Source organism: Microbacterium sp. VKM Ac-2923, from assembly GCF_022815605.1.
Taxonomy (GTDB): Bacteria; Actinomycetota; Actinomycetes; order Actinomycetales; family Microbacteriaceae; genus Microbacterium.
The window spans coordinates 168,788-225,349 of the sequence record NZ_JALGRP010000005.1; the positions used below are offsets into that span (position 1 = coordinate 168,788).

Consider the following 56,562-nt stretch of genomic DNA (forward strand, 5'->3'; position numbering starts at 1 on the left):
TGACGGCCAGGGTCTCGAGCGCCGCCTGCGACAGTCGCGAGGGCGCCTGGGTGTTCACGAACTCCCCCACGACGTCGTCGTACTCCTCGCGGACGTAGAGGCGCCACCCGCCTCCCACCTCACGCAGCTCGAATCCCCGGCGCGGACCGCCGGTCTCCCCGTCGTAGTCGGCGACGAGCGCCTCGACGGCCTGACGCACGGCGGGCACGGGAGCGGCGACGGCGGCGGCGAGACTCACCAGGCTCTGCGGTTCGTCGACGACGAGCAGGATCGCCTCGAGGCGACGGGCGACGGATGCCGTGTCGTCCGGGCGGGATACCGGCATCGGGGCCTGCGTCTGTGTTGCGTCCGGCGTGGCCGCTTCGGGCGCGCTCGACGAAGGACGAGGATCAGCGGTCATAGTCGGCTCCGAGGGCGGCGAGGTTGTCGTCGGACCACCGTTCGGCGGTCCACCGCAGGATGAGCTCGCCGAGCGGCTCCGGCTGCTCGAACGACAACGCCCCGTGGCGGTAGAGCTCCAGGATCGACAGGAACCGCGCGACGACGACACCCGTCTCGGTGACCCCCGCGACGAGATCTCGGAAGTTCAGGATGCCGACGGAACGCAGCAGCGTCACGACGATCGCCGCCTGCTCGCGGATGCTGACGAGCGGGGCGTGCAGGTGGTCGAGCCCGACGGTGGGGATCTGCTTCGGGGTGAACGCCAGCACGGCCAGGGCGCCGAAGTCGGCGGCGCTCAGCGTCCAGGTCAGCTCCGGCACGGCGCTGCGGTACTTCTCGTCGAGACGCGCACTGCGGGTGTGGCGCGCGTCCTCGCGCTGCAGGCAGCGGGCAAACCACGACGACACCTCCTTGAAGGCGCGGTACTGCAGCAGGCGGGCGAACAGCAGGTCGCGCGCCTCCAGCAGCGCCACCGACTCGGCATCCACCAGCTCACCCTGCGGGAGGAGACCGGCGATCTTCATGTCGAGCAGCGTCGCCGCGACGACGAGGAATTCGGAGGTCTCGTCGAGGTCGCTCTCGGGTCCGAGGAGCCGGAGGTAGGCGATGAACTCGTCCGTCACGCGACTGAGCGCGACCTCGGTGATGTCGAGTTCGGCGCGCGAGATGAGGGTGAGCAGCAGGTCGAACGGACCGTCGAAGACGGGGAGGGTGACGCGGAACCCGGGCGCGACGTCGGTCCCGGTCCCTTCGACAGGCTCACGGACCTCGGTCGCGGGCTCTCGCACCGCCTCGGCGAGGTGGCTGAGCCCGTCGAAGCCGCCGGCCCCGGCTGTGGCGGCGAGGGTCTCGTCAGGCGACGGCGCCACGGGCGACCAGCTCCCGCGCCAACCGCAGGTAGGCCTGGGCGGCGGCGTGCTCGGGCGCGAACTCCGTGATCGGCATGCCCGACACGGAGGCATCCGGGAACTTCACCGTGCGACCGATGACCGTCTCGAGCACGTCGTTGCCGAACGCCTCGACGACCCGCTCGAGCACCTCGCGCGAGTGGAGCGTGCGGGGGTCGTACATCGTCGCGAGCACGCCGTCGAGCTCGATGGCGGGGTTGAGGCGATCGCGCACCTTGTCGATGGTCTCGACGAGCAGGGCCACTCCGCGCAGGGCGAAGAACTCGCACTCCAGCGGAATGAGCACCCCGTGCGCCGCGGTGAGCGCGTTCACGGTGAGCAGGCCGAGCGAGGGCTGGCAGTCGATGAGGATGACGTCGTAGTCGGCCGCGACCTTGCGCAGCACCCGCGCCAGGATCGTCTCGCGGGCGACCTCGTTGACCAGGTGCACCTCGGCCGCCGACAGGTCGATGTTGGCCGGCAGGAGGTCGAGTCCCTCGACGCGGGTCGGCACGATCACTTCGCGCGGGTCGCGCTTGGTGTCGAGCAGGAGGTCGTAGATGGTCGGCACGTCGTGCGTCTGGATGCCGAGACCCGCCGACAGCGCGCCCTGCGGGTCGAAGTCGATCGCGAGCACACGGCGGCCGTAGCCGGCGAGGGAGGCGGCCAGGTTGATGGTCGTCGTCGTCTTGCCGACGCCGCCCTTCTGGTTGCACAGCGCGATGATGCGGGCGGGACCGTGCCCGTCGAGCGGCTTCGGGGTGGGGAACCCCTGGTAGGGGCGTCCGGTGGGGCCGAGGATGACCTCGTCCGCGCCCGTTTTCGTGCCCTTCGTGCTCGCCGACACCAAGTCTCCCGCCTTCGTCATAACGCCCCCGAGTCTACCCGCCGCCCGCTCCCCCGCCCGCGTGACCCGCGGGCGGGGCGAGCCCGCGGTCGGATCCACCACCTCGCTGAGGCTTGCGCGGTACGGCGACCCGCCCGCCGCGCCCGCAACGTCAGCCATGCGCACAACCTCAGCGATTCGCACAACTTCAGCGACTCGCACAACCTCAGCGCAGAACAGCCTCAACCGGCTGACCTCACGCGAATCACTGACCTTATGACCGCCCGCGAAGCACCTCAGCCACCACTGCCCGGTCCCCGAGCCCGTCGAAGGGACCCGAACCCCGCCGCGCGCGCAACCTCAGCGATTCGCATAACCTCAGCGATTCACACAACCTCAGTGCAGAACAGCCTCAACCGGCTGACCTCACGCGAATCACTGACCTCATGACCGCCCGCGAAGCACCTCAGCCACCACTGCCCGGTCCCCGAGCCCGTCGAAGGGACCCGAACCCCGCTACGCTCCGCGCCGCCGGAGCGCCTGCACGAACAGCGCGAGCACCAGCGTCGCCGCGCCCCACGCGGCGGCGACCTTCACCAGCACCCCGTAGATGAGGTGGGTCGGGGTGTAGTCGGCGCCGAAGCCGCCCTCGACCGCGAGCGCGACGAGCGCCGCGACGACCAGCGCCGCGGGTAGAGACACCCACCATGCCACCCGCACGGCATCCGGAAGCACCCGGTCGACGGGCTTCGCGGTCCGCCGCGACAACCACCGCAGCGCGAAGATCGCCAGCACCGCGAGCCCGAACACCCCCGACCCGTACTGCAGCCACTTCACCCCCGGCAGCGGTCCCCACTGCTGCTCGAGGACCGGGAGCAGGGACTCCCCCGCCCGGCCCTCGTGCGTGAAGAAGTCCCACGCGACGTGCGTGACCACCCCGAGCGCGAGCGACAGCACGAGCCACAGGATGCCGACGACTCCCCCACTCAGGCTCTCGCGCGCCGCTGCGGCGACTCCGGCATCCCAACCCGCGGGGAGGCGCTCGGCGACGCGCCGGGGCACCAACTCCCGGGTCGCGGGGCGCAGCACGCAACGCCACACCAGGAGCAGCACGAACGCCATGACCACCGTCAGCGGCAGCCACCTCAGATCGTGGGTCACCGCGTACGGCGGCACGATCCCCCGGAGGAACAGCGACAGATCGGGAGTCATCGCGCCGACGGCGATCGCAGCGGGCACCAGCGGTGTGCGCACGAACGGCAAGGCCACGACCGCGTGGCTGACGGTGAACGGCATGTCAGCTGAGGAACAGCCCGGCGAGCGTCTTCTTGCCGCGTCGCAGCACGGACACCCCACCCGGCAGCGCACCGGTGACGATCGCGTCGTCGGCGGTCACTTTCTCGCCGTCGAGCGAGACGCCGCCCTGGGCGATCGCGCGACGCGCGTCGCTGAGGCTCGACGACAGGCCCGTGGCCGTGAGCGCCTCGACCACGGTCGACCCGGCGGCAACGGTGGCATGCGGCAGTTCCTCGAGCGCGCTGCGGAGCACCACGGCATCCAGCGTGGTCGCATCACCCTGACCGAACAGCGCCTCGGTTGCTGCGATGACCGCCTCGGTCGCCTCCGCGCCGTGCACGGTGGTCAGCACCTCGCGGGCGAGACGCTTCTGCGCGGCGCGGCGGAACGGCTCGGCCTCCACCAGCGCCTCGTAGGAGGTGATCTCGTCGCGCGTGAGGAACGTGAACACCTTCATGCGCTCCACGACGTCGCGGTCGTCGGTGTTGAGCCAGAACTGGTACATCACCCACGGGCTGCACATCTCGGCATCCAGCCAGATGGCGTTGCCCTCGCTCTTGCCGAACTTCGTGCCGTCACTGTTGGTGATCAGCGGCGTGCCGATCGCGTGGACCGTGGCACCCTCGGCCCGACGCACGAGGTCGGTGCCGCTGGTGAGGTTGCCCCACTGGTCGCTGCCGCCGGTCTGCAGCACGCAGCCGTACTGCCGGTGAAGCTCGAGGTAGTCCAGGCCCTGCAGGATCTGGTAGCTGAATTCGGTGTAGCTGATGCCCGCCTCGGAGTTCAGGCGCGCACTGACCGCGTCTTTCTTGAGCATCGTTCCGACGCGGAAGTACTTGCCGATCTCGCGCAGGAAGTCGATGGCGCTCAGCGGCGCCGTCCAGTCGAGGTTGTTGACGATGCGCGCGGCAGTGTCGCCCTCGAAGCTGAGGAAGCGCTCGACCTGAGCGCGGAGCTTTCCGACCCACTCCTCCACGGTCTCGCGCGTGTTGAGGGTGCGCTCGGCCGTCGGACGCGGGTCGCCGACGAGACCGGTCGAGCCGCCGACGAGACCGAGGGGAAAGTGCCCGGCGAGCTGCAGACGACGCATGGTGAGAAGCTGCACCAGGTTGCCCAGGTGCAGGCTCGGCGCGGTCGGGTCGAAGCCGCAGTAGAACACGATCGGGCCTCCGCCGAGCAGCTCGCGCAGCTCGCCCTCATCGGTCGACACGTGGATCAGACCCCGATAGACCAACTCGTCCCAGACGTTGTCGAAGGTCGGATCGTTGGCGGGTGCGAGGGCGCTCACGCGCGCCGCGTCAATCGAGGCAGACACCGGTTCAGGGTATCAGCGGGGCCGGAAGGCTCCGGATGCCGCTGACACTCCCGCACCGCAAGCTCGCCGCATCGCGGACTCACTCGTGCCTGCCTCACGAGTGCCGCACCCAGGGCTCACGTGCCTGCCTCACGCCTACCGGGCGTGCTCCCGCACCACAGGCTCGCCGCATCGCGGGCTCACGCCTACCGGGCGTGCTCCCGCACCACGGGCCCGCCGCACCGCGGCCTCACGCCTGCCGCACGCACTCCCGCACCGCGGGCTCGCCGCACCCCGGGCTCACGTGCCTGCCTCACGCCTACCGGGCGTGCTCCCGCACCACAGGCCCGCCGCACCGCGGCCTCGCGCCTGAAGCACGCACTCCCGCGCCGCAGGCCCGCCGCATCGTCGACTCACGAGTGCCGTGTCGCGATGCCCGGGTACTCCGTCACGAGTCCGGCCGCGTCGTAGAGCAGGTCGCACGCGAAGCCGAAGGTCGAGGACTCGTAGTGGAACACGACGCGTTCCGGGGCGGCCTCGATCAAGGTGTACCGCTGCTCGAGGCGTTCGACCCGGAGGTCGGGCGCGCGAACGAACGCAGCCGGTACGTCGATGGGTACCCCCGCGACCATCTCGCGGCGCCGGAGGGGAAGAGTGTTCGTCATCGCCGACGACTCGAAATCGATGTCGACGCACCCGTGCAGCTCCGGTCGCGACCGACCGTCGACCCGCCATCCGCCGCCGTCATCGCGCGACACGGTCACCTGTTTCTCGCCGGACACGGTCAACGCCGCTGCCCGCGCCTCCCGCGTGCGCCAGGCGCTGTCGACGATCACCGCGTAGTCGATCGACCACATCGACGCGCCGTCGTCGGCGGTCGTGCGGCCGGCGAGGCGATGTCCGTCGAGCGTCGGGACGAAGAAGACCACCTCGAACCCGGTTCGGGTTCCGTGGTGTCGCCACCCCGCCGACGCGGGAAGCGGTGCCAGTCGGTTCATCTGCGTCCTCCTCGGTCCGCGCTCACCCCGGCGCGATGCCCCACGACACCAGGAAAGCCGCCGCCAGGGCCGTCACCCAGCTGACGAGGCTGCCGATGAGGAAGTACTCCGCTCGGTCGCCGCCGTCGCCGTCGCGGGAGATCTCGGGGAAGCGCACGATGCCCTTCGCCGCGAGCACCGCGGCGATGAGCGTGTAGGCGCCGGCCAGGGTCAGCGCGAACACGAGGATGCGCTCGAGAGGCCCGATGAGCCGGCCACCCTTCAGCGTCGGCGCTGCGGCCTCGTCGCCCTCGTCACGCGGGCCCATCTCCGACCGCAGGGCGATGCGCACGACGGCGTTGCCCGACTCGAGTAGGAACACCAGGCACCCCACGACCAGCACGACCACGTCGACCGAGACGGCATCCGCGGGACGGTACGACACCCACATGTCGCCCAGGATGCCGGGGCGCGCGCGCCCGGGGGCGATCACCACGCAGGCCGCCGCGGCGAGCGCGAGCAACGCGACCGGCCAGAGTCCCGCGCGGGCGGGGCCGTGTTCGGGCACGACCCACGTCCAGATCGCGGCGACGGCGACGGCGAGGAGGCCGGCGACGACGGCGTCGAGTCCCGCGGCGACCACGATGAGCAGGGCGGCGGACGCCGCGAACGCGATCCACCGGCGGGTGCGGATCATCTGCCTCACCAGGTCGACCGCACCGACGGCGAGCAGCAGCAGACCGGCGGCGATCACGCGCGCGCTCCCCGTGTCAGCACGGCGAAGCCCTCGACGAGCGCGGCGGACCCGGCGGCGGCGAGTGCTTGCGACACCGCCGACTGGCTGATGCCCTCGCGTTCGGCGAGCTCGCGCTGCGACCATCCGAGGCAACGGCCGGCAGTGAGGCGGCGCGTGCGCTCGCTCATCGCGGAGACCAGCTGATCGCGCGCCAGGGTGTAGGCGTTGGCGACGGCGACGGTATCGACCATGGCGGAATCCTCTCCCTCGGCGGCGGCGATCCAGGTGCGCGCGAACGGCGCGGCGCGCTGCTGCATGCGCTCGACGGCCTCCACCGCGGTACGCGCCGCCCACCACGCGGGCCCCTCGGGCACGGTGCGGTCGTCGAGGGCGATGGGGCGGACCTCGCCCACCCCCACGCCGAAGCGGCAGTCGATGTCGTCGGGGAGGGCGAGGCGCACCAGCAGTAGCGACGCGAGAGCGTCGTGGAGACGGGGGTACTCCCCCTGCAGCTCGTCCCCGACCGTGGCCGTCAACGACTGCGTGGCGACCGGTAGATCGGCATCGACCTGCGCGATCACCTCGGCGAGGCGGCGCTGTGCGGCGGCGCGATCGGCGAGCCGCCGGGAGGCGACGATGTCGACGATCACTACGACGGTCACCACATAAGCCTATCGCTTATAGTTCTATTTTGATAAGCGAATGGCTGATATTCACGACACAAACGCCCGAGCGGCGGACTGAGCGCGGGCCACGAGATCTTCGCGCTGCTCTCGCACCCGATCAGGCGCGGTTCCACCCACCCCCGTGCGGCTGGCGACCGAACCTTCGATCGTGAGAACCTCGCGGACCGCGGGGGTGAGCTGGGGCGACACGGATGCCAAGAGCGCATCGTCGGCGTCTTCGAGGCCGATCTCGCGCTCCTCGCATGCCCGCACGAGAGCACCCGAGATCTCGTGGGCGTCACGGAACGCGACGCCCTGACGCACGAGCCACTCGGCCACGTCGGTGGCGAGCGAGAAGCCCTGAGGGGCGAGCTCGGCCATGCGGTCGGTGTGGAACCGCAGCGTGGCGACCATGCCGGAGAATGCGGGCAGGACGAGCTCCAGGGTGCGCACGGAGTCGAAGACCGGCTCTTTGTCTTCTTGCAGGTCGCGGTTGTAGGCCAACGGGAGCCCCTTGAGGGTGGCGAGCAGACCGGCGAGGTTGCCGATGAGACGCCCCGCCTTGCCGCGAGCGAGCTCGGCGATGTCGGGATTCTTCTTCTGCGGCATGATGCTCGACCCGGTCGAATACGCGTCGTCGAGCGTGACGAACCCGAACTCGCGTGTGTTCCACAGGATGATGTCTTCGGACAGTCGCGACAGGTCGACGCCGATCATCGCGGTGATGAAGGCGAACTCGGCGACGACGTCGCGCGACGCGGTGCCGTCGAGGGAGTTCTCGGCGGGGCGGGCGAGTCCCAGGTGGTCGGCCACCAGCTGCGGGTCGAGGCCGAGTGTGGCCCCGGCGAGCGCGCCGCCGCCGTAGGGCGAGACCGAGGCGCGTACCGACCAGTCGCGCAAGCGCTCGATGCCGCGCGTGAACGCCCAGCCGTATGCCTGCAGGTGATGGGCCAGCAGCACGGGCTGCGCGTGCTGCAGGTGCGTGCGGCCGGGCATGATCGCGCTCTCGTGCGCCTCGGCCTGGGCGACGAGGGCGTCGATGAGACGGAGCACCTCGCGGGTGAGCGTGCGGGCGTGATCGAGCAGGTAGAGCCGCACGAGGGTGGCGATCTGGTCGTTGCGGCTGCGGCCGGCGCGGAGCTTGCCGCCGACGGCGGGACCGACCGTCTCGATGAGCACCCGCTCGAGGGCGCCGTGCACGTCTTCGTCGCCGGGAGCCGCGACGAGCGAGCCGTCGCGCACGCGGGCGGCGAGCTCGTCGAGACCGTCGTGCATCGTCCGCGCCTCGTCGGCGGTGAGGTAGCCCGCGGCCTCGAGGGCGGCGGCGTGCGCGTGCGAACCGGCGATGTCGTAGAGCGCGAGGTCCCAGTCGAAATGGGTCGAGCGGCTCAACGCCGCCAGTTCGGGAGACGGTCCGCCCGAGAATCGGGCCCCCCACAGGGCGCCCTCGTTCGTGGTCTGACCGCTCTCGTGACTCATGCTCCCAGCCTAGCGAGGGCCGCCGACACCGTCGGAGCCGGAGCCGGAGCCCGAGCCCGAGCCGCGATCCGAGCCCATGTGCGACGCGGCCGGGCGGGCAGCGGCATCCCGTCCGACGACCAGCCGCACGACGAAGTCGATCAGCCATTCCAACGGACCGCGCCCAAGGGTCAGCGCCCATACCGTGCACCCGGCGACGAGGCCGAGGGTGAGCGGGAGGAACAGCCCCGCCTCACGGATGCCGGACAGGTCGCCCGTATCGCCGAGCAGGGCGAGGGCGACGAGGGCCCACACCACCAGCTGCAGCACGTAGGCGGTGAGGGGCATGGACCCGACCGCGCGCAGCGGCACGGCCACCCACCTCAGCGGCGTCCGGCACAGCAGCAGGCAGACGCCGATCGTGGCGAGAGCGAACCCGCCCGACCCGATGACCTCCCACAGCCCCGAGGAGTGATCCTCCGCGGTCAGCACGGTCGCCAGATAGGGACGACCGGCGACGGCCGGTGCGGTGGCGAGCGCCGCGCCGTAGCCCGCGAGCAGAAGGGCCCCGCCCGCCGTCACCAGCACGGCCTGCACGTCCAGTCGCCGCAGGTCGAGCCGTCCGACCCCCATCCCGGCGAGCAGGAAAGCGATCCACACCGTGAACGGATAGTTCCACCCGACCGCCGCCGCGATCTCCGCACCGGCGCGCCCCGCCCAGAGGGGCGCCGCGTCGAGCACCGGCTGGATCCACGGCATCACGAGCGCGAGCACCCCCGCGGCGACGAACAGTCCCCGCGCGCGCATCCCCAGGAACGGCAGGGCCAGCACGAACAGCAGGGCGTACGCCGGCAGGATGACGTACACCGGCACCCCGGTGGCCACCAGCAGCATGCCGATGACCCAGAGCATCGCTCCGCGCAGCGCCAGTCGCGCGCCGGCGCGGGGGCGGCGCTCCGGTCCGATCGGGCGGGACCCGCCGGTCACCAGCGCGATCGAGACGCCCGCGAGGGTGGCGAAGAGGATCGACGAACGCCCGTTGACCAGGGTGACCCACGTCTCGGGGTCGAGGCTGAGCCGCCGCTCCGTGTCGAGCAGGTGCGCGGCCAGCATGCCCAGCACGGCGAGGCCGCGCGCGAGATCCACGCCGACCAGTCGGCCCGGGCCGTCGAAACGGGCCCAGGCGCGACGGATCGGCGACGACGTCACTGCTGGCGCAGAAGCCACACCAGCAACGCCTTCTGGGCGTGGAGGCGGTTCTCGGCCTCGTCCCACACCACGCTCTGCGGACCGTCGATGACCTCGGCGTCGACCTCGTACCCGCGGTCGGCGGGGAGGCAGTGGATGAAGATCGCGCCGTCGGCCGCGCGCGTCATCAGCTCGCTGGTGACCTTGAAGCCGCCCAGGTCGCGGATGCGCGCGATCTTCTCTTCTTCTTTGCCCATCGAGACCCACGTGTCGGTGACGACGACGTCGGCTCCGGATGCCGCGGCGTCGGGGTCGGTCGAGAGGGTGATGGATCCCCCGGTCTCGGCGGCGATGCGCTCGGCATCGGCGATGACGTCGGCTCGGGGTGCGTAGTCGGCGGGTGCGGCGACGCGCACATGCATGCCGGCGGTCACGCCGGCGAGCACGTACGAGTGGGCCATGTTGCTCTGCCCGTCACCGAAGAACGACAGGGTCAGGCCCTTCAGGTCGCCCTTGTGCTCGCGGATTGTGAGCAGGTCGGCGAGCAGCTGGCACGGGTGGAAGTCGTCGCTCAACGCGTTGACGACCGGCACGCGGGTGCCGCGCGCCATCTCTTCCAGACCCGCCTGGGCGTAGGTGCGCCACACGATCGCGGCCACCTGGCGCTCCAGCACCCGGGCGGTGTCGGAGGGGGTCTCCTTGCCGCCGAGCTGGCTGTTGGCCGTCGAGATGATTAGCGGCGAGCCGCCCAGATCGGCGATGCCCACGGCGAACGACACGCGCGTGCGGGTCGAGGACTTGTCGAAGATCACCGCGACGGTCTGGGGGCCGGCGAGCGGTTTCTGCGCCCAGCGGTCCTTCTTCAGCTCGATGGCGAGGTCGAGGATCTCGGCCTGCTCGGCCGGTGTCAGGTCGTCGTCGCGCAGCAGGTGGCGGGTCACGCGGGGGCTCCTTCGAGGATGAGGGCATCGGAGACGGTGGCGAGGGCTGTGCCGAACAGGTCGAGGAACTCGGCCACCTCGGCATCCCCGATCGTCAGGGGGGGCGCGATGCGGATCGTGTCGTCGTTCGCGGCGTTCACGATGAGGCCATGCTGCTGCGCCGCGGCCACGACCGCCTTCGCGACGGGGCTCCTGAGGCCGATCCCCAGCAGTAGGCCCCGGCCGCGCACACCGCCGACGAGCGACGAGCCGAGCGCGGCGAGACCCTCGCGCAGCTGAGTCTCGCGACGGGCGGCGTTCTCGACGAGACCGGCCGACTCGATCTCTTCGAGCACGGCACCGCCGACGGCCGTTCCCAGGGCATTGCCGCCGAAAGTGGAGCCGTGCGTGCCGGGGAAGAACAGATCGCTGGCCGCGCCGAACGTGATGAGCGCGCCGATGGGGAAGCCGCCGCCGATGCCCTTCGCCACGGTGATGGCGTCGGGCACGATGCCGGCGTGCTGGAAGGCGAACCAGGCACCGGTGCGTCCGGCGCCGGTCTGGATCTCATCCACGATCAGCAGCGCGCCGTGGCGCTCGGTGATCTCGCGCGCAGCCGCCAGGTACCCCTCGGGCAGCTCGACGACACCCGCTTCTCCCTGGATGGGCTCGACGAGCAGCGCCGCGACCCGCTCGTCCATCGCGGCCTCGAGGGCCTCGACGGTGGCGTCGATGTGCTCGACCCCCGGGACCATGGGCAGGAAGTCGGCCTGAAGGGCCGGCTTACCCGTCAGCGCGAGCGCGCCCATCGTGCGACCGTGGAAGCCGCCCTTGAGCGTGAGGATGCGGGTGCGGTCGGTGCCTCGGCCCTGCAGGCGCGCGAGCTTGAGGGCCGCCTCGTTGGCTTCGGCCCCGGAGTTGCCGAAGTAGACACGGCCCGACTCCCCCGTGCCCGCGAGGCGCTTCAGGCGCGCGGCCATTGCCAGCTGCGGGGGCGTGGCGAAGTAGTTCGACACGTGCGAGAGCGTCGACGCCTGTGCGGTCAGGGCCTCCACGAACACCGGGTGGGCGTGACCGAGGGCGTTCACGGCGATGCCGGCCAGGAAGTCGAGGTACTTCGTGTCGTCGCTGTCCCACACGTAGGCACCCTGTCCGCGCACGAACAGGGCCATCCGATCGCCGAAGCTGCGGACGAGGTCGCGTCCGGCGTCTTCCTGCCAGGTTGCGGTGGTCATGCGACCACCTCCGTTCCGATTCCCTTGCTGGTGAACAATTCGACGAGCACCGAGTGCGGCACGCGTCCGTCGATGATGGCCGCGCTGGGCACTCCCCCCTCGACGGCGTCGAGGCATGCCTGCATCTTGGGGATCATCCCCGACTCGAGCTTCGGCAGCATCGCGCGCAGCTCCGTCGAGGTGAGGTGCGACACGAGCGAGTCCCGGTTCGGCCAGTCGGCGTATAGCCCGGGCACATCGGTCAGCACGACGAGCTTCTTGGCGTCGAGCGCCGTCGCGAGAGCGGCCGCCGCAGCATCCGCGTTCACGTTCAACGATGTGCCCGGGTTGTCGAGGTCGGGCGCGATGCTCGACACGATCGGCACGCGACCCGCGGCGAGATGGTCGAGCACGGTCTGCGGGTCGACGGTGACGACGTCACCGACACGCCCGAGGTCGTGCTCGACGCCGTCGACCGTCACGCCGCGACGACGACCGCCGAACAGGCCGGCGTCCTCGCCGCTGAGGCCCGTCGCGAGGGGTCCGTGGGCGTTCACCTTGGCCACCAGCTGCGGGTTGATCTGACCGGTGAGCACCATGCGCACCACGCCGATCGCCTCGGTGGAGGTGACGCGATACCCGCCGCGGAATTCGCTGGGGATGTCGAGGCGGTTCAGCATCGACGAGATCTGCGGCCCACCGCCGTGCACGACGACGGGCTTGACGCCCACGTAGCGGAGGTAGGCGATGTCGGCGGCGAACGCGTCCTGCAGTTCCTCGCTGACCATGGCGTTTCCGCCGTACTTCACGACGACGACCTGATCGCGGTACTTGCGCACCCACGGCAGCGACTCGACGAGCGTGACCGCCCGCTCACTGGCCTCGGCGGGATCGGTGTCTTGGAGGTCGATGTGTGTCATGAGGAGTAGGCGCTGTTCTCGTGGACGTAATCGTGCGTGAGGTCGTTGGTGCGGATGGTGGCCGACGCCTCCCCGACGCGCAGGTCGAGGACCAGCTCGGTCGCGCGGGGGGTGAGGTCGACGTCTTCGCGGGGGCGGTCCGGACCGCCGGCGGTGCAGACGCGCACGCCGTTCATCCACACGTCCACGTCGTACGGGTCGAAGGCCGCGTCGGTCGTGCCGATGGCCGCGAGCACACGCCCCCAGTTGGGGTCGTTGCCGAAGATCGCGGCCTTGAAGAGGTTGTTGCGGGCGATGGAGCGCCCCACCTCGACGGCGTCATCCTCGGATGCCGCGTTCGTCACCCGGATCGTTATGTCGTGACTGGCACCCTCGGCGTCGCCCTGGAGCTGCGAGGCGAGGTCATCGCACACGGCGATGAGGGCCGCCGTGAACTCCTCGACATCGACACGGATGCCGCTCGCCCCGCTCGCCATCAGCGTCACCTGATCGTTGGTCGACATGCACCCGTCGGAGTCCAGCCGGTCGAAGCTCACCCGCGTGGCGGCGCGGAGCGCGGCATCCGCTTCGGAGGGCTCGAGCACGACGTCGGTGGTGATGACGACGAGCATCGTCGCCAGGCCCGGGGCGAGCATGCCGGCGCCCTTGGCCATGCCGCCGATCGCCCACCCGTCGCCGATGTGGACGGCCCGCTTGGGCTTCGAGTCGGTCGTCATGATCGCGAGGGAGGCGTCGTCGCCGCCATCGGCGGAGAGTGCGGCGACCCCCTTCTCGACACCGTCGAGTACCTTGGCGCGGAACACCTCGTCGCCGGTTCCGATGAGCCCCGTCGAGCACACGACCACGTCGCCCGCGCCGACTCCGAGGAGGTCGGCGGCGCGCTCGGCGGTCTGGTGCGTAGTCTGGAATCCGAAGGAGCCGGTGAAGCAATTGGCGCCGCCGGAGTTGAGCACGACGGCCTCGACGACGCCGTCTTTCACGACCTGCTCCGACCACAGGATGGGGTTGGCCTTCGCCCTGTTCGAGGTGAAGACCGCAGCCCCCACCTTGAGGGGACCGCGGTTGACGACGACGGCGACGTCGCGGGCGCCGGTCGACTTCAGGCCGACGGCGACTCCGGCCGCCTCGAATCCGGCGGGGGCGGTCACGCTCACGGGGCGACTCCGTTCAGGGGAAGGGCGGTGGCCTCGGCGAGACCCAGGGCGATGTTCATGGACTGCACCGCGGCTCCCGCGGTGCCCTTGACGAGGTTGTCGACGGCCGCGACGACGATCACGCGGTTCGCCGCGCGGTCGATCGCGAGGCCGAGCGAGGCGACGTTGGCCCCCAGCACGTCTGCCGTGCGCGGGAAGACCCCCGCGGGCAACAGCTCGACGAACGTCTCGTCGGCGTACGCGGCCTCCCACGCGGCGCGGATCTCGGCATCCGTCACGTCGCCGCGGATCGGAGCGGTCGAGGTGGCCAGAATGCCGCGCGACATCGGCACGAGCACGGGAGTGAACGAGATCCGGATGCCATCGGCCGGCGCCCCCGCGGCAGCGAGGGCCTGACGGATCTCGGGGATGTGACGATGCGTACCGCCGACGGCATACGGGTTCGCCGTGCCGAGGATCTCGCTGGCGAGCAGGTTGGTCTTGGCGGCCTTGCCGGCACCGCTCGGGCCCACGGCGAGCACCGAGACGATGTCGCCCGCATCAATCACGCCCGCGGCAACCCCCGGGGCGAGCGAGAGGGCGACGGTGGAGGCGTTGCATCCCGGGGCCGCGATGCGCGTCGCACCGCGGAGGTGCTCCCGCTGCTTAACACCGCCGACGGTGAGCTCGGGCACCCCGTACGCCCACGGCTCGGGGTGGTCCCCGCCGTAGAACGCCGCCCAATCCTCGGGCGAGGTCAGTCGGTGGTCGGCGCCGGCGTCGATCACCAGCGGCGTGTCGGCGAGGGCGTCGGTGTACTGCGCCGACTGCCCGTGCGGCAGGGCGAGGAACACCACGTCGTGCCCGGCGAGCACCTCGGGGGTCGTGGCCTGCAGGTCGAGGTGGGCGAGCGAGCGCAGGTGAGGCTGGTGGGCGAGCAACGGCTGCCCGGCGCTGGAGTGCGCGGTGACCGTGCGGACCTCGATGTCGGGATGGGCGGCGAGGAGGCGGAGGATCTCGCCGCCCGCATAGCCGGAAGCGCCGGAGACGGCGACCGAGAGGGTCATTGTTCTACCTTACGAGTCGGGACGTGTGCTGAATCAGCGTGAACCGGGGCGGCGACGCCCGCATGCCCGACCGTCGGCGGGTTTACGAGGTCGCCGAGAGTCGGCGCGTGACCCGACGTCGACGCGCGCCACCGGTGCTCACGGAGAGCTCCTCGGTACGCACGGTGATCGACGACATGTGGTGAGGGTAGCCGCCCCGCGGGCGGGCGGGCAAATCGGCGCGGGCGGGGGGAATGCCGAAGCGCCGCACGACGAGAGTCGGCGGCGCTTCGGACGGGACACGTCAGTCGCGGATGGCCGCACCGAACCGCTCAGCCGCCACGGCGACCCCGGCCAGCTTGGCGTCCGTCGCCTCGGCGGCCGTCAACGTGCGGTCGGCGGCGCGGAAGCGCAGGGCGTAGGTGAGGCTCTTCGTGCCCTCGGCCAGCCCCGGTCCGCGGTAGTCGTCGACCAGACGAGCTCCCTCGAGGAGCGGGGCGCCACCCTCGAGGAGCGCGGCGCGCACGGCGCCGGCCGCCACCTCGAGCGGCACGGTGAGCGAGACGTCCTGCGTTGCGGCGGGGAAGCCGGAGAGGGATGCCGCGACCACACGCGCCTGCGCCAGCTCGAGCATCGCGTCGAGGTCGAGCTCGGCGACGAGCACCCGGCCCGGCAGGTCGGCGTCGGCCGACACGGTCGGCAGCAGCTCGCCGACGTAGCCGATGTCGTGCCCCGCGGCGAGCACGCGGGCGGTGCGCCCGGGGTGCAGGGCCGCGCGCTGCGCCTGCACGAGCTCGATGTCGAGCCCGGCGGCCGCGGCCAGCACGCGCACGGCGTCGACCGCGTCGGCGAGGTCGGCCGCCACGGCCGCCTGTCCGGGCTGCTTCGCCACGGTGTGGCCGGTGAGCAGCACGGCGACGTGGCGGCGCTGCGGCGGGATCGAGGCGTCGAGGGCGGTGAGGGTCGCGGCATCCGGGCGCACGGCCAGCGGCGGCACGGACGGCGTGCCGTACTGCACGCCCGGCTTGGGCAGGAACACCGTGCCGGTCTCGAACAGCGCCAGGTCGACGATGCCGCGGGCGACGTTGCGGTGCGCCACCTGCAGCAGCGCCGGAACCAGAGAACGGCGCAGGAACGGCGCCAGACCGTCGAGCGGGTTGGCGAGCTTCACGCTCGGCAGCCGGTCGCCCGAGGGCGAGCCGTGCAGCGCGTTCTGCTCCTCGGTGGTGAAGGGGAACGACGGCGTCTCGACGAATCCGGCCGAGGCGAGCGCGTTCGACACGCGACGGCGGCCCTGCTGGGCACCGGTCAGGCCGCGCCCGGACGGCGGCGTCGGCAGCACCGAGGGGATGCGGTCGTAGCCCTCGATGCGGGCCACCTCTTCGGCGAGCGTCCATTTGTCGGTGAGGTCGTGGCGCCAGGACGGCGCGGTCACCGACCAGCCGGCGTCGCGCTGCTCGACGGCGCAGCCGATGAGACGCAGGGCCGACACGGTCTCGTCGTCGGTGTAGTCGACCCCGATGAGCCCCGACACGAAGCCCGCGGGCAACGTGATCGGCTCGCGCCGGTAGGTCGACGACAGCGACCCGCCGAGCTCGGTGTCGAGGGTGCCCCCGGCGAGCTCGACCATCAGCGAGGCCACGCGCTCGGCGGCGACGTACGGCACCAGCGGGTCGACGCCGCGCTCGAAGCGGCGCGACGCCTCGGACGGCAGCTTGTGCCGCCGCGCGGTGCGGGCGATCGACACCTGGTCGAAGGTGGCCGCCTCGATGAGCACGTTGCGCGTGGCATCGCTCATCTCGGTGGGGCCGCCGCCCATGACACCGGCCAGGCCGATGGGACCCGAGTCGTCGGTGATGAGCAGATCTTCGGCGTTGAGCGTGCGCACCTGACCGTCGAGGGTCTCGAGCTTCTCGCCCTGCTCGGCGCGGCGCACGGTGATGCCGCCCTGCAGCCGGTCGAGGTCGTACCCGTGGATGGGCTGCCCGAGCTCGAGCATGACGTAGTTGGTGATGTCGATGAGCACACCGAGCGAGCGGATGCCGGCCAGCGACAGCCGCGTGATCATCCACGGCGGCGTCGGGCGCGAGGGGTCGACGTCGCGCACGATGCGGGCCACGAACTCGGTGGCGCCGTCACGTCCCCGGATGGGGGCCGCGTCGGCGACCGCGATCGAGAAGCCCGAGGGCGTGCGCGAGACGGCCTCGTCGTGGCCCGTGCCGGGATCGCGGAAGGCGGCGCCGGTGGCGTGCGAGTACTCACGAGCGACTCCGCGCAGCGACAGGGCGTAGCCGCGGTCGGGGGTGACGTTGATCTCGACGGCGAGGTCGTCGAGACCCAGCAGTGCGATGGCATCCGTTCCGACGGGCGCATCGATGCCGAGGTCGATCAAGCGCAGGATGCCGGAGTGCTCGCTGCCGAGACCCAGCTCCTTCGCCGAGGCGATCATGCCGTCGGACACGTGCCCGTAGGTCTTGCGCGCGGCGATGGGGAAGGGTCCGGGCAGCACGGAGCCGGGCAGTGTCACCACGACCTTGTCTCCGGCGAAGAAGTTGCCCGCGCCGCAGACGACGCCGCGCACTCCCCCGTTCTCGCTACCGACGTCGACCTGGCACCAGCGGATGGTCTTGCCGTTGGACTGCGGCTCGGGGATGAACTCCTTCACCTCGCCGACGACGATGGGGCCGGACAGCTCGAAGCGGTGCACGTCTTCTTCTTCGAAGCCGACTGAGACCAACGCCTCGAGGACGTCTTCGGGCGTGGCCTTCACAGGTACGTCGACGTACTCGCGCAACCAGGAGAGCGGGACGCGCATCAGACCACCATTCCGAACTGCTCGCTGAAGCGCACATCGCCCTCGGCCATGTCGCGCATGTCTTGCACGTCGCTGCGGAACATGAGCGTGCGCTCGATGCCCATGCCGAAGGCGAAGCCCGAGTACTCCTCGGGGTCGATACCGGCGGCTCGCAGGACGTTGGGGTTCACCATTCCGCAGCCGCCCCACTCGATCCAGCGCGCCCCGCCCTTGAAGGTCGGGTGCCACAGGTCGAGTTCGGCGCTCGGCTCGGTGAAGGGGAAGAAGTTGGCACGGAAGCGCGTCTTGGCCTCGGGTCCGAAGAGCACGCGCGCGGCGTGGTCGAGGGTGCCCTTGAGGTGCGCCATCGTGATGTTCTTGTCGATGACCAGACCCTCGAACTGCGTGAACACCGGCAGGTGCGTCGCGTCGAACTCGTCGGTGCGGTACACCCGACCCGGGCACAGCACGTAGATGGGCAGGTCGCGCTCGAGCATCGACCGCACCTGCACGGGGCTCGTGTGGGTGCGGAGCACCAGGTGGCGGGCGACCGGGTCGACGAAGAAGGTGTCCTGCATCTGACGGGCGGGGTGGTCGACGTCGAAGTTCAGCGCGTCGAAGTTGAACCACTCGTGCTCGAGCTCGGGCCCCTCGGCGATCTCCCACCCCATGCCGACGAAGATGTCCGACACCTGCTCCTGCAGGAGCGAGATCGGATGCCGCGCCCCCACGCGCGCGCGCTGCGGCAGCGCCGTCACGTCGATGCGTTCGGCCTCGAGTTGGGCGGCGGTCTCGGCCTGGGCCACCTCGGCCTCGCGGGTGGCGAGCGCCTGGTTCACCCGCCCGCGGGCCTGGCCGACGAGCTTGCCGACCGCAGCCTTCTGGTCGGGGGCGACGTGGCGCATCTGGGCGTTCAGCCGCGCGAGGGCGGACTGCTCCCCTGTGTGCGCGGAGCGGGCGGCTTTCAGCTCGGCCGTGGTCGCGGCCGCGGCGATGGCCGCGAGAGCGGCATCGACGGCGGAGGCGACGGCCTCGGGGGTGATCTCGGGTGCGTCGGACACGAGATGAGAGTCTACCGACGGGCGGGGACACTCCCCCGCCCGTCGGTGGTCCGACTCAGATCGCCGACCCGCCGCGCTGGGCGACGATCAGCGAGGTGTCGGTGGCACCCTGCTGGAGCGGCTGCACGGGAGCGGCGACGTCGCCCCGCGGCGAGCGGCGCAAGCGCTTCTCGACCAGCGTCGCCACGAACGACAGGATCAGGCAGAGCGCGATGTAGATCGCACCGACGATGATCGTGGCCGGGATGATGGGCGACCCGACGCTCGGCTGCGCGCCGATGTACTTCGCGTAGAAGAGCAACTCGGGGTAAGTGATGATGAAGCCGAGCGCCGTGTCCTTCAGCGTCACGACGAGCTGGGCGATGATGACCGGCATCATCGCGCGGATCGCCTGCGGGAGCAGGATCAGACGCATGACTCCGGCCTTGCGCAGGCCGACGGCGTAGCCCGCCTCGGCCTGTCCGCTCGGCAGCGACTCCACGCCCGCACGGATGACCTCCGCCAGCACCGAGCCGTTGTAGCAGACGAGGGCGATGACGACGGCCCAGTACGGCTCCATGCGGATGCCGATCACGGGGAAGCCGTAGTACAGCAGGAACATGAAGACCAGGACGGGGATCGCGCGGAAGACCTCGATGACGGCCGTGAAGGGCCAGCGCACCCACTTGTGGTTGGAGAGCCGACCGATGGCGAGGACGAAGCCGAGCACCAATGCCCCGACCGCCGCCGCCGCGAAAGCCGCGAGCGTCGCGAGGGTGGCGTTGAGGATGCTCGTCCACACGTTGGTGTAGGTGAAGGCCGACCACTTCTGGGCGGTGAACTGCCCGGTGTCGGCGAGGCGCCAGACGAAGAAGCCGACGATCGCGAGGACGACGACGATCGTCAGCACCCCGAGGATGCGGTTGCGGACGATCGCCTTCGGTCCGGGGACGTCGTACAGGACGCTGCTCATCGGGCGACCCTCCATCGATTCTCGAGCGTTCGCTGCAGCCACGACAGGAGGAGCACCAGCGCGACGAAGGTGACCATCACCCAGAGGATGACGATGAACGCGTTCTCTCCGCGCTCACTGAGGTAGTTGCGTACCGATCCGAGGTTCACGATCGAGAACCCGGCGGCGACGGTGGTGTTCTTCAGCAGGGCGATGAACACGCTCATCATCGGCGGGATGACGGAGCGGAACGCCTGCGGGAGGATGACGAGCGACATCACCTGGCCGAAGCTGAGGCCGAGAGCTCGTGCGGCCTCCGCCTGACCGACCGGCACGGTGTTGACACCGGAACGGATCGCCTCGGCGACGTAGGTGGCGGTATAGATGCCCAGGGCGCAGATACCGAGCGTGAGCGACACGTCGCCGGTGAGCCGCAGCCCGAGCAGGGGCGGCAGCGCGAAGACGAAGGCGAAGAAGACCAGCGTCAACGGGGTGTTCCGGATGGCGCTGACGTAGAACGTGCCGACGCCTCGGGCGATGGGCACCGGGGAGACGCGCATCGCGCCGACGATGATGCCGAGGACGAGCGCCAACGCGCCGCCGGCGAAGAAGAGCACGAGCGTGCCGACGAGCGCTTCGCTCCAGATGTCGAGGTTGTCGGTGATGACACCCATGCGTGGTCCTTATCTCGGAAGACGGGATTCAGGGGCGGCGCGAATGCGCCGCCCCTGAACGGGTCACTCGTCGGCGGTGGGCTGCTCGCCCTCGATGCCCGAGGGAGCGAGGTTCTTGTCGAACAGCGCGGTCCACACGTCGCCACCGTCGTTGAACAGGGTGTTGATGTGGTCCTTCAGCACGGTGTCGCCCTTGGGGAGGCCGACGCCGTAGCGCTCCTCGCTGAAGGTGTCGCCGGCGATCTTGAAGGCATCGGGCTCCTGCGCGACGTACCCGGCGAGGATGGCCTGGTCAGTGGTCACGGCGTCGACCGATCCCGCGCGCAGCTGCTCGAGGCACTGCGTGTAGGTGTCGTACTCCACGGTGTCGCCGGGGCTGTACTCGTCGCGGATGCGCTGCAGCGGGGTCGAACCGGTCACCGAGCACACGATCTTGCCCGCGAGGTCGTCGGGGCCGTTGATGTCTTCGTTGTCGGCGGCGACCAGCAGGCCCTGCCCGGTGATCAGGTAAGGACCGGCGAAGTCGATCTGCGCCTTGCGCTTGTCGGTGATGGAGTAGGTGCCGACGTAGTAATCGACGTTGCCGTTCACCAGCTCCTGCTCGCGGTTGGCCGAGGGGATCGTCTTGTACTCGATCTGGTCGGCGTCGAATCCGAGCGATGCCGCGATCCACTGCGCGATCTCGACATCGAAGCCGCCGCGCTCGTTGGTGACCGGGTCCTTGAAGCCGAGGCCGGGCTGGTCTTCCTTGACGCCGACGACGACCTTGTCGGCCGCGACCATGCGCTCGTAGGTGGGGCTGCCGTCGAGCGAGACGTCGGAGGCCACCTCCCACAGCTGCGTGGTGTCTGCTCCGTCGCCTTCGGCACCGGGAGCTGCGCCGGGGGTGCCGCTGTTGCAGGCCGTCAGGGCCAGCAGGCCGGCGGCGACGATGCCCGCGCCGGCGAGAAAACGTGTCTTACGCATGTGATGTCTCCTTAGTTACGTGTGCTGTGCGGATGAATGGGTCGGGGGGAACGGCACGACGGACACCCCGGGAAGGGTGCGGATGCTCGCGCCTCGGCGAAGAACCTCCTCGTTCGTCGCCGTCATCAGGGAACCGTCAGTGAGTGATGAGCTTCGACAGGAAGTCTTTGGCCCGGTCGGACTGCGGATTGGTGAAGAACTGCTCCGGCGCCGCCTGCTCGACGATCTGGCCGTCGGCCATGAAGACCACACGGTTCGCGGCCTTGCGGGCGAAGCCCATCTCGTGCGTGACGACGATCATGGTCATGCCGTCTTTGGCGAGGCCGACCATGACGTCGAGCACCTCGTTGATCATCTCGGGGTCGAGGGCCGAGGTGGGCTCGTCGAAGAGCATGACCTTCGGCTTCATCGCCAGGGCGCGGGCGATGGCCACGCGCTGCTGCTGACCGCCGGAGAGCTGAGCGGGGAGCTTGTCGGCCTGGTGCCCGACGCCGACGCGGTCCAGGAGCGCGCGCGCCTCCTTCTCGGCATCCGCCTTCTTCATCTTGCGGACCTTGAGGGGACCGAGCGTGATGTTCTCGAGGATGGTCAAATGCGCGAACAGGTTGAACGACTGGAAGACCATGCCCACGTCGGCGCGCAGCTCGGCCAGGCCCTTCCCCTCTTTGGGAAGCTCCTTGCCGTCGATCGTGATCGTGCCGCTCGTGATGGTCTCGAGGCGGTTGATGGTACGGCACAGCGTCGACTTGCCCGACCCCGAGGGACCGATGACCACGACGACCTCGCCGCGGTCGACAGTGAGGTCGATGTCTTTCAGGGCCTGGAACTGCCCGTAGTGCTTCTGCACATCGGAGACGACGACCAGGGGCTCAGAGCCTGTCGGGTGAGCGCTCGTCGGGGGAACGGATGCCATGCCCCAACCCTATGAGGGCGACGCGCCCCCGACCACCTTCCGGCGCGCGCCTTAACCGTTCTGTAACAGCCGCCCTCAACGCGCGCGCTGGGCGAATGCCGTCTCGTACAGGCACACACTCGCCGCCGTGGCGAGGTTGAGCGACTCGGCGCGGCCATAGATCGGCAGTCGCAACGCGAGGTCGGCGCGAGCGAGGGCCTCGTCGTCGAGACCCCGGGCCTCGTTGCCGAACAACCACGCGGTCGGCTCGGCAAGCACGGCACGGGATGCCAGGAAATCGTCGCCCTCGACGTCGGCGGCGACCACGCGCAGCCCGGCCTCGTGCACGCGCTCCACCACGTCGGCGAGCTCAAGATCGACCGCGACCGGCAGGTGGAACAGCGACCCGGTGGTCGAGCGCACGACCTTCGGGTTGTACGGGTCGACGGTGCGGCCGGTGAGGATGACGGCATCCGCCCCCGCCGCGTCCGCAGCGCGGATGATCGTGCCGAGGTTGCCCGGGTCGCGGACCTCCTCGCAGATCGCGATGAGTCGGGGACCGGCCGCAAGCACGTCCTTCAAAGCCGTCGGCGACTGCCGGGCCACCGCGACGATGCCCTGCGGGGTGACGGTGTCGGCCATGGCATCCAGCACCGCTTCCGTCGTGTATTGGAGGTCGACGCCGGCCTGTTCCGCCGCTTCGCGCACATCGGAGTGCTTGTCCATCGCCGTGGGGGTGGCGTAGACCTCGAGGACGGTCTCGGGCGCCCACGCGAGCGCTTCTCGCGCAGCCTGGGGGCCCTCGAGCAGGAACAGTCCGGTCTCCTGACGGGCCGCACGCTTGCTCAGTTTGGCCACGGCGCGTACTCGCGGCGAGCGAGGGTTCTCCAGCACGCCCTCAGTGTATGACTCCCCCGGCATGCGGCCACGGATGCCGCGCGGGAACAGCAGAACGGGCGCCCTCCGTAGAGGACGCCCGTTCGCAGGAAGCGCGACTTACGCGGACTTCGGAGCGTTGACGTCGCTGGGCAGGGCCGCCTTGGCGGTCTGCACGAGCGAGGCGAACACGGTCGGCTCGTTCACCGCGAGCTCGGCGAGCATGCGGCGGTCGACCTGCACACCCGCGAGGCCGAGGCCCTGGATGAAGCGGTTGTACGTGAGACCGTTCTGACGGGACGCCGCGTTGATGCGCTGGATCCACAGGCGACGGAAGTCGCCCTTGCGCTTGCGACGGTCACGGTACGCGTAGACCAGGGAGTGGGTGACCTGCTCCTTGGCCTTGCGGTACAGGCGCGAACGCTGACCGCGGTAACCGGACGCGCGCTCGAGGATGACGCGACGCTTCTTGTGGGCGTTTACTGCCCGCTTGACTCTAGCCATTTCTGTTTCTTCCTAACGTGCGTCGGCGCTCAGAGACCGAGGAGCTTCTTGGCGACCTTCGAGTCACCCTTGGCCAGGACCTGCTCCTGGTTCAGGCGGCGCGTGCGCTTGGAGGACTTGCCTTCAAGGTTGTGGCGCATGCCGGCCTGCTGCTTCATGAGCTTGCCGCTACCGGTGAGCTTGAAGCGCTTCTTGGCGCCCGAGTGGGTCTTCTGCTTCGGCATCTGTCTTCCTTCGTTGGGGTTCCCGGCGGAGCGGGAGTCGGGGAGCTTTACTCGGCGGACGCCGGGGAAGCTTCGTCTGTGGGTGCCGAGTCGCCCCGAGCGGCGCTCCGCGCTGCTTCACGGTTCGCCGTGCGCTGAGCGTTCTGCTCGGTCTTGACCTCGGACTTGTTCTTGTGGGGTGCGACCACCATCACCATGTTGCGGCCGTCGATCGTGGGGTTCGACTCGACGGTGCCGAACTCGGCGACGTCTTCGGCGAACTTGCGGAGCAGGCGCACACCCTGCTCGGGACGCGACTGCTCGCGACCGCGGAACAGGATCATGGCCTTCACCTTGTCGCCCGCCTGCAGGAAGCCCTCGGCGCGCTTGAGCTTGGTGATGTAGTCGTGGGCCTCGATCTTCAGACGGAACCGGACCTCTTTGAGGACGGTGTTCGCCTGGTTACGACGCGTCTCCTTGGCCTTCTGGGCGGCCTCGTACTTGAACTTGCCGTAATCCATGATCTTGACCACGGGCGGCTTCGAGCTCGGCGCGACCTCGACCAAGTCGAGGTCCGCTTCCTGAGCCAGGCGCAGCGCAGCTTCGATGCGGACGATGCCGACCTGCTCGCCGTTGGGTCCGACGAGACGGACCTCCGGAACTCGGATGCGCTCGTTGGTGCGGGGATCGCTAATGCGGAACTCCTCTTGTCTGCGGATGACGGCCGCCGCGATCCGAACGAATCGCGGGCGAAGAGGAGAAACACGCCACCCGGCACGGTGCTGTCAGCACCGGCTTCTGCACCCAGGCGACCCCGTGCGAGACGGAGCGGAGTGCGGGAACCCGGTAGCCTGGAGCGGCAAGCGCGGGTGGGATGTGATCCTCTTTCGTGCGGAGTGAAACACTCCGAAGCCCGCCATAGTCTAGCAGAGAGATGCACGTGGACACGATCCCCTCCGACCAGCCCACCGACGACACCTCCGCGCACCGCCACGGAGGCGAAGACGAACGTCTCGCGCGCTGGGAAGAACAGGAGCGCGCGGCCTCCTCCGCCACCCGTGACATCGCCGACGTCCCCGCCGTCGAAGTCATCACGACGGCCGCCGTGCACCTCATGAGCGCGGCAGCCGTCAAGACCGGTCTGGCCGACGATCCCGCCCACCAGCTCGACCTGGACGAAGCGCGCAAGCTCATCAACTCACTCGCCGGACTCATCACCGCCGGCGCCCCCGAGATCAGCGACATGCACGCGCGGTCACTTCGCGACGGCCTGCGGTCCCTGCAGCTGGCCTTCCGCGAGGCGTCGACCATCCAGGATCCGATCGGTAAGGGGCCCGGGGAGAAGTGGACGGGGCCCGTCACGTAGGTCGTTCGTTCCGGGGTGGTCCCGGTCTACGGAATGGCCCCTCCCCGGGGCAAGAGCAGGGCCCCTACCCCGATTGCCCCGGGGAAGGGCCATTCCTCCGCCCTCTCCCGCCGCGGGCCAACTCCTCTGTGACACCCGCAGGGGTATGAGGGGCATCACTGCGCCCTGTGCCGCAGGCCGACTCCCCGTGACGCCCGTAGGGGTAGGAGGGGCGTCACTGCGCCGTTGCCGCGGGCCGACTCCCCCGTGACACCCGCAGGGGTATGAGAGGCATCACTGCGCCCTGTGCCGCAGGCCGACTCCCCCGTGACACCCGCAGGGGTATGAGAGGCATCACTGCGCCCTGTGCCGCAGGCCGACTGCCCCGTGACACCCGGAGGCGTATGAGACGTCGCGCCACCCCGATTGCCCCGGGGAGGGAGCGTTCCTCCGCCCTCCCCCACCGCGGGCCGACTCCCCCGTGACCGGACGTCGACGTGCTCGAGAACAGGGGATGCCACCAGAACGGGATGCACCGGTAGCCCCGCCTCCTGTTCTCGAACGACCGCCTGTTGCGGCGTGACCGCAGGTGCCGCTTCTGCGCAGCGCAGGGACGAGATCAGACGTCTTTGCTGCGGTGCAGCTTCACGGTGAGCGAGTCGACGAGCACGGCGATGCGGTCGTCCGACGCCCAGCGGCGGGCGATGCGGGCGAGCACGGCATCCAACTCCGCCTGCTCCAGGCCGGACATCAGCTGCAGGTGCACCACCAGCTCCGGTCCGCGCAGACGCCCGGTGGGATCGCCCGACTCCACGGCCAGGTCGAGCACGGCGAGCTCACCCGAGATGCTCTCCTGCAGTCCCGTGAAGATCGTGGGCGACGTGTGGGCCGGCTCCCACGGCTCTCCCTGCGCGATGGCCCAGACCGCGGGGCGCCGGATGACGAACTCCGTCTCGGACGCGGGGTCGATGACGATGAGCTCGGTGTCTTCGGACGCGGCGGCGAGCGCCGTGCGACGACCGTCCGCCGGAACGGGACGCGCGGTGGCATCCCACGTCTGCAGCGCCGTGACGGAGGTGAACACCGGCAGGACCTTGCGACCGTCGGGGGCAGCGACCGTGACGATCGACAGCTCCTGCGTCTTGTCGACCTCGAGCCCGTGCGCGCCGATGCCGTGGTCGCCCTTCTCTGCAATGAGCGGGATCAGCAGGCGCGCCTCGCGGTAGGCGTCGACCACCGCGCGCGCATCGCCCGCCGCCGCGCGAAACGCCAGGAGCGCCGCGAGCAGGGCCGCATCCGCCGACCCGTCGTCGCCGGAGTGGGGGTTGGAGGCGAAGCTGCGCCCCTCCCAGGGAACGCCCGCGGAATCGCCGTGCGCGCCGCCCGGGTGGGCGCCGTGGTCGTGGGGGCCGTCAGTGTCCGGCGACATCCAGTGCCTCAGCGAGCGTGAACTGCCCCGCGTAGAGCGCCTTGCCGACGATCGCACCTTCCACACCGAGGGGCACGAGGTCGCGTAACGCCACGATGTCGTCGAGGCTCGACACGCCGCCCGAGGCAACGATGGGCTTGGGGGTGCGCTGGGTCATCTCGCGGAGCAGTTCGATGTTGGGGCCGCGGAGCGTGCCGTCCTTGGTGACGTCGGTGACGACGTAGCGGCTGCAGCCGGCGTCTTCGAGGCGCTCCAGCACGGTCCAGAGGTCGCCGCCGTCACGCGTCCAGCCGCGAGCGGCCAGCGTCGTTCCGCGCACATCGAGACCGACGGCGATCGCCTCGCCGTAACGGTTGATCACGTCGGCCGCCCACTCGGGGTTCTCCAACGCCGCGGTACCGAGGTTGATGCGGCTTGCGCCGCTCTCGAGCGCGGCCTCGAGCGTGCGGTCGTCACGGATGCCACCGGACAGCTCGACCTGCACGCCCTTCACCTGGCGGATGACCTTGCGCATCACACCGGCGTTGCTGCCGCGACCGAAAGCGGCGTCGAGGTCGACCAGGTGGATCCACTGCGCACCCTGGCGGGCGAAGTCGGCCGCCGCGTCGACGGGATCGCCGTAGCTGGTCTCGGTACCGGCCTCACCCTGGGTCAGACGGACGGCCTTGCCGTCGGCGACATCGACCGCGGGAAGCAGCACAAGTTCGGGCGTGGACGCGAAATCGTTCATGGCTCCTCGCACCCTTCGGCGCATCTCGCCGAGCCGGGGCACGAGGTCACACAGTAGTCGTGCGCAGCCCGTCGATCCAATTGGCGAGGAGGCGGATGCCGGCTTCGCCCGACTTCTCGGGGTGGAACTGCGTCGCCGCCAGCGGACCGTTCTCGACGGCGGCGACGAAGGGCGCACCGTACGTGCACCACGTCACGGACGGCTGCGGGAACGGCGGCGTGACCTCCAACGACCACTCCTGCGCGGCGTAGGAGTGCACGAAGTAGAACCTCTCGTCCTCGATGCCCTCGAACAGACGGGAACCTTCGCCAGGGGTCACGGTGTTCCAGCCCATGTGCGGGAGGATGGGAGCCTGCAGCTCGGCGACCGTCCCCGGCCACTCACCGAGACCTTCCGTATCTGCGCCGCGCTCGATGCCGCGCTCGAACATCACCTGCATTCCGACGCAGATGCCGAGGACGTGCCGGCCGCCCGCGAGCCGACGGTCGACGATCTCACCCCCGCGACTGGCGTTCAGCGAGTCCATCACGGCGCGGAACGCACCGACACCCGGGACCAGCAGCCCGTCGGCGTCGAGCAGCAGCGAGCGGTCGGAGGTGAGACGCGCGTCGGCACCGGCCTCCACGAGAGCCTTGACGGCGGAGTGGACGTTGCCCGAGCCGTAGTCGAGGACGGCGACGATCGGCTTGGCCGTCACAGCGCGCCCTTGGTGCTCGGGATGCCGTCCACGAGCGGATCGAGCGCTTTCGCCTGGCGGAACGCGCGCGCGAACGCTTTGTACTCGGCCTCGGCGATGTGATGCGGGTCGCGTCCGCCCAGCACGCGCACGTGCACGGTGAGGCCCGCGTGGATCGAGATGGCCTCGAACGAGTGCCGCACGAGCGAGCCGGTGAAATGACCCCCGATGAGGTGGTGCTCGAAGCCAACGGGCTCGCCGGTGTGCACGAGGTACGGCCGACCGCTGATGTCGACGACGGCCTGCGCCAGCGCCTCGTCGAGCGGCACGAGCGCGTCTCCGTATCGCGCGATGCCGGACTTGTCGCCGAGGGCCTGCCGGATCGCATGTCCGAGCACGATCGAGGTGTCTTCCACCGTGTGGTGGGCGTCGATGTGCGTGTCGCCCGTCGCCCGCACCCGCAGGTCGGTCAACGAGTGCTTCGCGAACGCCGTGAGCATGTGGTCGAAGAACGGCACGCTCGTGGAGATGTCGCTCGCACCGCGGCCGTCGAGGTCGAGGTCCAGCTCGACGCGCGATTCGCTGGTCTCGCGGGTGATCGCAGCGGTGCGGGGCGGGACAGGACCGGTCATGATCGCGATCCTATCGAGGCGAGGGCGTCGAGGAACGCGGTGGTCTCGTCCTCGGTGCCGGCCGAGACGCGCAGGTGGTGGGCGATGCCGACGTCGCGGATCAGCACCCCCCGGTCGTACAACGCTTTCCACGTCGCCGCGGGGTCTGCCACCCCGCCGAAGAGGACGAAGTTGGTCCACGACTCGTGCGCCGTGTAGCCGACAGCAGACACTGTGGCCGCGATCCGGTCGCGTTGAGTGACGATCTCATCGACCGTCGCCAGCATGGTCTCGGCGTGCCCGAGGGCTGCGGTGGCCGCCGCCTGGGTGAGCGCGCTCAAGTGATAGGGCAGGCGGACGAGGCGCAGTGCGTCGACGAAGGTCGGGTCGGCCGCGAGGTAGCCCACACGGGCCCCGGCGAACGCGAACGCCTTGCTCATGGTGCGCGAGACCACCAGACGGGGTCGCCCCGGGAGGAGGGTGATGGCCGACGGCTCGTCGTGCGGAGCGAACTCCTGATAGGCCTCGTCGACGATCACGACACCGTCCGTCGCGTCGTAGACCGCTTCGACGACGTCGAGACGGAGCGGGGTGCCCGTGGGGTTGTTGGGCGCGCAGAGGAAGACGACGTCCGGGCACTGATCGCGGACCTGCGCGGCGGCGGACTCGGCGCTCAGCGTGAAGTCGTGCTCACGCTCCCCCGCGATCCAACGCGCACCCGTTGCGCGCGTGAGGATGGGGTACATCGAGTAGGTGGGGGCGAAGCCCATCGCGGTGCGGCCGGGGCCGCCGAACGCCTGAAGGATGTGCTGCAGCACCTCGTTGGAGCCGTTCGCCGCCCAGATCTGCTCGGCACCCAGGCCGTGGCCGAGGTACTGCGCGAACGCCTCACGAAGCGTCGTGAACTCGCGGTCGGGGTAACGATTGACGTCGCGGAGCGCCCGGGCGACGGCATCCAGGATGTCGTCTGCGACCTCGGACGGGACGGGATGCGTGTTCTCGTTCACGTTCAGCGCTACCGGCAGCGGCGCTTGCGGCGCTCCATACGGGGTCATACCCCGCAGATCGTCGCGAAGAGGAAGGTCGTCGAGGCGTACGGTCACCCTGTCCATCGTAGGCGGCAGCGCGGGCGGGCCATCGCGGACGTCAGTCGACAGGCGCGTACTCGGCGGGGATGGCGATCCGCTGACCGGCGGCCACCGAGCCACCCGGGAGGGCGTTGAGGCGCGTGATCTCCGCGACGACGTCGCGGGGATCGGCCGCGGGTGCCAGCTCTTCGGCGATCGACCAGAGGGTCTCGCCACTCATCACCGTGATCTCCGCGAAGGTGCCGGCGGGCGCGCCGACGTCGTTCGAGGCGAGGGCGGAGCCTCCGCCGACGATCACGAGGCCGAGCGCCACGACGAGGGGAAGGGACACCAGGAAGGCGACGACGCGGCGACCACGCGTCGTGATGCGCAGGCGGGTGGTGGGGGCGGTGAGGGCGATGCTGCTCATGATGTGTGCTCCTTGGTGGAGAGATTCGCACTCCGCCCTCGGCCGGGAGGGCGGGGTGCGAATCTGTCTTCCGAATGTATCTTCGATACTCGATAGCTGTCAAGGACCCGGATGTCGGAGACGAATCGAACGCGACACGCGGGCGGTTCCGCGTCATTCACCTCGTCAACCGGATACGGTTTCGACACGGAGACCTCATCACCAACCTCCGACATTCGAATATCCGCCGCCCTTCCCGCGGCGCGAGGGGAGCACCAGATGACCGACGCGACGACCGCCGGCCGCGACCGACCGCAGACGCGTCGGCGCAAGAGCCTCAGCGACAAGCAGCTCGCGATCCTCGAGGTCATCCAGCGTTCGATCGCCCGGCACGGTTACCCGCCGAGCATGCGCGAGATCGGAGACGCCGTCGGCCTCAAGTCGCTCTCGAGCGTCACCCACCAGCTCAACCAGCTCGAGCTCAGCGGTTACCTCCGTCGCGATCCGGGCAAGACCCGGGCGATGGAGGTGCTGATCGACCTTCCCGGCAACGCCGCCGAGAACCCCGCCGACACCGCACCCTCGGTCGGCGACGCCGCCCTCGTGCCGCTGGTCGGTCGGATCGCCGCCGGTGTGCCGATCACCGCGGATCAGCACGTGGAGGAGATCTTCCCCCTCCCCCGCCAGCTCGTCGGCAGGGGCGAGTTGTTCATGCTCAAGGTCTCGGGCGAGTCGATGATCGACGCCGCGATCTGCGACGGCGACTGGGTGGTCGTCCGGTCGCAGGCGAACGCCGAGAACGGCGAGATCGTCGCCGCGATGCTCGACGGCGAGGCCACGGTGAAGACCTTCCGTCGCCGTGACGGCCACACCTGGCTCCTGCCCCGCAACTCCGCTTTCGAGCCCATCCTCGGAGACGAGGCCGTCGTGCTGGGTCGCGTGGTGGCGGTGTTGCGGGCGGTCTGACCCCCACGGCTCAAGGCCGGATGTCCCCCGCGCGGTGGCATCCGGTCTTCGTCGTCACCGAGACCTGTCCCGGACCGCCGCCGAAGTGCCGCTCACCAAATCGGCCGGCACGGACGGATGTCGGGGGCCCTGCCTAGGCTTGTCCCATGGCTGACACCCTCCCCTATGGCTCCTGGCCCTCTCCCCTCACGCCCGAGTCCGTCGCGCAGGCGTCGCCGCGCGTCGACGGTGCCCGGCTCGTCGGCGACGAGGTCTGGTGGGGCGAATCCGTGCCTTGTGAGGCCGGCCGCGTCGCGGTGAAGCGCCGCCGGGCCGACGGTGTCGTCGAGACCGTGCTGCCCGCCCCCGCCAACGCCCGCTCGGCGGTGCACGAGTACGGCGGAGGGGCATGGACGGCATCCGATGACGGCGAGCTGTACTACGTCGAGAAGGTCGACCAGCGCGTCTACGCCCTGCGCCCGGGGGGCGAGGCGCGCGCATTGACGCCACCCGACGAGGCCGTACGACACGGCGGGCTGCGGTTCGAGCACGGTGTGCTGCTGGCCGTGCGTGAGACGCACGGCACCACGCGCGTCCCGGAGCGGGCGATCGTCTGCATCCCGACCGACGGTTCCGATGAGGTCGAGGTGCTCGCCGATGGCAGCGATTTCCTCGCCCAACCCGCCCTCTCCCCCGACGGTCGTCGGCTCGCGTGGATCGCGTGGGACCATCCCGACATGCCCTGGGATGCCACGGTCCTGCGCGTCGCCGACCTGACGACGGGCGAGGTCCGCGACATCGCGGGCGGAGCGAACCGCGCGCCCCTGCAGCCGGTCTGGCTGGCTGACGACGAGCTGCTGTACGCCGACGATCCCGATGGCCGGTGGAACCTCTTCCGCCGTCCGCTCGACGGCGACGCGCAGCCCGTGGCACCGGCGGACGCCGACACCGGGGGCGGTCTCTGGGTTCTCGGTACGCGGTGGTTCGGCGCGGCCGCCGGAGGACGGGTCGTCGCGGTACGCACCGACGGCGCTGACGAGATCGTCGAGATCGCTCCCTCGGGGGTGCGCCCCCTCGACGTCCCCGCCATCGCCGGGGCTGCGGTCGACGACGCGCGTGGCGCGCAGGTGCTGGTCTCCGGCGCCGACGCCGGAGGCCGCTCGGGGCTGTGGCTGGTCGACCTGGATTCCGGGGCGGTCGAGCTCGTGACGGGCGGCTCCGCTTCCTGGGGCGACGAATGGATGCCGTCGGCCCGCGCGCTCGAGACAGAGGGGCCACACGGCCCGGTGCATGCCTTCGCCTACGCCCCCACCCACCCCGAGGTCACCGCTCCCCCCGGCGAGCGCCCGCCGTACGTCGTGCTCGTCCACGGCGGACCGACCTCGCACGTCGGGCCCGCGCCGTCCGCGAAGACGGCGTACTTCACGAGCCGCGGCATCGGTGTGCTCGACGTCAACTACGGCGGCTCCACCGGCTACGGTCGGGCCTACCGCGACCGGCTGAAGGGCCAGTGGGGCGTTGTCGACGTCGACGACGTCGCCGCAGCGGCATCCGCCCTCGCCGAGGCGGGACTCGCCGACCCCGATCGGATCGCGATCGCCGGCGGTTCCGCGGGCGGCTGGACGGTGCTTGCTGCGGTCACGAACACCGATGTCTTCAGCGCGGGGATCTCGCGCTACGGCGTGGGAGATGCGCGCGCCCTCGCCGAGGACACGCACGACTTCGAGGCGCGTTATCTCGACGGTCTCATCGGTCCGCTCCCCGAGGCGGAGTCGGTGTACGTGGAGCGATCGCCGCTCAGCCATCCCGAGCGGTTCCGCGTTCCGCTGCTCATCCTGCAGGGCGCCGAGGATCGGGTCGTCCCTCCGTCGCAGGCCGAGGCCATCCGCGACGCTCTCGCCGCGCACGGGGTCCCCCACGCCTACGTGCTGTACGAGGGCGAGGGCCACGGGTTCCGCCGCGCCGAGACGGTGGTCGACTCCCTCCGCCGCGAACTGGGCTTCTTGGGCGCGGTCTTCGGGTTCGAGAGTCCGGGCATCCCCGCTCTGCAGATGGAGTGAACACCGTCCCGTCGCGCTGCACGGAGGCGTGGGACTGCAGCTCCGTGCGAGGCCGCGACACTCGCACGAGCCGACAAGACGGAGAACCCCGCTCACGAGACGTGAGCGGGGTTCTCCGGGTCGCGATCAGGCGGCGAACTGTTCCAGTTCCGCGGCAAGACGAGCCCCCACGTGCGCGTGCAGGAACGTCCCGGTCTCGCGGTGTTCCTGAGCCAGGATGAGCCCGCTCTCGTGCACAGCCGAGACCAGGTCGCCGCGATCGTACGGAACCACCGCCTGCACCTCGACCGCCGGCAGCGGGAGAGCCTCCTCGATCACGGCGCGGAGTTCGTCGATGCCCTCGCCGGTGCGGGACGACACGAAACTGGCGTCGGGGGCGAGCCCGCGCAGCACGAGACGCTCATCCTCGGTCACCAGATCGGCCTTGTTGAAGACGACGATCTCCCGGCCGAAGTTCGCGTTCACGTCTCCCATCACGTCGCGCACCGTCAACAGCTGTGCGGCCGGGTCGGGGTGCGAGGCATCGACGACGTGCAGGATGACATCGGCGTCGCCGACCTCCTCCAGGGTCGACCGGAACGCCTCGACGAGCTGGTGCGGGAGGTTGCGCACGAAGCCCACCGTGTCGGTGAGCGTGTAGACGCGACCGTCGGTCGTCTCGGAGCGGCGGACCGTGGCATCCAGGGTCGCGAACAGGGCGTTCTCGACCAGCACACCCGCGCTCGTGAGGCGGTTCAGCAGGCTCGACTTGCCCGCGTTGGTGTAGCCGGCGATGGCGACCGAGGGGATCGTGTGGCGCTTGCGGTCGGCGCGCTTGGCCTCGCGAGCGGGGGCGAAGTCGCGCAGCTGCTTGCGCAGCAGCGCCATCTTCGTGCGGATGCGACGACGGTCGAGTTCGATCTTCGTCTCACCGGGTCCGCGCGAGCCCATGCCCGCACCGCCCGCACCGACCTGTCCGCCGGCCTGGCGCGACATCGAGTCACCCCAGCCGCGCAGGCGCGGCAGGAGGTACTCCAGCTGGGCCAGCTCGACCTGCGCCTTGCCCTCGCGGCTCTTGGCGTGCTGGCTGAAGATGTCGAGGATGACCGTCGTCCGGTCGATCACCTTCACCTTCACCACGTCTTCGAGCGCGCGCCGCTGGCTGGGCGCGAGCTCGGTATCGGCGATCACGGTGTCGGCGCCGACAGCAGCGACGATGTCGCGCAGCTCGGCCGCCTTGCCGCGCCCGACATAGGTCGCGGGATCCGGATGGGGTCGACGCTGCAGCACGCCGTCGAGCACGACCGCGCCGGCCGTCTCGGCCAGGGCCGACAGCTCGCGCAGCGAGTTCTCGGCATCCGTCTGCTCCCCCTGCGGGTGCACGCCCACGAGAACGACGTTCTCGAGGCGCAGCTGGCGGTATTCGACCTCGGTGACGTCTTCGAGCTCGGTGGAGAGCCCGGCGACGCGGCGGAGCGCGGCGCGTTCCTCGCGGTCCCACTGGTCGCCGTCGGCGTCGCCGCCGTACGCGGTGGTGGCGTCTTGGAGCGCCTGCGCTGCGCCGAAGACCCGGACCCCGCGGTGCGCTTCGGCGCGCGAGAGCACGCGGTCCACCGGGTCCACCGGCGACGCGTCGATGCTCGGGGGTGTGGTCTGTTCGGTCATGTGTTCCTTTCGGCCGCGGACCTGGCCGCGGTGGATGTATCTCGGTGTTCTGGAACTTTATCCGTCCCGACGCCCGAGGGGTCGGTCGGATATCCTGGCGTGATGGGGAGCGAGCACTACTTCAGCGCGTCGCCGTCGAGTCCCGAACAGCTCCGCCGCATCAGCGTGACGCTCGCCGGTCGTGAACTCGAGGTGGTCACAGCGGGCGGCGTCTTCAGCCCCGACCATGTGGATGCCGGAACCTCGGTGCTGCTCGCCAACACCCCTCCCCCTCCCGCCGGTGGGCACTTCCTCGACCTGGGGTGCGGGTGGGGTCCGATCTCGATGTCACTGGCGCTCGCTTCACCGCACGCGACCGTCTGGGCGGTCGACGTCAACGAACGGGCTCTCGATCTCGTGAGGCGCAACGCGCAGTCGCACGGCCTCACGAACATCAACGCCGTACGCCCCGAGGATGTTCCCGACGGGGTGTCGTTTCGCACCATCCGCTCCAACCCGCCCATCCGCGTGGGCAAGAACGAACTGCACGGGATGCTGCAGCACTGGATCCCGCGCATGACGGAGCGTTCCGACGGGTGGTTCGTCGTTCAGCGCAACCTCGGTTCCGATTCGCTGCAGCGATGGCTCGCCGCAACTTTCGCCGACGGCTACAGCGTGCACCGGGCCGCGACGGGCCGCGGGTTCCGCGTGCTGTGCGTGCGCCGCCACGGGTCGCCGCTGAGCGAGCCCATCGACATCGTCGCCTGACGGGGGGCGGGGTCGGTGCGGCGAAGGACGGGACCTCAGGCCAGCGCGACCTCGCCGGTGAACACCAGCGACGCCGGCCCCGACAGCAGTGCCCGATCGCCCGACACCCGCACGCCCAGGGTGCCGCCCGGTGTGTCGACGACCCAGTGATCGGGGGCTGCCGCACCCGCCCAGTGCCGAACGGCGAGGGCCGCTGCGGCGACGCCGGTGCCGCAGCTCAACGTCTCGCCGACGCCGCGCTCGAACACGCGCAGACGGATCGCTCCGACGCCTTCGCGGACGAGCGGGTCGGCGGGGACGACGAACTCCACATTCGCCCCGTGGCGAGGAGCCGGATCGAGCACGGGCTGGTAGGCCAGATCGAGGCCGTCGAGTTCGGCATCCGACGACAGGGCGACCACCACGTGCGGATTGCCCACGTCGATGCCGACACCGGGGCGTGCCACCGGCAGTCCCTTCGCGCGGACGAGGGTCTCGGCGGCATCCACCGCGAACACCCCGAGGTCCACCTCGAAGCCTCGGTCGCTGCGCGTGAGCGTCTTGACCCCGGCGCGCGTGCCGATGCGCAGTCCCTCATCGATCGACGCCAGACCGGTGTCGGTGAGGTAGCGCGCGAACACCCGCGTGCCGTTGCCGCACATCTCGGCCTTCGAGCCGTCGGCGTTGCGGTAGTCCATGAACCACTCGGCACCGGATGCCGCGGCATCCGCTCCCTCGACGATCGCCGTCGAGTGCACGACCCGTAGCAGCCCGTCGGCGCCGATGCCGAAGTGCCGGTCGCACAGGGCCGCGATCTGCGCGTCGGAGAGATCGAGCTCTCCGTCGGGATCGGCCACCACCACGAAGTCGTTGCCGGTGCCGTGGCCCTTGGTGAACGGGAGAGTCGCCATGTGTTCAGTCTAGGGAGCGGCTCGCCGCATCCGCTCCGCGGTGGGAGCCGAGGGCGTCGTTCCGGCCGTCGGCGACCGCGTCCTTCGATCAGCCGAGGGCGGCACCCTCTCGCCGCGTGGGCTCTGCGCGGAAGACGCTCACGGACGAGCCCCCTCGACGGATGCCAGAGAGCGCGCGTCCGTGGTGCGCGCATCGAGCCACCGGGTTCTGTCATATCGACGGAACCACGACACCTGGCGGCGGGCGTAGCGCCGCGTCAGCGCCTGGGTCTCGGCGACGGCTTCATCGCGCGTCATCTCACCGCGCACCTGCGCCAAGGCTTGGGCGTATCCGATCGCCCGCGCCGCGGTGACACCGTCTTCCAGGCCCTCCGCCCGGAGAGCCTCCGCCTCCTCGACGAGACCGGACTCCCACATCTGCTCCACACGGGCGTCGAGCAGGGGGACGAGTTCGTCGCGATCGATCGCCGTGCCCAGGATGCGCGTGCGCGGATGCCACGACAGCGGCGTGGACGGCAACGCTCCCCCGTGCGTCGCAGAACCCTGCGCGAGCACCTCGAGCGCCCGCACCACGCGACGGCCGTTGCGCGCATCGATGCGTTCGGCGGCGACCGGGTCGGCCTCGCGCAACCGCGCGTAGAGCGCGCCCGCACCCTCGCTCTCGAGCTGCGCCTCGAGCCGCGCACGGAGCGCCTCATCGCGCGGCGGGAAGCGGAAGTCCCAGAGCACGCTCGAGACGTAGAGCCCCGACCCCCCGACGAGGATCGCGTCCGCCCCGCGGCGGTGGAGCCCGTCTATCGCCGTGCGGGCGGCATCCTGATACCAGGCGACCGCGGCCTCCTGGGTGACGTCGAGGGCGTCGAAGAGATGATGGGGGATGCCGCGACGCTCGGCGATCGGCACCTTGGCCGTGCCGATGTCCATGCCGCGGTACAGCTGCATGGCGTCGGCGTTGACGATCTCGGCCGGGCGACCCCGAGCGGCCAGCGCGTCGGCGAGATCGAGGGAGAGTCCGGTCTTGCCGGTGCCCGTCGCGCCGACGACCGCCCAGAGGACCGGCTCGGTCACACGCCGACGCGGAGAGTGGGAAGACCCAGCGAGATCGCGCGCGGTGCGCCGGTCTCGCCCGCGGACGCGGGAACCCCGCACGACTCGGCCTGCGCGCGGTCCCAGGCGTCGCCGGCGAGCGTGCGGCGGATGCGCAGGGGTGCCCCGTCCGGAGCATCGGCGAGCAGATGGAAGGGGGCGGCGTGAGTCACCGTCGCCGACACCACGTCGCCGGGACGCGGTACGGGCGAGCCAGGGGGCAGCTCGACGTGGACGAGCCGGTTGTCTTCGGCGCGCCCCGTGAGGCGGTGGGTCGCGGCATCCTTCTTGCCCTCACCCGCCGACACGAGCACCTCGAGGGTGCGCCCGAGCTGCTTCTGGTTCTCTTCGGTCGAGATGCGGTCCTGCAGCGCCGCGAGACGCTCGTAGCGCTCTTGCACGACGGCCTTGGGCACCTGGTCGGGCATCGTCGCGGCAGGAGTGCCCTCGCGGATGGAGTACTGGAACGTGAAGGCGCTCGAGAACCGCGACGCTTCGACGACGCGCAGGGTCTCCTGGAAGTCCTCCTCGGTCTCGCCGGGGAAACCGACGATGATGTCGGTCGTGATCGCGGCGTGCGGGATGCGGTCGCGCACGCGATCGAGGATGCCGAGGAACTTCTCACTGCGGTAGGAGCGGCGCATTGCCTTCAGGATGCGGTCGGAGCCGGACTGCAGCGGCATGTGCAGCTGCGGCATGACCGCCGGGGTCTCGGCCATCGCGGCGATGACGTCGTCGGTGAAAGCGGCGGGGTGGGGACTCGTGAAGCGGATGCGCTCCAGTCCATCGATCTCGCCCGCGGCGCGCAGCAGCTTGCCGAACGCGAGGCGGTCGCCGAACTCCACACCGTACGAGTTCACGTTCTGGCCGAGGAGCGTCACCTCGATGGCACCGTCGTCGACGAGCAAGCGGATCTCGTTCAGGATGTCGCCGGGCCGACGGTCCTTCTCCTTGCCGCGGAGGCTCGGGACGATGCAGAACGTGCACGTGTTGTTGCATCCGACCGAAATCGACACCCACCCGCTGTGCACGGAGTCCCTCTTGGTCGGGAGGGTCGAGGGGAAGATCTCGAGCGACTCGAGGATCTCGAGCTCGGCCTCGCCGTTGTGGCGCGCGCGCTCGAGCATGCCCGGGAGCGAACCCATGTTGTGGGTGCCGAACACCACGTCGACCCACGGGGCCTTCTGCTGGACGACGTCCTTGTCCATCTGGGCCAGGCACCCGCCGACGGCGATCTGCATGCCCGCGTGCGCGTCCTTACGCGATTTCAGATGACCGAGGGTTCCGTAGAGCTTGCCGGCGGCGTTGTCGCGCACGGCGCAAGTGTTGATGACGATGACGTCGGCTTCGGTGCCGGTGTCGGCGCGCACGTACCCCGCGCTCTCGAGCGAACCGGAGAGACGCTCGGAATCGTGCACGTTCATCTGGCATCCGAACGTTCTGACTTCGTACGTACGCGGCCCCTGGGCGCTTTGTGCGGCGGCGGACGGCGCGATCAGCGTCGGGGTGGAAACGGGGGTGGTCATGATGCGTGCAAGTCTAAGCGGCCCGCCCGACGGGTGCGCGGGCCGGTCGGCCTGTCCGGTGGCGCGTTTCGGGCACAAGGGTGCGCGCCCGGGACGGACCGTCGCGCGCCGTTGCCGATACGGTGAGCAGTATCGCGGCACTACGGGGTGCCAAGGGGGAGCATGGACAGCGACCGAACGACGCCGCGCCCGGCCAGCAGGTCCGGTGCGGACGGGGATGCCGCGGCCTGGGCCGCGCGAGTCCTCGGCGGGAGGTCGCTGCTCGTGGCGGGCCCCCGGGGTAGCGGCCGTAGTCACCTTCTGCGCGCCATCGGCGCGGAAGTCGAACGCCGCGGCGGTGAGGCGATCACCGTTCGGCCCGCGTCGGCATTGTCGACGCGCCCCTTCGGCGCACTCGATGCGACCCTGCACCCGGCGGTGGACGCGATGCGCGACTCGTCGGAGGGCGACGCCGTCGTGGACGGAGTGCTCATCGTCGACGACATCGAGCTGCTCGACGCCGCGTCGGCTCACGCGATCGCGCGCGCGGTGGCATCCCGGACCCTGACCGCCGTGCTCGCCTTCCGCACCGCACGCCCCCGGGATCTCGCATTCGCCGACGACGCGGACGAGGCGCGCCGTCGACTACGGAACCTCTGGGTGGAGGGTCTGGCGCATCGCGTCGACCTTCCCGAGCTCAACGACGAAGACGCGTTCGGCCTCCTCGACGCCTTCCCCGAGGCCGGTGTCCTCGACAGCGCGACACGCGCCGGGCTGGTGTGGCGCGCCGACGGGTCACGGGCCCTCCTCCGGCACCTCGTCCTGCACGCCGCGAACGACGCCGACGCCGGTCGCGACCCCCTCGACGCGCTTCGGACGATCCCCCCGCACAGCCGGCTCGCCGTCGCCCTCGAGCGACACGTCGCCGAGATGCCGGTGGCCGACCTGGAGAGCCTCGCCGGCATCCGACGCCTTCCCCATCTCGAGACCGCCACGGCGACCCGCTTGTTCGACGCCGACAGCATCCAGTCACTCGTCGCGCGCGGGCTCCTCCACGCCGATCCCTCAGCCGAACGCCGCCTCACCGCGAACGACCTCGTCGCCCAGGAGGCTCAACGTCGACTCGGCCCCAGCCGCATCGACGCCCTTGTCGCCGCCGCCGGTCGGCGGATGCTCGCCGAGGCCGATGAGTGGTGGAGCCCTTCCGTCGCCGTCACGGTGGCCCAGCGCTGGCACCGCCTCGGGTCGGACCTCTCGGGCGAGACCGCGCACTCCCCCGCGGTGCGCTCGCGCATCGCCCTGGACGCCGCCCGAGAGGCCACCCGCCGCGGCGACGCCGCGCACGCCGCCGCATACGCCGCTCGCGGCGTCAGGGCGGCCGAGATCCCCCCTCTCCGCTCGGAGGCCGAGTCCGGGACGCAGTCGGATGCCGCCGCCGACGGCCGGACCACCGACCAGGGTGACGATGTCGGGCTGCGTCGACGCGACCCCCGCTCCCTCCCGGGAGGCGAGGGCACCACCCACCGCGGGGCGACCGCGCCTGACCATGTCCTCGCCGACTCCCTCGTCGAGGAGCTTCTGGCCCAATCGGCGCGAGAGGGCGCGTGCCTCGACTGGACCGCGGCCGCCGAGACCGCGGGACGCGCCGTCGCACACTCGGGGGCAACGCCCGCGATGCGCCTGCGCGCGCTCGTGTCGGCGGGCACGGCCGAAGCGTTCGCCGGGCGCTGGCGTCAGGCGCAGGTCTCCTATCGCGGGGTCGAACGGACGCTCGACGCGCGGCAGTCTCCCGACGGGCTCGTGGCACGGGACCGCCTCACCGCCCTGATGTTCATGCTGGCCGGTCATCAGATCGCCGGAGCCGACGGGACGGACGTGCACGCCCGTCTGGAGCGCGAGATGGCGAGGACGGCGCGCGAGGGCGAAGGCGCGGAGCTGACACTCGCGGGAGCGGCAGCCGCGATCGCCTTCGCGGGGGCGGGCCGGGCGGTCGAGTCCCGCCGCGAGCTGACCTCGGCGATGTCGCGCACGCCGTCTGCGGTCACCGACCCCGATGCCGTGATGATCGAGTTGGGGGTGGCCGACGAGCTCGCGCTCGCCGGCCGGCTCGACGAGGCTCGCGCGATCCTCGCTCGCCTTGAGGAACAGGACGCGCCTCTCCTGCAACGCAGCCGCCTCTACGTGCAGACGACGCTCTTCGCCGCGGAGGGCAGCCACGACGCCGCTCGTGTCGCGGCTCGCGCCACGGCGGAGATGACGCGGGGACGCCCCGCCGCGGCCCTGCGCATCCGCGACCTGTTCCGGCTGACCGCCCTGGGAGCGGCGAGCGGCGACGAAGTCGACGAGCTCACACGGCTGGCCGCGACCACCGACCTGCCCCTGGCCGCCGAGGTCGTCCGGCGCGCGGCGGCACGTTCGACGGAGGAGAACGGACGACCGGTCGACGAGCTGCGGCTGCACGCTCTCTGGTCGATGCGCGAGACTCCTCCGGCGACCCACCCGGATGCCGTGGTCGACCTCCCCCGCCCACCGGAGCCCGGGGTTCCGCCGGGCGATTTGACCGCACGAGAGCGCGAGATCGCGCTGATGGCCGACGAGGGACTCACGAACCGCGAGATCGCGGCGAGGCTGTTCCTGTCGGTGCGGACGGTCGAGTCGCACATCTATCAAGCACGCGCGAAAGTGGGTGCAGCCTCCCGGGTGGAACTGGGGCACCTCGTGGCATCGGGCGTCGTTCGTGACAGGACGAGGCCGGCACCCTGATTCGCGGGCGCGTGGAGCGGAGCACCCCGTCGGCGCGGACGCGGGATTCTGGACGGAGCCCGTACGGATCCCTCCCCGAGACGTGCAGGGACCCCTGTCACGTCACTCGTCGGGCGAGAAACGCACCCCTGACGCGGGTCGCGCGAAAGAACGCGATCGCCCGATACCGGCCTCTTGCAGTGCCGCACGAGCCGCCGTGAGGGCGACCGACGAGGGATACCCTCGGCGGGCCAACTGGCCGCCCAGACGGCGGAGAGCCGCCTCGTACTCGACCCCTTCGACCCCGCGGACCTTCGACCGTGCGAACTCGAGCGCTCGTTCGGCGTCGTCGTCGGGGAGCGCCGCAAGGGCGACCTCGGCGATGTCTCGCGGGATGCCGCGCTTGCGCAAGGTCTCGGCGACGGCTCGACGGCCCTCCCCCCGCTTCTCGACGGCCGACATCGCGAGCTGCTCGGCGAAGATCGCGTCGTCGAGATAGCCGAGGTCGACGAAACGGTCGATGATCTCCTCGACGAGGAGGTCGTCCGCCCCCTCTACACCGCGAACCACGCCCCGCGCCTCGGAGATCGACAACGACCGCGACCGCAGCTTGCGCAGAAGCACTGCCTCAGCGCTCTGCCGAGCCTCTTCCGTCGCCGCGACCTCATCGAGGCCGTCAGCGGGTATCGCAACGGCCTCACCGACGGAATCGCCTCCCCGGGAGCCGTCGACGGTGGCGTCGATGTTGCGCAGGGGCCGCAGCCGAGGGCGCTTCGCAGCGGACACGACCGCGTGAGCGGCAACGTCGTCGGAAGCGAATGCGCTATCTCGACCCGTCGACGGGTGCTCGGCGGAAGAGCGTCCGCGGGACCCGAACAAAGGGATGACCGGCGCGAGATCCTCGCCCGCTGCTGATCGCGGGAGTCCGTGAAGGATCCGCTGACTGTCGCCTGTCACCTCCGGAGCTCCGCCGGCTTCGTGGTCGTCGCCCGTTCCTGGGAACGAGCGACGACCCGAACCGTTACCGTCGTCGGTCATCAGGCCGGTCGACGTGCAGCCAGCTCGTCGTCGGCGGAACCGGCGGCGGGGACGGCGGGCGCGGCGGCCGCACCGATACCGAGCTTCGTCTTGATCTTCGTCTCGATCTCTGCCGCGACATCAGGGTTCTTGATCAGGAAATTACGGGCGTTCTCTTTACCCTGGCCGAGCTGCTCACCGTCGTAGGTGTACCACGCGCCGGACTTCTTCACGATGCCATGCTCCACGCCGAAGTCGATCAGGCTGCCTTCACGAGAGATGCCGATCCCGTAGATGATGTCGAACTCGGCCTGCTTGAAGGGCGGAGCCATCTTGTTCTTGACGACCTTCACACGAGTGCGGTTACCCACGGCCTCGGTCCCGTCTTTCAGGGTCTCGATGCGGCGGATATCGAGACGGACCGACGCGTAGAACTTCAGCGCCTTTCCGCCGGCGGTGGTTTCGGGAGAGCCGAAGAAGACACCGATCTTCTCGCGCAGCTGGTTGATGAAGATGGCCGTGGTCTTGGTGGTGTTCAGACCGCCGGTGAGCTTGCGCAGCGCCTGGGACATCAGTCGCGCCTGGAGACCGACATGCGAGTCTCCCATTTCGCCCTTGATCTCGGCCTCGGGCACGAGGGCTGCCACGGAGTCGATGACGACCAGGTCGATGGCGCCGGAACGGATCAGCATGTCGGCGATCTCGAGCGCCTGCTCGCCGGTGTCGGGCTGCGACACGAGGAGGGCATCGATGTCGACCCCGAGCTTCTTGGCGTACTCGGGGTCGAGCGCGTGCTCCGCATCGATGAAGGCGGCGATCCCTCCGGCACGCTGCGCATTGGCGATCGCGTGCAGCGTGAGCGTTGTCTTTCCCGAGGACTCCGGGCCGTAGATCTCGATGATGCGGCCGCGCGGGAGCCCGCCGATCCCGAGAGCGGCATCGAGGGCGATCGATCCGGTCGGGATGGTCTCGATCGGGGCTCGTTCGTCGCTACCCAGTCGCATGACCGAGCCTTTTCCGAACTGCCGGTCGATCTGTGCAAGGGCCGACTCGAGTGCTTTTTCGCGCTCTGCGGGTGAGGGCATGACGTCTTCTTTCTGCTCGCGTTCCGGTCGCCTATAGGCTGTCGCGCCTCCCACCGACGGTGGGGGTACCCGACAAGGCGTTCAGGTGTCGTTCGACGTTCTCCACGTTAGGGAGGGCCTCCGACATTGACGTCCGAAGCCAGCCCCGTTGGGGAGGACTGCGCCACTTTCCCTGTTGTGTAGGAGCCTACGCCCGGGTCGAACGTAGTTTCGATGACACGCCGGGAAACTATGTACGAATGCGCAGACGGGCGTCGACACGACCCCCCTCGCGCTCCAGCGCTCAGGAACGACGCGGCTCGCGTCGGCCGACCCCGTAGCGACGGTTTTCGGGCACGTCGGTCTCGTCGCACAGGGCCAGCCAGATCTCACGCGGCTCGATACCCGCTGCCAGCGCATCGGCACCCGTGCGGCCGCCTACGGCCGCCAGGACGAGATCGGTCAACAAGGACCCACCGCGCGCTCCGAACTCGTCGGCGACGGCGCGATCGAACTCGCTACGACGCATGCACGGAGAGTCAGCGCAACGACAACTCGGGCTCGACGGAGGCGACGAGCTCGTCGGGAACGACATCGGGGAAGGTCTGCAGGCCTTCGAGCACGGAGAGCCGATCGCCGACCTGCCGCATGATGGTCGAGATGGGCACGTCGAGCGCCTCGGCCACCGAGGCGAGGATCTCGCTCGAGGCCTCCTTCTGACCGCGCTCGACCTCGCTGAGGTAGCCGAGAGCGACGCTCGCGCGGCTGGCGACCTGGCGGAGGGTGCGCCCCTTCTGCTGGCGGAGGTCACGCAGGACTTCGCCGATCTCTTGACGAACCAGGATCATGTAGGGGCCCTCCTCACTGCTGATTCCGTCGTTGTCCGAGTGGACAACTGTAAACACCGTCTGTGGTCACCCTAATGCCGCGCGCTGTGCACCGGATGGGAATCGCTGGAGCAAACCGGGTTGTGCAATCATTTGTTCCCGCCTTTCCGGGGCGCTGTCGGTCGGCCGGAGGTCAGAGGGCCGCGAGGGTGCGCCGGATGGCGAGATGTGCCGTCTCGCGGCGTATGCGCTCGCGATCCCCGGCGATCACCAGCGAGTCGACACGCGTGCCGAGCGGCGTCGACACAGCGATGTGCACCGTACCCACGGGCTGTCCGTCTTGCTCGTCCGGACCCGCGACACCTGTCGTCGCGATTCCCACATCGGCGGCGACGCCGTTGCGCCCCAGCACGTCGCGCACGCCGCGCGCCATCTGCCGCGCGACACGGGGATGGACGGCGCCGTGCGCCTCGAGGAGCGCCTCATCCACGCCGAGCAGGTCGTGCTTCACGTCGGTCGCGTACGCCACCACTCCCCCGCGCACGGCACGCGACGCACCCGGGATGTCGACGAGAGTGGAGACGACGAGCCCACCCGTCAGCGACTCGGCGACGGCGATCGTCCACCCGAGTTCGCCGAGACGCTCGAGCAACAGTGCGGCGCTCTCTCGGGGAGTGCGCACGACGGTCTCGTCGAAGTCCTCGGGGATGCTGTCGATCATCGGCCGTGGCGACCCTTGCGCGCCGCGCGCACCTCGGTGACGACATAGTCGATCCCCGACGCGATCGTCAGGATCACGGCGGCTGTCATGGTGATCACGCTCACCCACCAGACTCCGGCCTGCCAGGCCGCGGCATCCGAGAGACTCGCCAGCGGCAGCAGCGCCAGGGAGAGGGCGACGGCCTGGAAGACGGTCTTGAGCTTGCCCATCCACGCCGCAGCGAGGACGTGGTCGTTGACCACGATGAACCGATAGACCGTGATGCCGATCTCGCGCACGAGGACGACGATCGTCACCCACCAGTCGAGTTCACCCAGGATCGACAGGCCCACGAACGCGACGCCCGTGAGCGCCTTGTCGGCGATCGGGTCGAGGAGCTTGCCGAGATCGCTGACGATGTCGTACCGGCGCGCGATGTAGCCATCGATGCCGTCGGTGGCGATGGCGACGATGAAAAGCACCGCGGCCGCCCAGCGCAGCCCGCCCCCCGCACCCCCGTCGGCCAGGAGGAGCCACAAGAAGATCGGCGCGCACAAGATGCGGGCGACCGTGATCGCATTGGGCAGCTGCGGATGAACGGCCATCAGTCACGTCCCGTCAGGTGCCAGGCGTCTTCGGATCCCTCGTCGTCGTCGGAGACGACCGGGAGTCCGTCGTACTGCGCTTCGATGGGGTCGACGCCGTAGCGGTCGTCGGCCTCGGCCGCCACGGGGGCCGCGGGGGCCTCGTCGCCGCGCAGGCGTGCCATCACGGCCGGCAGCTGCTCGTTCGTCACGAGGACATCGCGGGCCTTGGAACCCTCGGAGGGACCGACGATCTCTCTCGACTCGAGAAGGTCCATCAGACGCCCGGCCTTCGCGAACCCCACGCGGAGCTTGCGCTGCAGCATCGACGTCGACCCGAACTGGGTCGACACCACGAGTTCGGCGGCGGCGAGGAGCAACTCGAGGTCGTCGCCGATGTCGGCGTCGATCTCTTTCTTCTCCGCCGCGACCTGCACGTCGGAGCGGTACTCGGGTCGTGCTTGCTGGGTGACGTGGGCGACGACCTTCTCGATCTCTTGCTCGCTCACCCACGCGCCCTGGACGCGGACCGCCTTCGAGGCCCCCATCGGGAGGAACAGCCCGTCACCCTGGCCGATCAGGCGGTCCGCGCCCGGCTGGTCGAGGATGACGCGAGAGTCCGTGACGCTCGTCACCGCGAAGGCGAGGCGCGAGGGCACGTTGGCCTTGATGAGTCCGGTCACGACGTCGACCGACGGTCGCTGCGTGGCCAGAACAAGGTGGATACCGCTGGCACGGGCGAGCTGGGTGATGCGCACGATCGAATCCTCGACGTCGCGCGGCGCGACCATCATGAGATCGGCGAGCTCGTCGACCACGACGAGGAGGTACGGGTAGGGCTTGAGCACGCGCTCGCTCCCCGCGGGGAGCTTCAACTCGCCCGCGACGACGGCTCGGTTGAAGTCATCGATGTGTCGGAACCCGAACGACGCGAGGTCGTCGTAGCGCATGTCCATCTCTTTGACGACCCACTGCAGCGCCTCGGCGGCTTTCTTCGGGTTCGTGATGATGGGAGTGATGAGGTGCGGGACGCCGGCGTAGGACGTGAGCTCGACCCGCTTGGGGTCGATGAGCACCATGCGCACGTCTGCCGGCTTCGCGCGCATGAGCAGGCTCGTGATCATCGAGTTGACGAAGCTGGACTTGCCGGAACCGGTCGAACCGGCGACGAGCAGGTGGGGCATCTTCGCGAGGTTGGCCACCACGAAGCCGCCGCCGACGTCTTTGCCCACGCCGATGGTCATGGGGTGGGTCGAGGCGGACGCGGCATCCGATCGGAGGATGTCGCCGAGGGTGACGATCTCGCGATCCGCGTTGGGGATCTCGACGCCGATCGCGCTCTTGCCCGGGATCGGCGCGAGGATGCGCACCTCGTTCGAGGCGACCGCGTAGGCGATGTTGTTCGTCAACGCGGTGATGCGCTCGACCTTGACGCCCGGTCCGACCTCGATCTCGTACTGCGTGACCGTCGGTCCGCGAGAGAACCCGGTCACGCGCGCGTCGACCTTGAACTGCTCCATGACGTTCTCGATCGCCGCGACGACGGCGTCGTTGGCGGCGGAACGCGCCTTCGGTGGCGTGCCGTTCGCCAGCGCGGTCACGGCCGGGAGACGGTAGGTCGCCGAGGGCGGCGCGCCGGCGCTGTCGCCGCCGAGTCCGGAGATGCCGGGCAACTCGTCGTCGTCGAGCCCCTCGTCGAGGGGCGAGTCGTCGTGGAGTCCTCGACCGGATGCCGCCGCCTGGAGGACGCGCGGGTCGAAGACCTCTGTCAGTGCGTCAGGGGCCGGGGGCCGCGGTGGCGTCGACACGGGCGGGGTGACCGGTTCGGGGTCCACGACAGGGGACTCGAAGCCGCCCTGCGGCGTACCCGGCGACAACAGTTCGGTGAGGTCGTCGGATCCGAGCGTGGAATCGGGGTCCTCCTCGCGCCCGGACTTGTTGCGTCGCCACCAGGGCAGAGACTTCTCGCCGGGCGCGTCGGCGTCATCGTCGACCGGGAGCGCCTTGGTCGCGGGATCCGGCCGCTCGCTGCGTTCGACCCCGAACATCCACGCGTACAGCTCGCCGAGCCGTCGACCGATGCGGTTGGGAGGCGTTTTCGTCAGAATGAGCACGCTGAGGACGGCGAGCAGCGACAGGGCGATGTAGGCGCCCACGTCTTGGAGGACGAGGGCGAGGGGCTCACCGACGATCCACCCGGCGATGCCGCCCGCCGGGCTCAGAGCGGGAAGACCGCCTTGGTTGGGCACGGGGCGACCGCCCGCGACGTGGAGGAAACCGGCCAGGGTCACGACCAGCAGACCGAAACCGATGCCCACCCGTCCGTTGTCGTGCACCGAGGCGGGGTGGCGGAACAGCCAGCCCGCGAGAAGCAGCAACAGCACCGGCAGCACGAAGGCCACCCGCCCGACGAGGGCGCCGAAGCTGTAGGCGCTGATGATCGCCGCGGCATCCGTACCGATGAAGAACCACTCGACAACGGCCCCGATCACGGCGAGCACGACGAGGAAGAACGGAAATCCGTCGCGACGCTGATCGCGCTCGAGGGTCTCGGGGCCGAACGCGCGGAACATGCCACCGACGCCGTGGGCGACCGCCATCCAGGCGCGAACGGCTACCGCGGGCTTCTCGGGCTCGTCGACGTAGCGCTTGGGCGCGGGAGCGGGGGCCTTGGACCGCGCTGACCCCTTCGCGGGGGCGCGGCCGCCAGACGGGGACGAGGTACGAGCCATTCCTCCACGGTAGGCGGCACCTCCGACATTCGCTCGCACCGACGCGGGGTTCAGCCCAGCCGCTTGACCATGGCGTCGCGTCCGATCCCGCGGCGGACGACCGCGAACCCCTCAGACCGGTACAGCGAGACCGCGTAGTTGTCGCGCTCGACGCTCAGGCTGATGCGCGCGTACCCCTCGCCGCGGGCGTGGTCGGCGAGCCGCCGCAGCAGGGCGCGGCCGATCCCGTGGGCTCTCCACACCGGCCGTACGCCGATGATCAGTTCGGGGACACCGGTGCCGACCCACCCGAAACCGGGCTCGTCACGGGGCAGCATGCGATACCACGCGGCGCCTACCGGCTCGCCGCCGGGAGACTCGGCGATGAACCCGGCGTCGCCGGGACGAAGCCAGCCGGCGATGTACCTGCTGTACTCCGGGCTGCTGATGATCTCGTGGCGTGGACGTGCGGCGCCGGCACGCCAATTGGCGGCCTCGACGGCCATGTCGGCCAGGAACACGCCGTCAGACCGGAGCGCCGCGCGGATCGGGAGAGCGGGCATGCCCGCATGATAGCGACAAGCGACGGTCGCGGAAGAACGGCCATGTCCGCAACGCAGCCGCACCCTCGCACCACCCGGCCCGCACGGAGCGACCACCGACGCGGGCCGCCGGCCGCGGAGACGACGAAGCGCCGCGGGCGAACCCGCGGCGCTCGATGCCGATCAGGCCTCGATGACCATCGGCACGATCATCGGCCGACGACGGAGCGACTGATTGACCCAGCGACCGATGGTGCGGCGCACGACCTGCTGAAGCGCGTGGTTGTCGCGGACGCCGGACTTCGCCGCTTCGGCGAGAGCGGCCGCGATCTTCGGCTTGACGCTGTCGAAGACCTTGTCGTCCTCGGCGAACCCGCGCGCGTGGATCTCCGGACCCGAGATGATCTTCCCGGTCGCCGAGTCGACGACGACGATCACCGAGATGAAGCCCTCCTCGCCCAGGATGCGGCGGTCCTTGAGGTCGGCATCCGTGATCTCCCCCACCGACGAGCCGTCGACGTAGACGAATCCGATGTCGACCTGGCCGACCACCCGGGCGACGCCGTCGCGGAGGTCCACCACGGTGCCGTTCTCGCCGAGGATCGTGTTCTCCTCCGGGATGCCGGTCTCGCGAGCGAGCTTGGCGTTCGCCATGAGGTGGCGGTACTCGCCGTGCACGGGCAGGACGTTCTTGGGCTTGAGGATGTTGTAGCAGTAGAGCAGCTCACCCGCGGCGGCGTGACCCGACACGTGCACCTTGGCGTTGCCCTTGTGCACGACCGTGGCGCCGAGCTTGGTCAGCCCGTCGATCACGCGGTAGATCGCGTTCTCGTTCCCGGGGATCTGGCTGGATGCCAGGATGATCGTGTCGCCCTCGCCCGGCTCGATCGCGTGATCGAGGTTCGCCATGCGGCTGAGCACCGCCATGGGCTCGCCCTGCGAACCGGTCGACATGTAGACGATCTTGTCGTCGGGAAGGTCGCGGGCCTTCTTGTAGTCGATCAGCACCCCCTCGGGGACGTTGAGGTAGCCGAGGTCGGCGGCGATGCCCATATTGCGCACCATGCTGCGACCGAGCAGCGCCACGCGCCGGCCGTTCGCGTGCGCGGCGTCGAGCACCTGCTGCACGCGGTGCACATGGCTGGAGAAGCTCGCGACCACCACGCGGCGCGGCGCCTTGGCGATCACCTGGTCGAGCACCGGGCCGATGCCCCGCTCCGTGGGCGTGAACCCGGGCACGTCCGCGTTGGTGGAGTCCACCAGGAACAGGTCGACGCCCTCTTCGCCGAGTCGCGCGAAGGCGCGCAGGTCGGTGATGCGGCCGTCGAGCGGCAGCTGGTCCATCTTGAAGTCGCCGGTGGCCAGCACCAGGCCCGCGGGCGTACGGATGGCGACGGCGAGCGCGTCGGGGATCGAGTGGTTGACCGCGACGAACTCGAGGTCGAAGGGCCCGACCTTCTCGTGCTGCCCCTCTTTCACCGTGAGCGTGTAGGGGCGGATCCGGTGCTCCTTGAGCTTCGCCTCGATGAGCGCGAGCGTGAGGCCCGAACCGATCAGGGGGATGTCGCCCTTGAGCTTCAGCAGATAGGGAACGGCACCGATGTGGTCTTCGTGCCCGTGGGTGAGCACGACGCCGACGACATCGTCGAGGCGGTGCTTGATGGGCTCGAAGTCGGGCAGGATCAGGTCGACGCCGGGCTGGTGCTCCTCGGGGAACAGCACGCCGCAGTCGACGACGAGAAGCTTGCCCTCGTACTCGAAGACGGTCATGTTGCGACCGACCTCGCCGAGGCCGCCGAGCGGGATCACGCGGAGCGTGCCCGGAGCGAGAGCGGGGGGATCGTAAACGGTCGTGGGCATAGTGCCTCCTCGGACGCCACCGCGTGGCATCCCTTGGTGTGGCGTCCCTGGCCGCGGTTCGGCGGACGCCGATGTCTATCGCGTTGTGCCGTGCACCTTCGGCAGGGCACCACCGGCGGCCGCGTTGCGGTCGGGGCGGAAGTTCGAGAAGTCGGCGCCGGCCACGTTTTTAACGAGGGCGAGCTCGTCTTCGATGACGGCGGCCTCCCACTCCTCCGGACCGACGAGGGGCAGGCGGACGCGCGGGCTGCCAATCCGTCCGAGCCCGTGGAGGATGTACTTCGCCGCGACGGTGCCGGGCACGTGCGTCATGACTGCCCGCACCAGCGGTTCGAGGCCCTTGTGCGCGGCGGTGGCGGATGCCAGATCGCCCGCGTTGACGGCATCCACGATCGTGCGGTACGGAGCCGCAGCGATGTTCGCGGTCACGCCGATGAGACCCGAGGCGCCGATCGCGAGGTGCGGGAGCACGTTGGCGTCATCGCCCGAGAAATACATCAGGTCGGTCTGGTTGAGCACGCGGCTGACCTCGCTGAAGTCGCCCTTGGCGTCTTTGATGGCGAGGATGTTCGGGTGCTTGGCCAGGCGCAGAATCGTCTCGTACTTGATCGGCACGCCCGTGCGGCCGGGGATGTCGTAGAGGATGACCGGCAGATCGGTCGCGTCGGCGACCAGGCGGAAGTGCGTGAGGATGCCGGCCTGCGTCGGCTTGTTGTAGTACGGCGTGACGATCATGATGCCGTCGGCCCCGGCCTTCTCGCTGGCCTTGTAGAGCTCGATCGCGTGCGCGGTCTCGTTCGAGCCGCCGCCCGTGATGATCTTGGCGCGACCCGCCGCGACGTCTTTGCCGACCTCGACCAACCGCAGCTTCTCGGGGTCGGTGAGGGTGGAGGTCTCCCCCGTCGTGCCCGTCACGACGATTCCGTCGGCACCGGCGCTGACGACGTCGTCGATGTGCTTCTCGGTGGCCGGCCAATCGACTTCGCCGTCGGCGGTCATCGGGGTGATGAGCGCGACGAGCACCTGACCGAAGGGATTGGCGGAGTGCGTCATGGTCCCAGGTTATCGGTTCGACGCCCCCCATCCCCGGCGGGCCGCCGCTCGGGGGTGAATAATCCGTGACGGCACCGCCGCCTAGGGTGGCGGCATGGCCTGGATCACCCGAGCGTCGCGCACCGTCTACGAGAACCGCTGGATCCACGTCCGCGAGGACGAGGTCACCGGTCCTCACGGCGACGGCATCTACGGGGTCGTGCGGATGCAGCATCCCGCGGTCTTCGTGATCGCGCTCGACGAACAGAACCGCGTCTGCCTCATCGAGCTCGACCGCTACACGACCGGGCGCTCCGTCGAGGTTCCGGCCGGAGGGTCGGACGGGGAGGATCCTCTGGCGGCCGCGCAGCGGGAGCTGCTCGAAGAGACCGGCATCACGGCCTCCGAATGGGAACTGCTCGGGCGGATGAATGCGCTCAACGGGATCGCGGACGCCCCCGAACACGTCTTCCTCGCGCGGGGTCTGACGGCGACGGATGCCGCGACCTCGCAGCGCGAGGAGGGCATCGACGCCGTACGGTGGGTGCCCTTCGCCGAGGCGCTCGACCTCGTCGCCGACGGGACGATCGCCGACGGAGAGACCATCGCGGCACTGGCGTTCGCGGGTATCCGGCTGGGGCGCTTCCGCTGAGGACGGCCCGGCGGGCGGGCCATCGCAGGACGACACGTCCGGCGATCCCGCTGGGGATGGCCCGACGGGCGAGTCAGCGTCCGCGCGCGGCCGCCCGCACCACGACGCGGTCGGGAAGCACGCGCGAACCCGCCACCAGCAGCGCGTATCGCCACGACGGCACGCTCACCGAGCGCCCCCGCGCGGCGGCCCGCAGCCCCTCTCGCACGACGGTGGCCGCGTCGAGCCACAGTCCGGGCGCGACGCCCTCGTGGCCGGGGGCGAGGCCGAGACGCTCATGGAAGTTCGTGTGCACGAAGCCGGGGCACACCGCCGTGACCGTGACGCCGCGCGGGCGGTAGACGACGTTGGCCCAGCGGCTGAACGAGATGAGCCAGCCCTTCGCTGCACCGTAGGTTCCGCGCGGCACGAAACCCGCGACCGAGGCGACGTTGACGATGCGCCCGCTCCCCCGCTCGAGCATCGCCGGTAGCGCGGCGCGCGTGAGGCGCATCGCCACCTCGACGTGCAGGCGCAGGTGGCGCACCTCGTCGTCGATCGGGTTCTGCTCGAACCGCAGGTCGAGACCGAATCCGGCGTTGTTCACGAGCACGTCGATGTCACCGCTGCGCAGTCGCTTCTCGACGGCCGCGAGTTCCCCGTCGTCGAGCAGGTCGGCGACCAGCACCTCGACGCGCCGACCGTGCGTCTCACGCACGTCGGCGGCGACGACGTCGAGGGCCGCGCGATCGCGGGCGACGAGGACCAGGTCGGCGCCGCGCGCGGCGAGCTGCCGAGCGAACTCGGCGCCCAATCCCGAACTCGCTCCCGTGATCAGCGCCGCGCGGGCCATGTCATCCCTCTCGCCGGTACGTCTCGAACCGGTACCGGATGCCGCTGCGCGAGGTGTGCCAGCCGTCGTCGGGGTCAGCGGCGACCCGGCGCCACCCCTCTTTCGATGGGGCGACGGTGTCGCCGTCGACCTCGAGATCGAGGCGCGTCACCTCGAGCACGTCGGCCCGGGCGATGGCGGCGGCGTACAGCATTCCGCCGCCGATGACCCAGGTGTGCTCGCCGGCGGCCAGCGCCAGGGCGTCGTCGAGCGAGCCCGCGCGCTCCGCACCCGCGGCTGTCCAGTCGGCGGCGCGGCTGACGACGATGTTGCGCCGGCCGGGGAGCGGGCGGAACCGCGGCGGCAGCGATTCCCACGTGCGTCGACCCATCACCACATCGGCGGTGCCGGTCACCTGGCGGAAGTGCGCCATGTCCTCGGGGACGTGCCACGGCATCCCGCCCCCGGAGCCGATCACGCCGCCCTGCGCCTCGGCCCAGACCAGACCCAGCGAGGTCATACCGCAACGGCCCCGTGGATGGCGGGATGGTGCTGGTATCCCTCGACAACGATGTCGTCGTAGAGGTAGTCGAAGATCGACGCCGGCGTGCGGGCGAAGCGCAGCGTGGGGTACGGGTAGGGCTCTCGCGAGAGCTGTTCGGCGACCTGCTCGCGGTGGTTGTCATAGACGTGGCAGTCACCGCCGGTCCACACGAACTCGCCGGGTTCGAGGCCCGTCTGCTGCGCCACCATGAGGGTGAGCAGCGCGTACGAGGCGATGTTGAAGGGCACGCCGAGGAACATGTCGGCGCTGCGCTGGTAGAGCTGGCACGACAGCTTGCCGTCGGCCACGTAGAACTGGAAGAGCGCATGGCACGGGGCGAGCGCCATGTCGGGGATGTCGGCCGGATTCCACGCCGACACGATGAGCCGCCGCGAGTCGGGATCGCGACGGATCTGCTCGATCACCTGGGCGATCTGGTCGATCGTCCCGCCGTCGGCGGTCGGCCACGACCGCCACTGGACGCCGTACACCGGCCCGAGCTCGCCCTCGGCGTCGGCCCACTCGTCCCAGATCTTGACCCCGTTGTCTTTCAGCCAGGACACGTTGGACTCGCCCCGCAGGAACCACAGGAGTTCGTACACGATCGACTTCAGGTGCACGCGCTTGGTCGTGATCAGCGGAAAGCCGTCCGCGAGATCGAAGCGGATCTGCCGGCCGAACACGCTGGTCGTGCCGGTGCCCGTGCGATCGGACTTGTGCACGCCCGTCGCGAGTACGTCGCGGAGCAGGTCTTCATACGGGGTCAGGATGTCGGCTGTCACGCGTTCACGATACCCGCGTGAGTGCCGCGAGGAGGGTCCGCGCACGGCACCGGGGACGGACTCCGGCTGGGGAGGAGGGATGCCGGTGCGCCGCCGCCGCGGAGACCCCGCGCTCGGCGTCATGCGGAGACTCATCGACCCCCGGCCCGTCCACGGGCATTAGCGTTGCGTGTCGTGGATCTGACTCCCTCGCTCGTCACGGCCGGCGTACTCGTCGCCCTGACGGTCGTCGTCGGCCTGACCCTGCGCCGCCGGCAGGGCCGCGCGCGAGCGGTCTCTTCGACCGAGGTCGTGGACCCCCGGAGCCTCGGTGCGGACGCGCTCGGCGAGCAGGCCACCCTGCTGCAGTTCAGCACGGAGATGTGCTCGCGCTGCCCGGGGGTGCACCGCCTGCTCTCCGCGATCGCCGACTCGCGCGGCGGCGTGCGCCATCTCGACGTGGACCTCACCCACCGCCCGGACCTCGCGCAGCGCTTCCGCGTCCTGCAGACACCCACCACCCTCGTCCTCGACCGACGGGGATCGATCCGCACGCGGTTCGGCGGGACCCCCGGCCGCGCCGTCATCGAACTCGAGCTCGACCGACTGCTCACGGAGGACACCCATGCCTGACGTCTCGCGCATCGACGCCCGCGGCCCCCGCTTCGCGGCATCCATCACCGCCGTCCTGCTGCTGGTCGCGACGGTGCTGAGCCTCATCGGGATCTCGACGCAGCGCGTCTCGGCCGGGTTCATCGCCGTCCAGCCGTCCTCGGGAGCGACGCTGGCCCCGGACGCGTGGGCCGTGTCGGCCCTTCCCCTGCTCGCGCGAACGACCGACCCCGGATTCCTCCTGCTGCTCGTCGTCGCCCTGCTCTTCGTCTGGGGGGTCGCCTCGCCCCGAACCGCCCCGTGGGGCGTCCTGTACCGACGGGTGATCCAGCCGCGCCTGTCGCCCCCGACCGAGTTCGAAGACCCGCGTCCGCCGCGCTTCGCGCAGGGCGTCGGCCTCTTCGTGACCGTGCTCGGCCTGCTGCTGCATCTGGCCGGAGTCCCGTGGTCGCTGCCGATCGCGGCCGCGATGGCCTTCGTCGCCGCGTTCCTGAACGCCGTGTTCGGTCTGTGCCTCGGATGCCAGCTGTACCTCGTGCTCCAGCGTGCGGGCCTCGTCGGACGACGTGGTCCGGTCGCCGCCTGAGCCTTCCCTCGACGCAGACTGTCAAGGCCCGCCTCGCCCCGGTGACCCTCATTAGGCTGGCCGCGTCGCGGTCATCGGGACCGCATGAGATCACGGAGGTTCCCATGGCCGTCACGAGCGAAGCAGCCACCGCCTGGAAGGGCAGCCTGTTCGAGGGATCGGGTGAGGTCACCTTCACCTCCTCGGGCATCGGCACGTTCGACGTGAACTGGAAGGCGCGGAGCGAGGGATCGAGCTCGGTCACCACGCCCGAAGAACTGCTCGCCGGTGCCCACTCGGCGTGCTTCAGCATGGCGCTGTCGAACGCCCTCGCCGACAACGGGACGCCGCCGGAGTCCGTCGACACGACCGCATCGATCACCTTCAAGCCCGGCACCGGCATCACCGGCAGCCACCTCAACGTCAACGCGGTCGTGCCCGACCTCGACGACGAGACGTTCCAGAAGATCGCCGCCGACGCCAAGGCCAACT

At 70.2% G+C, this 56,562-nt stretch carries 57 protein-coding genes (2 of these 57 only partly in view); 9 read left to right on the top strand and 48 right to left on the bottom strand.

Annotated elements, in window-relative coordinates; genetic code table 11:
* The 25 genes from scpB to infC all read right to left on the bottom strand — a co-directional run.
* Nucleotides 1-325, bottom strand: partial view of an SMC-Scp complex subunit ScpB gene (gene scpB, locus MT347_RS10425; protein ID WP_243500833.1) — the 5' portion only. 257 nt of this gene lie to the left of the window's left edge; only the first 325 of its 582 coding nucleotides appear in the window; the start codon lies at nt 323-325; the stop codon falls past the left edge of the window.
* Between the two features lie 64 nt (nt 326-389).
* Nucleotides 390-1,310, bottom strand: a complete 921-nt coding sequence (locus MT347_RS10430) for a ScpA family protein (protein WP_374206526.1) — start codon at nt 1,308-1,310, stop codon at nt 390-392.
* On the bottom strand, nt 1,294-2,196 hold the full coding sequence (locus tag MT347_RS10435) for a ParA family protein (protein ID WP_243500835.1): 903 nt from the start codon (nt 2,194-2,196) through the stop codon (nt 1,294-1,296). Before MT347_RS10435 ends, MT347_RS10430 begins: the two co-directional genes overlap by 17 nt.
* Before the next feature lie 474 nt (nt 2,197-2,670).
* Nucleotides 2,671-3,450 carry a DUF4184 family protein gene (locus tag MT347_RS10440; RefSeq protein WP_243500837.1) on the bottom strand — a complete coding sequence of 260 codons (780 nt, stop codon included), beginning with the start codon at nt 3,448-3,450 and terminating at the stop codon, nt 2,671-2,673.
* A gap of 1 nt (nt 3,451) precedes the next feature.
* Nucleotides 3,452-4,765, bottom strand: a complete 1,314-nt coding sequence (gene tyrS, locus MT347_RS10445) for a tyrosine--tRNA ligase (RefSeq protein ID WP_243500839.1) — start codon at nt 4,763-4,765, stop codon at nt 3,452-3,454.
* Between the two features lie 392 nt (nt 4,766-5,157).
* Nucleotides 5,158-5,742: a putative glycolipid-binding domain-containing protein gene (locus MT347_RS10450; RefSeq protein WP_243500841.1), complete on the bottom strand. Its 585-nt coding sequence runs from the start codon at nt 5,740-5,742 to the stop codon at nt 5,158-5,160.
* 22 nt (nt 5,743-5,764) lie between these two features.
* A complete protein-coding gene (locus MT347_RS10455) occupies nt 5,765-6,475 on the bottom strand; it encodes a hypothetical protein (protein WP_243500843.1) in 711 nt (236 codons plus the stop codon).
* Nucleotides 6,472-7,119: a SatD family protein gene (locus MT347_RS10460; protein WP_243500845.1), complete on the bottom strand. Its 648-nt coding sequence runs from the start codon at nt 7,117-7,119 to the stop codon at nt 6,472-6,474. Before MT347_RS10460 ends, MT347_RS10455 begins: the two co-directional genes overlap by 4 nt.
* A gap of 51 nt (nt 7,120-7,170) precedes the next feature.
* Nucleotides 7,171-8,601 (bottom strand): argininosuccinate lyase, encoded by a 1,431-nt coding sequence (argH, locus tag MT347_RS10465; protein ID WP_243500847.1) that lies wholly within the window; start codon nt 8,599-8,601, stop codon nt 7,171-7,173.
* Nucleotides 8,602-8,610: 9 nt separating this feature from the next.
* A complete protein-coding gene (locus MT347_RS10470; protein WP_243500849.1) occupies nt 8,611-9,726 on the bottom strand; it encodes a heparan-alpha-glucosaminide N-acetyltransferase domain-containing protein in 1,116 nt (371 codons plus the stop codon).
* A 59-nt stretch (nt 9,727-9,785) separates the two neighbouring features.
* Nucleotides 9,786-10,709, bottom strand: a complete 924-nt coding sequence (gene argF, locus MT347_RS10475) for an ornithine carbamoyltransferase (RefSeq protein ID WP_243500851.1) — start codon at nt 10,707-10,709, stop codon at nt 9,786-9,788.
* Complete coding sequence (locus MT347_RS10480) at nt 10,706-11,923, bottom strand: acetylornithine transaminase (protein WP_243500853.1); 1,218 nt, start codon at nt 11,921-11,923, stop codon at nt 10,706-10,708. Before MT347_RS10480 ends, argF begins: the two co-directional genes overlap by 4 nt.
* The gene (argB, locus tag MT347_RS10485; protein ID WP_243500856.1) at nt 11,920-12,822 is read right to left on the bottom strand and encodes an acetylglutamate kinase; all 903 of its coding nucleotides are present in this window, start codon (nt 12,820-12,822) and stop codon (nt 11,920-11,922) included. Before argB ends, MT347_RS10480 begins: the two co-directional genes overlap by 4 nt.
* A complete protein-coding gene (argJ, locus tag MT347_RS10490; protein ID WP_243500858.1) occupies nt 12,819-13,976 on the bottom strand; it encodes a bifunctional glutamate N-acetyltransferase/amino-acid acetyltransferase ArgJ in 1,158 nt (385 codons plus the stop codon). Before argJ ends, argB begins: the two co-directional genes overlap by 4 nt.
* Nucleotides 13,973-15,022, bottom strand: coding sequence for an N-acetyl-gamma-glutamyl-phosphate reductase (gene argC / locus MT347_RS10495; RefSeq protein ID WP_243500860.1), 1,050 nt, complete (start codon nt 15,020-15,022; stop codon nt 13,973-13,975). The genes argJ and argC overlap by 4 nt, the downstream gene beginning before the upstream one ends.
* A 283-nt stretch (nt 15,023-15,305) precedes the next feature.
* Nucleotides 15,306-17,816, bottom strand: coding sequence for a phenylalanine--tRNA ligase subunit beta (gene pheT, locus MT347_RS10500; protein WP_243500862.1), 2,511 nt, complete (start codon nt 17,814-17,816; stop codon nt 15,306-15,308).
* Nucleotides 17,816-18,856, bottom strand: a complete 1,041-nt coding sequence (pheS, locus tag MT347_RS10505) for a phenylalanine--tRNA ligase subunit alpha (protein WP_243500864.1) — start codon at nt 18,854-18,856, stop codon at nt 17,816-17,818. Before pheS ends, pheT begins: the two co-directional genes overlap by 1 nt.
* A gap of 55 nt (nt 18,857-18,911) precedes the next feature.
* Complete coding sequence (locus MT347_RS10510) at nt 18,912-19,808, bottom strand: amino acid ABC transporter permease (protein ID WP_243500866.1); 897 nt, start codon at nt 19,806-19,808, stop codon at nt 18,912-18,914.
* Nucleotides 19,805-20,461 carry an amino acid ABC transporter permease gene (locus tag MT347_RS10515; protein WP_243500868.1) on the bottom strand — a complete coding sequence of 219 codons (657 nt, stop codon included), beginning with the start codon at nt 20,459-20,461 and terminating at the stop codon, nt 19,805-19,807. Before MT347_RS10515 ends, MT347_RS10510 begins: the two co-directional genes overlap by 4 nt.
* A gap of 63 nt (nt 20,462-20,524) precedes the next feature.
* A complete protein-coding gene (locus tag MT347_RS10520) occupies nt 20,525-21,427 on the bottom strand; it encodes a glutamate ABC transporter substrate-binding protein (RefSeq protein WP_243500870.1) in 903 nt (300 codons plus the stop codon).
* A 136-nt stretch (nt 21,428-21,563) separates the two neighbouring features.
* Nucleotides 21,564-22,340 (bottom strand): amino acid ABC transporter ATP-binding protein, encoded by a 777-nt coding sequence (locus MT347_RS10525; RefSeq protein ID WP_374206527.1) that lies wholly within the window; start codon nt 22,338-22,340, stop codon nt 21,564-21,566.
* Nucleotides 22,341-22,415: 75 nt separating this feature from the next.
* Complete coding sequence (locus tag MT347_RS10530; protein ID WP_243500872.1) at nt 22,416-23,213, bottom strand: RNA methyltransferase; 798 nt, start codon at nt 23,211-23,213, stop codon at nt 22,416-22,418.
* Nucleotides 23,214-23,315: 102 nt separating this feature from the next.
* A complete protein-coding gene (gene rplT / locus MT347_RS10535) occupies nt 23,316-23,699 on the bottom strand; it encodes a 50S ribosomal protein L20 (protein ID WP_055957776.1) in 384 nt (127 codons plus the stop codon).
* Between the two features lie 29 nt (nt 23,700-23,728).
* Nucleotides 23,729-23,923 (bottom strand): 50S ribosomal protein L35, encoded by a 195-nt coding sequence (gene rpmI / locus MT347_RS10540; RefSeq protein ID WP_243500874.1) that lies wholly within the window; start codon nt 23,921-23,923, stop codon nt 23,729-23,731.
* A 47-nt stretch (nt 23,924-23,970) separates the two neighbouring features.
* A complete protein-coding gene (gene infC / locus MT347_RS10545; protein ID WP_243501128.1) occupies nt 23,971-24,621 on the bottom strand; it encodes a translation initiation factor IF-3 in 651 nt (216 codons plus the stop codon).
* A 221-nt stretch (nt 24,622-24,842) separates the two neighbouring features.
* Between infC and MT347_RS10550 the strand changes: the two genes are divergently transcribed.
* Nucleotides 24,843-25,268 carry a DUF1844 domain-containing protein gene (locus MT347_RS10550; protein ID WP_243500876.1) on the top strand — a complete coding sequence of 142 codons (426 nt, stop codon included), beginning with the start codon at nt 24,843-24,845 and terminating at the stop codon, nt 25,266-25,268.
* 598 nt (nt 25,269-25,866) lie between these two features.
* On the opposite strand, the gene MT347_RS10555 is transcribed toward MT347_RS10550, so the two are convergent.
* Genes MT347_RS10555 through MT347_RS10580 form a run of 6 tightly spaced genes read right to left on the bottom strand, consistent with a single transcriptional unit; the run spans nt 25,867 to nt 30,190 of the window.
* Nucleotides 25,867-26,676: an SseB family protein gene (locus tag MT347_RS10555; RefSeq protein ID WP_243500879.1), complete on the bottom strand. Its 810-nt coding sequence runs from the start codon at nt 26,674-26,676 to the stop codon at nt 25,867-25,869.
* Nucleotides 26,660-27,406, bottom strand: coding sequence for a bifunctional 1-(5-phosphoribosyl)-5-((5-phosphoribosylamino)methylideneamino)imidazole-4-carboxamide isomerase/phosphoribosylanthranilate isomerase PriA (priA, locus tag MT347_RS10560; protein ID WP_243500881.1), 747 nt, complete (start codon nt 27,404-27,406; stop codon nt 26,660-26,662). The genes MT347_RS10555 and priA overlap by 17 nt, the downstream gene beginning before the upstream one ends.
* A 46-nt stretch (nt 27,407-27,452) precedes the next feature.
* Complete coding sequence (gene hisH / locus MT347_RS10565) at nt 27,453-28,103, bottom strand: imidazole glycerol phosphate synthase subunit HisH (protein WP_243500883.1); 651 nt, start codon at nt 28,101-28,103, stop codon at nt 27,453-27,455.
* Nucleotides 28,100-28,714: an imidazoleglycerol-phosphate dehydratase HisB gene (gene hisB / locus MT347_RS10570; RefSeq protein WP_243500885.1), complete on the bottom strand. Its 615-nt coding sequence runs from the start codon at nt 28,712-28,714 to the stop codon at nt 28,100-28,102. Before hisB ends, hisH begins: the two co-directional genes overlap by 4 nt.
* Nucleotides 28,711-29,805 (bottom strand): histidinol-phosphate transaminase, encoded by a 1,095-nt coding sequence (locus MT347_RS10575; protein ID WP_243500888.1) that lies wholly within the window; start codon nt 29,803-29,805, stop codon nt 28,711-28,713. Before MT347_RS10575 ends, hisB begins: the two co-directional genes overlap by 4 nt.
* A gap of 34 nt (nt 29,806-29,839) precedes the next feature.
* Nucleotides 29,840-30,190, bottom strand: coding sequence for a LysM peptidoglycan-binding domain-containing protein (locus MT347_RS10580; RefSeq protein WP_243500890.1), 351 nt, complete (start codon nt 30,188-30,190; stop codon nt 29,840-29,842).
* A 258-nt stretch (nt 30,191-30,448) separates the two neighbouring features.
* Here MT347_RS10580 and lexA point away from each other — a divergent pair, with 258 nt between their 5' ends.
* Together lexA and MT347_RS10590 are read left to right on the top strand one after the other, a co-directional pair.
* Nucleotides 30,449-31,135 carry a transcriptional repressor LexA gene (lexA, locus tag MT347_RS10585; protein WP_243500892.1) on the top strand — a complete coding sequence of 229 codons (687 nt, stop codon included), beginning with the start codon at nt 30,449-30,451 and terminating at the stop codon, nt 31,133-31,135.
* 146 nt (nt 31,136-31,281) lie between these two features.
* Nucleotides 31,282-33,174, top strand: a complete 1,893-nt coding sequence (locus MT347_RS10590) for a prolyl oligopeptidase family serine peptidase (protein WP_243500894.1) — start codon at nt 31,282-31,284, stop codon at nt 33,172-33,174.
* 126 nt (nt 33,175-33,300) lie between these two features.
* Here MT347_RS10590 and hflX read toward each other — a convergent pair whose 3' ends face one another.
* On the bottom strand, nt 33,301-34,818 hold the full coding sequence (hflX, locus tag MT347_RS10595; RefSeq protein ID WP_243500897.1) for a GTPase HflX: 1,518 nt from the start codon (nt 34,816-34,818) through the stop codon (nt 33,301-33,303).
* Nucleotides 34,819-34,920: 102 nt separating this feature from the next.
* Here hflX and MT347_RS10600 point away from each other — a divergent pair, with 102 nt between their 5' ends.
* Complete coding sequence (locus MT347_RS10600) at nt 34,921-35,565, top strand: class I SAM-dependent methyltransferase (protein WP_243500899.1); 645 nt, start codon at nt 34,921-34,923, stop codon at nt 35,563-35,565.
* Nucleotides 35,566-35,600: 35 nt separating this feature from the next.
* Here the strand turns inward: MT347_RS10600 and dapF are convergent, their stop codons facing one another.
* From dapF to miaB, 3 genes are all read right to left on the bottom strand, one after another.
* The gene (gene dapF, locus MT347_RS10605; RefSeq protein WP_243500901.1) at nt 35,601-36,455 is read right to left on the bottom strand and encodes a diaminopimelate epimerase; all 855 of its coding nucleotides are present in this window, start codon (nt 36,453-36,455) and stop codon (nt 35,601-35,603) included.
* A 138-nt stretch (nt 36,456-36,593) separates the two neighbouring features.
* Nucleotides 36,594-37,523 carry a tRNA (adenosine(37)-N6)-dimethylallyltransferase MiaA gene (gene miaA, locus MT347_RS10610; RefSeq protein WP_243500903.1) on the bottom strand — a complete coding sequence of 310 codons (930 nt, stop codon included), beginning with the start codon at nt 37,521-37,523 and terminating at the stop codon, nt 36,594-36,596.
* The gene (gene miaB / locus MT347_RS10615; protein ID WP_243500905.1) at nt 37,520-39,067 is read right to left on the bottom strand and encodes a tRNA (N6-isopentenyl adenosine(37)-C2)-methylthiotransferase MiaB; all 1,548 of its coding nucleotides are present in this window, start codon (nt 39,065-39,067) and stop codon (nt 37,520-37,522) included. Before miaB ends, miaA begins: the two co-directional genes overlap by 4 nt.
* A 162-nt stretch (nt 39,068-39,229) precedes the next feature.
* Here miaB and MT347_RS10620 point away from each other — a divergent pair, with 162 nt between their 5' ends.
* Nucleotides 39,230-41,809, top strand: a complete 2,580-nt coding sequence (locus tag MT347_RS10620) for a helix-turn-helix transcriptional regulator (RefSeq protein ID WP_243500907.1) — start codon at nt 39,230-39,232, stop codon at nt 41,807-41,809.
* Nucleotides 41,810-41,911: 102 nt separating this feature from the next.
* Here MT347_RS10620 and MT347_RS10625 read toward each other — a convergent pair whose 3' ends face one another.
* The 10 genes from MT347_RS10625 to dapA all read right to left on the bottom strand — a co-directional run bounded on the left by MT347_RS10625 (nt 41,912) and on the right by dapA (nt 52,146).
* Nucleotides 41,912-42,574, bottom strand: a complete 663-nt coding sequence (locus tag MT347_RS10625; protein ID WP_243500909.1) for a regulatory protein RecX — start codon at nt 42,572-42,574, stop codon at nt 41,912-41,914.
* 251 nt (nt 42,575-42,825) lie between these two features.
* Nucleotides 42,826-43,890: a recombinase RecA gene (recA, locus tag MT347_RS10630; protein ID WP_243500911.1), complete on the bottom strand. Its 1,065-nt coding sequence runs from the start codon at nt 43,888-43,890 to the stop codon at nt 42,826-42,828.
* 283 nt (nt 43,891-44,173) lie between these two features.
* Nucleotides 44,174-44,398: a DUF3046 domain-containing protein gene (locus MT347_RS10635; protein WP_243500913.1), complete on the bottom strand. Its 225-nt coding sequence runs from the start codon at nt 44,396-44,398 to the stop codon at nt 44,174-44,176.
* Nucleotides 44,399-44,408: 10 nt separating this feature from the next.
* Nucleotides 44,409-44,717, bottom strand: a complete 309-nt coding sequence (locus tag MT347_RS10640; protein ID WP_055957830.1) for a helix-turn-helix domain-containing protein — start codon at nt 44,715-44,717, stop codon at nt 44,409-44,411.
* A 172-nt stretch (nt 44,718-44,889) separates the two neighbouring features.
* A complete protein-coding gene (locus tag MT347_RS10645) occupies nt 44,890-45,417 on the bottom strand; it encodes a CinA family protein (protein WP_243500915.1) in 528 nt (175 codons plus the stop codon).
* Nucleotides 45,414-46,001 (bottom strand): CDP-diacylglycerol--glycerol-3-phosphate 3-phosphatidyltransferase, encoded by a 588-nt coding sequence (gene pgsA / locus MT347_RS10650; RefSeq protein ID WP_243500917.1) that lies wholly within the window; start codon nt 45,999-46,001, stop codon nt 45,414-45,416. The genes MT347_RS10645 and pgsA overlap by 4 nt, the downstream gene beginning before the upstream one ends.
* Nucleotides 46,001-48,712 (bottom strand): DNA translocase FtsK, encoded by a 2,712-nt coding sequence (locus tag MT347_RS10655; RefSeq protein ID WP_243500919.1) that lies wholly within the window; start codon nt 48,710-48,712, stop codon nt 46,001-46,003. Before MT347_RS10655 ends, pgsA begins: the two co-directional genes overlap by 1 nt.
* A 50-nt stretch (nt 48,713-48,762) precedes the next feature.
* Nucleotides 48,763-49,254, bottom strand: coding sequence for a GNAT family N-acetyltransferase (locus MT347_RS10660; RefSeq protein ID WP_055957843.1), 492 nt, complete (start codon nt 49,252-49,254; stop codon nt 48,763-48,765).
* A gap of 162 nt (nt 49,255-49,416) precedes the next feature.
* The gene (locus tag MT347_RS10665) at nt 49,417-51,093 is read right to left on the bottom strand and encodes a ribonuclease J (RefSeq protein WP_243500921.1); all 1,677 of its coding nucleotides are present in this window, start codon (nt 51,091-51,093) and stop codon (nt 49,417-49,419) included.
* 75 nt (nt 51,094-51,168) lie between these two features.
* Nucleotides 51,169-52,146 (bottom strand): 4-hydroxy-tetrahydrodipicolinate synthase, encoded by a 978-nt coding sequence (gene dapA / locus MT347_RS10670; RefSeq protein ID WP_243500922.1) that lies wholly within the window; start codon nt 52,144-52,146, stop codon nt 51,169-51,171.
* A gap of 94 nt (nt 52,147-52,240) precedes the next feature.
* On the opposite strand from dapA, the gene MT347_RS10675 reads away from it, so the two are divergent.
* Nucleotides 52,241-52,777, top strand: a complete 537-nt coding sequence (locus MT347_RS10675) for an NUDIX hydrolase (RefSeq protein ID WP_243500923.1) — start codon at nt 52,241-52,243, stop codon at nt 52,775-52,777.
* Nucleotides 52,778-52,850: 73 nt separating this feature from the next.
* On the opposite strand, the gene MT347_RS10680 is transcribed toward MT347_RS10675, so the two are convergent.
* Genes MT347_RS10680 through MT347_RS10690 form a run of 3 tightly spaced genes read right to left on the bottom strand, consistent with a single transcriptional unit; the run spans nt 52,851 to nt 54,914 of the window.
* Nucleotides 52,851-53,609 (bottom strand): SDR family oxidoreductase, encoded by a 759-nt coding sequence (locus MT347_RS10680; RefSeq protein WP_243500924.1) that lies wholly within the window; start codon nt 53,607-53,609, stop codon nt 52,851-52,853.
* A 1-nt stretch (nt 53,610) separates the two neighbouring features.
* A complete protein-coding gene (locus MT347_RS10685) occupies nt 53,611-54,108 on the bottom strand; it encodes a dihydrofolate reductase (protein ID WP_243500925.1) in 498 nt (165 codons plus the stop codon).
* On the bottom strand, nt 54,105-54,914 hold the full coding sequence (locus MT347_RS10690; RefSeq protein ID WP_243500926.1) for a thymidylate synthase: 810 nt from the start codon (nt 54,912-54,914) through the stop codon (nt 54,105-54,107). Before MT347_RS10690 ends, MT347_RS10685 begins: the two co-directional genes overlap by 4 nt.
* A 174-nt stretch (nt 54,915-55,088) precedes the next feature.
* On the opposite strand from MT347_RS10690, the gene MT347_RS10695 reads away from it, so the two are divergent.
* The 3 genes from MT347_RS10695 to MT347_RS10705 all read left to right on the top strand — a co-directional run.
* A complete protein-coding gene (locus tag MT347_RS10695; protein ID WP_243500927.1) occupies nt 55,089-55,526 on the top strand; it encodes a thioredoxin family protein in 438 nt (145 codons plus the stop codon).
* Nucleotides 55,519-56,091 (top strand): DUF4395 domain-containing protein, encoded by a 573-nt coding sequence (locus tag MT347_RS10700; protein ID WP_243500928.1) that lies wholly within the window; start codon nt 55,519-55,521, stop codon nt 56,089-56,091. Before MT347_RS10695 ends, MT347_RS10700 begins: the two co-directional genes overlap by 8 nt.
* Nucleotides 56,092-56,195: 104 nt before the next feature.
* On the top strand, nt 56,196-56,562 hold the 5' portion of the coding sequence (locus MT347_RS10705) for an OsmC family peroxiredoxin (protein WP_243500929.1). It continues 59 nt past the right edge of the window; the window shows 367 of its 426 coding nt (coding positions 1-367); its start codon is at nt 56,196-56,198; its stop codon lies off the right edge, out of view.

Bases quoted from the DNA above. Each gene is read 5' to 3' on its own strand.
- MT347_RS10480 (WP_243500853.1), bottom strand. From the start codon at position 11,923: ATGACCACCGCAACCTGGCAGGAAGACGCCGGACGCGACCTCGTCCGC.
- dapA (WP_243500922.1), bottom strand. From the start codon at position 52,146: ATGACGCACTCCGCCAATCCCTTCGGTCAGGTGCTCGTCGCGCTCATC.
- rplT (WP_055957776.1), bottom strand. From the start codon at position 23,699: ATGGCTAGAGTCAAGCGGGCAGTAAACGCCCACAAGAAGCGTCGCGTC.
- MT347_RS10555 (WP_243500879.1), bottom strand. From the start codon at position 26,676: ATGTCGCCGGACACTGACGGCCCCCACGACCACGGCGCCCACCCGGGC.
- miaB (WP_243500905.1), bottom strand. From the start codon at position 39,067: ATGACCACCCCCGTTTCCACCCCGACGCTGATCGCGCCGTCCGCCGCC.
- argC (WP_243500860.1), bottom strand. From the start codon at position 15,022: ATGACCCTCTCGGTCGCCGTCTCCGGCGCTTCCGGCTATGCGGGCGGC.
- MT347_RS10685 (WP_243500925.1), bottom strand. From the start codon at position 54,108: ATGACCTCGCTGGGTCTGGTCTGGGCCGAGGCGCAGGGCGGCGTGATC.
- MT347_RS10520 (WP_243500870.1), bottom strand. From the start codon at position 21,427: ATGCGTAAGACACGTTTTCTCGCCGGCGCGGGCATCGTCGCCGCCGGC.
- MT347_RS10580 (WP_243500890.1), bottom strand. From the start codon at position 30,190: ATGAGCAGCATCGCCCTCACCGCCCCCACCACCCGCCTGCGCATCACG.
- MT347_RS10600 (WP_243500899.1), top strand. From the start codon at position 34,921: ATGGGGAGCGAGCACTACTTCAGCGCGTCGCCGTCGAGTCCCGAACAG.
- recA (WP_243500911.1), bottom strand. From the start codon at position 43,890: ATGCCCTCACCCGCAGAGCGCGAAAAAGCACTCGAGTCGGCCCTTGCA.
- MT347_RS10680 (WP_243500924.1), bottom strand. From the start codon at position 53,609: ATGGCCCGCGCGGCGCTGATCACGGGAGCGAGTTCGGGATTGGGCGCC.
- pgsA (WP_243500917.1), bottom strand. From the start codon at position 46,001: ATGGCCGTTCATCCGCAGCTGCCCAATGCGATCACGGTCGCCCGCATC.
- MT347_RS10620 (WP_243500907.1), top strand. From the start codon at position 39,230: ATGGACAGCGACCGAACGACGCCGCGCCCGGCCAGCAGGTCCGGTGCG.
- pheT (WP_243500862.1), bottom strand. From the start codon at position 17,816: ATGCGCGTCCCGCTCTCCTGGTTGCGCGAGTACGTCGACGTACCTGTG.
- MT347_RS10525 (WP_374206527.1), bottom strand. From the start codon at position 22,340: ATGGCATCCGTTCCCCCGACGAGCGCTCACCCGACAGGCTCTGAGCCC.
- lexA (WP_243500892.1), top strand. From the start codon at position 30,449: ATGACCGACGCGACGACCGCCGGCCGCGACCGACCGCAGACGCGTCGG.
- MT347_RS10590 (WP_243500894.1), top strand. From the start codon at position 31,282: ATGGCTGACACCCTCCCCTATGGCTCCTGGCCCTCTCCCCTCACGCCC.
- MT347_RS10450 (WP_243500841.1), bottom strand. From the start codon at position 5,742: ATGAACCGACTGGCACCGCTTCCCGCGTCGGCGGGGTGGCGACACCAC.
- MT347_RS10575 (WP_243500888.1), bottom strand. From the start codon at position 29,805: ATGGACAGGGTGACCGTACGCCTCGACGACCTTCCTCTTCGCGACGAT.
- hisB (WP_243500885.1), bottom strand. From the start codon at position 28,714: ATGACCGGTCCTGTCCCGCCCCGCACCGCTGCGATCACCCGCGAGACC.
- argH (WP_243500847.1), bottom strand. From the start codon at position 8,601: ATGAGTCACGAGAGCGGTCAGACCACGAACGAGGGCGCCCTGTGGGGG.
- dapF (WP_243500901.1), bottom strand. From the start codon at position 36,455: ATGGCGACTCTCCCGTTCACCAAGGGCCACGGCACCGGCAACGACTTC.
- MT347_RS10700 (WP_243500928.1), top strand. From the start codon at position 55,519: ATGCCTGACGTCTCGCGCATCGACGCCCGCGGCCCCCGCTTCGCGGCA.
- MT347_RS10660 (WP_055957843.1), bottom strand. From the start codon at position 49,254: ATGCCCGCTCTCCCGATCCGCGCGGCGCTCCGGTCTGACGGCGTGTTC.
- MT347_RS10435 (WP_243500835.1), bottom strand. From the start codon at position 2,196: ATGACGAAGGCGGGAGACTTGGTGTCGGCGAGCACGAAGGGCACGAAA.
- hflX (WP_243500897.1), bottom strand. From the start codon at position 34,818: ATGACCGAACAGACCACACCCCCGAGCATCGACGCGTCGCCGGTGGAC.
- MT347_RS10640 (WP_055957830.1), bottom strand. From the start codon at position 44,717: ATGATCCTGGTTCGTCAAGAGATCGGCGAAGTCCTGCGTGACCTCCGC.
- MT347_RS10635 (WP_243500913.1), bottom strand. From the start codon at position 44,398: ATGCGTCGTAGCGAGTTCGATCGCGCCGTCGCCGACGAGTTCGGAGCG.
- MT347_RS10675 (WP_243500923.1), top strand. From the start codon at position 52,241: ATGGCCTGGATCACCCGAGCGTCGCGCACCGTCTACGAGAACCGCTGG.
- MT347_RS10645 (WP_243500915.1), bottom strand. From the start codon at position 45,417: ATGATCGACAGCATCCCCGAGGACTTCGACGAGACCGTCGTGCGCACT.
- MT347_RS10510 (WP_243500866.1), bottom strand. From the start codon at position 19,808: ATGAGCAGCGTCCTGTACGACGTCCCCGGACCGAAGGCGATCGTCCGC.
- MT347_RS10665 (WP_243500921.1), bottom strand. From the start codon at position 51,093: ATGCCCACGACCGTTTACGATCCCCCCGCTCTCGCTCCGGGCACGCTC.
- priA (WP_243500881.1), bottom strand. From the start codon at position 27,406: ATGAACGATTTCGCGTCCACGCCCGAACTTGTGCTGCTTCCCGCGGTC.
- rpmI (WP_243500874.1), bottom strand. From the start codon at position 23,923: ATGCCGAAGCAGAAGACCCACTCGGGCGCCAAGAAGCGCTTCAAGCTC.
- MT347_RS10655 (WP_243500919.1), bottom strand. From the start codon at position 48,712: ATGGCTCGTACCTCGTCCCCGTCTGGCGGCCGCGCCCCCGCGAAGGGG.
- MT347_RS10440 (WP_243500837.1), bottom strand. From the start codon at position 3,450: ATGCCGTTCACCGTCAGCCACGCGGTCGTGGCCTTGCCGTTCGTGCGC.
- argB (WP_243500856.1), bottom strand. From the start codon at position 12,822: ATGACACACATCGACCTCCAAGACACCGATCCCGCCGAGGCCAGTGAG.
- MT347_RS10515 (WP_243500868.1), bottom strand. From the start codon at position 20,461: ATGGGTGTCATCACCGACAACCTCGACATCTGGAGCGAAGCGCTCGTC.